Annotated in this window: 58 protein-coding genes and 1 pseudogene (2 of these 59 only partly in view); 25 read left to right on the top strand and 34 right to left on the bottom strand. The window is 70.4% G+C overall.

The genetic code is table 11. The features are described 5' to 3' along the window. The 5 genes from ACFYRH_RS16925 to ACFYRH_RS16905 all read right to left on the bottom strand — a co-directional run. A protein-coding gene (locus ACFYRH_RS16925) for an FMN-binding protein (RefSeq protein ID WP_387775058.1) crosses the window boundary here: on the bottom strand, positions 1-199 show its 5' portion. 65 nt of this gene lie to the left of the window's left edge; only the first 199 of its 264 coding nucleotides appear in the window; its start codon is at positions 197-199; its stop codon lies off the left edge, out of view. 345 nt (positions 200-544) lie between these two features. Further along, positions 545-1963 (bottom strand): ferric reductase-like transmembrane domain-containing protein, encoded by a 1419-nt coding sequence (locus ACFYRH_RS16920; protein ID WP_387775055.1) that lies wholly within the window; start codon positions 1961-1963, stop codon positions 545-547. 64 nt (positions 1964-2027) lie between these two features. After that, complete coding sequence (locus tag ACFYRH_RS16915; protein WP_387775052.1) at positions 2028-2636, bottom strand: DedA family protein; 609 nt, start codon at positions 2634-2636, stop codon at positions 2028-2030. A gap of 155 nt (positions 2637-2791) precedes the next feature. After that, a complete protein-coding gene (locus ACFYRH_RS16910; RefSeq protein WP_387775049.1) occupies positions 2792-3664 on the bottom strand; it encodes a universal stress protein in 873 nt (290 codons plus the stop codon). 75 nt (positions 3665-3739) lie between these two features. Further along, positions 3740-4630, bottom strand: a complete 891-nt coding sequence (locus ACFYRH_RS16905; RefSeq protein ID WP_387775046.1) for a universal stress protein — start codon at positions 4628-4630, stop codon at positions 3740-3742. A 200-nt stretch (positions 4631-4830) separates the two neighbouring features. Here ACFYRH_RS16905 and ACFYRH_RS16900 point away from each other — a divergent pair, with 200 nt between their 5' ends. Beyond that, positions 4831-5628 (top strand): sigma 54 modulation/S30EA ribosomal C-terminal domain-containing protein, encoded by a 798-nt coding sequence (locus tag ACFYRH_RS16900; protein ID WP_387775043.1) that lies wholly within the window; start codon positions 4831-4833, stop codon positions 5626-5628. A gap of 22 nt (positions 5629-5650) precedes the next feature. Here the strand turns inward: ACFYRH_RS16900 and ACFYRH_RS16895 are convergent, their stop codons facing one another. The 5 genes from ACFYRH_RS16895 to ACFYRH_RS16875 all read right to left on the bottom strand — a co-directional run bounded on the left by ACFYRH_RS16895 (position 5651) and on the right by ACFYRH_RS16875 (position 10233). Next, entirely contained in the window at positions 5651-6616 is a 966-nt protein-coding gene (locus ACFYRH_RS16895; protein ID WP_387775040.1) for a PEP/pyruvate-binding domain-containing protein, read from the bottom strand. A gap of 11 nt (positions 6617-6627) precedes the next feature. After that, the gene (gene gap / locus ACFYRH_RS16890) at positions 6628-7635 is read right to left on the bottom strand and encodes a type I glyceraldehyde-3-phosphate dehydrogenase (protein ID WP_387775037.1); all 1008 of its coding nucleotides are present in this window, start codon (positions 7633-7635) and stop codon (positions 6628-6630) included. A gap of 11 nt (positions 7636-7646) precedes the next feature. Then, a complete protein-coding gene (locus ACFYRH_RS16885; RefSeq protein ID WP_387775034.1) occupies positions 7647-8345 on the bottom strand; it encodes a hypothetical protein in 699 nt (232 codons plus the stop codon). A gap of 295 nt (positions 8346-8640) precedes the next feature. Continuing rightward, positions 8641-9252: a hypothetical protein gene (locus ACFYRH_RS16880; RefSeq protein WP_387775031.1), complete on the bottom strand. Its 612-nt coding sequence runs from the start codon at positions 9250-9252 to the stop codon at positions 8641-8643. A gap of 21 nt (positions 9253-9273) precedes the next feature. Continuing rightward, positions 9274-10233, bottom strand: a complete 960-nt coding sequence (locus tag ACFYRH_RS16875; protein WP_387775028.1) for an Acg family FMN-binding oxidoreductase — start codon at positions 10231-10233, stop codon at positions 9274-9276. Between the two features lie 133 nt (positions 10234-10366). Here ACFYRH_RS16875 and ppk2 point away from each other — a divergent pair, with 133 nt between their 5' ends. The 4 genes from ppk2 (at position 10367) to ACFYRH_RS16855 (ending at position 13277) form a co-directional block, all read left to right on the top strand. Continuing rightward, a complete protein-coding gene (gene ppk2, locus ACFYRH_RS16870) occupies positions 10367-11173 on the top strand; it encodes a polyphosphate kinase 2 (RefSeq protein ID WP_387775025.1) in 807 nt (268 codons plus the stop codon). A 115-nt stretch (positions 11174-11288) separates the two neighbouring features. Further along, the gene (locus ACFYRH_RS16865; RefSeq protein WP_387775022.1) at positions 11289-12083 is read left to right on the top strand and encodes a 2-oxo acid dehydrogenase subunit E2; all 795 of its coding nucleotides are present in this window, start codon (positions 11289-11291) and stop codon (positions 12081-12083) included. Next, the gene (locus ACFYRH_RS16860; protein WP_387775019.1) at positions 12080-12862 is read left to right on the top strand and encodes a universal stress protein; all 783 of its coding nucleotides are present in this window, start codon (positions 12080-12082) and stop codon (positions 12860-12862) included. Before ACFYRH_RS16865 ends, ACFYRH_RS16860 begins: the two co-directional genes overlap by 4 nt. 1 nt (position 12863) lies before the next feature. Further along, positions 12864-13277, top strand: a complete 414-nt coding sequence (locus ACFYRH_RS16855; protein ID WP_387775016.1) for a hypothetical protein — start codon at positions 12864-12866, stop codon at positions 13275-13277. Here ACFYRH_RS16855 and ACFYRH_RS16850 read toward each other — a convergent pair. The 4 genes from ACFYRH_RS16850 to ACFYRH_RS16835 form a co-directional block, all read right to left on the bottom strand. Beyond that, a complete protein-coding gene (locus ACFYRH_RS16850; RefSeq protein ID WP_387775013.1) occupies positions 13270-13779 on the bottom strand; it encodes a DsrE/DsrF/DrsH-like family protein in 510 nt (169 codons plus the stop codon). The two genes, ACFYRH_RS16855 and ACFYRH_RS16850, sit on opposite strands and share 8 nt — an antisense overlap. A 16-nt stretch (positions 13780-13795) precedes the next feature. Continuing rightward, a complete protein-coding gene (locus tag ACFYRH_RS16845) occupies positions 13796-14089 on the bottom strand; it encodes a TusE/DsrC/DsvC family sulfur relay protein (RefSeq protein ID WP_387775010.1) in 294 nt (97 codons plus the stop codon). After that, positions 14086-15330 (bottom strand): NAD(P)/FAD-dependent oxidoreductase, encoded by a 1245-nt coding sequence (locus tag ACFYRH_RS16840; protein WP_387775007.1) that lies wholly within the window; start codon positions 15328-15330, stop codon positions 14086-14088. The genes ACFYRH_RS16845 and ACFYRH_RS16840 overlap by 4 nt, the downstream gene beginning before the upstream one ends. Before the next feature lie 62 nt (positions 15331-15392). Beyond that, positions 15393-15818, bottom strand: a complete 426-nt coding sequence (locus ACFYRH_RS16835; RefSeq protein ID WP_387775004.1) for an Hsp20/alpha crystallin family protein — start codon at positions 15816-15818, stop codon at positions 15393-15395. Between the two features lie 152 nt (positions 15819-15970). On the opposite strand from ACFYRH_RS16835, the gene ACFYRH_RS16830 reads away from it, so the two are divergent. Then, positions 15971-16984, top strand: a complete 1014-nt coding sequence (locus ACFYRH_RS16830; RefSeq protein WP_387775001.1) for a YbhN family protein — start codon at positions 15971-15973, stop codon at positions 16982-16984. On the opposite strand, the gene ACFYRH_RS16825 is transcribed toward ACFYRH_RS16830, so the two are convergent. Further along, on the bottom strand, positions 16939-17685 hold the full coding sequence (locus ACFYRH_RS16825; RefSeq protein WP_387774998.1) for a phosphatase PAP2 family protein: 747 nt from the start codon (positions 17683-17685) through the stop codon (positions 16939-16941). The two genes, ACFYRH_RS16830 and ACFYRH_RS16825, sit on opposite strands and share 46 nt — an antisense overlap. A gap of 202 nt (positions 17686-17887) precedes the next feature. Here ACFYRH_RS16825 and ACFYRH_RS16820 point away from each other — a divergent pair, with 202 nt between their 5' ends. Continuing rightward, positions 17888-18823, top strand: coding sequence for a lysylphosphatidylglycerol synthase domain-containing protein (locus ACFYRH_RS16820; RefSeq protein WP_387774995.1), 936 nt, complete (start codon positions 17888-17890; stop codon positions 18821-18823). Then, positions 18820-19443, top strand: coding sequence for a glycerophosphodiester phosphodiesterase (locus ACFYRH_RS16815; protein WP_387774992.1), 624 nt, complete (start codon positions 18820-18822; stop codon positions 19441-19443). Before ACFYRH_RS16820 ends, ACFYRH_RS16815 begins: the two co-directional genes overlap by 4 nt. Positions 19444-19458: 15 nt before the next feature. On the opposite strand, the gene ACFYRH_RS16810 is transcribed toward ACFYRH_RS16815, so the two are convergent. Both ACFYRH_RS16810 and ACFYRH_RS16805 read right to left on the bottom strand, forming a co-directional pair. Next, positions 19459-19734 carry a DUF1876 domain-containing protein gene (locus ACFYRH_RS16810; protein ID WP_387774989.1) on the bottom strand — a complete coding sequence of 92 codons (276 nt, stop codon included), beginning with the start codon at positions 19732-19734 and terminating at the stop codon, positions 19459-19461. Between the two features lie 224 nt (positions 19735-19958). Continuing rightward, complete coding sequence (locus tag ACFYRH_RS16805) at positions 19959-20480, bottom strand: pyridoxamine 5'-phosphate oxidase family protein (RefSeq protein ID WP_387774986.1); 522 nt, start codon at positions 20478-20480, stop codon at positions 19959-19961. A gap of 256 nt (positions 20481-20736) precedes the next feature. Here ACFYRH_RS16805 and ACFYRH_RS16800 point away from each other — a divergent pair, with 256 nt between their 5' ends. Next, entirely contained in the window at positions 20737-21234 is a 498-nt protein-coding gene (locus ACFYRH_RS16800; RefSeq protein ID WP_387774983.1) for a flavodoxin domain-containing protein, read from the top strand. Between the two features lie 10 nt (positions 21235-21244). On the opposite strand, the gene ACFYRH_RS16795 is transcribed toward ACFYRH_RS16800, so the two are convergent. Genes ACFYRH_RS16795 through ACFYRH_RS16785 form a run of 3 tightly spaced genes read right to left on the bottom strand, consistent with a single transcriptional unit; the run spans position 21245 to position 23732 of the window. Further along, positions 21245-22066: an amino acid-binding protein gene (locus ACFYRH_RS16795; RefSeq protein ID WP_387774980.1), complete on the bottom strand. Its 822-nt coding sequence runs from the start codon at positions 22064-22066 to the stop codon at positions 21245-21247. A 56-nt stretch (positions 22067-22122) separates the two neighbouring features. Continuing rightward, positions 22123-22767: a response regulator gene (locus ACFYRH_RS16790; protein WP_387774977.1), complete on the bottom strand. Its 645-nt coding sequence runs from the start codon at positions 22765-22767 to the stop codon at positions 22123-22125. Beyond that, entirely contained in the window at positions 22764-23732 is a 969-nt protein-coding gene (locus tag ACFYRH_RS16785; RefSeq protein WP_387774974.1) for a histidine kinase, read from the bottom strand. The genes ACFYRH_RS16790 and ACFYRH_RS16785 overlap by 4 nt, the downstream gene beginning before the upstream one ends. A gap of 149 nt (positions 23733-23881) precedes the next feature. Here ACFYRH_RS16785 and ACFYRH_RS16780 point away from each other — a divergent pair, with 149 nt between their 5' ends. Beyond that, entirely contained in the window at positions 23882-24403 is a 522-nt protein-coding gene (locus ACFYRH_RS16780) for an SPFH domain-containing protein (RefSeq protein WP_387774971.1), read from the top strand. Here the strand turns inward: ACFYRH_RS16780 and ACFYRH_RS16775 are convergent. The 6 genes from ACFYRH_RS16775 to ACFYRH_RS16750 form a co-directional block, all read right to left on the bottom strand. Then, positions 24391-25683 (bottom strand): SLC13 family permease, encoded by a 1293-nt coding sequence (locus ACFYRH_RS16775; RefSeq protein WP_387774968.1) that lies wholly within the window; start codon positions 25681-25683, stop codon positions 24391-24393. The two genes, ACFYRH_RS16780 and ACFYRH_RS16775, sit on opposite strands and share 13 nt — an antisense overlap. Further along, on the bottom strand, positions 25680-26096 hold the full coding sequence (locus ACFYRH_RS16770) for a CBS domain-containing protein (protein WP_387774965.1): 417 nt from the start codon (positions 26094-26096) through the stop codon (positions 25680-25682). The genes ACFYRH_RS16775 and ACFYRH_RS16770 overlap by 4 nt, the downstream gene beginning before the upstream one ends. Positions 26097-26636: 540 nt before the next feature. Further along, the gene (locus ACFYRH_RS16765) at positions 26637-27209 is read right to left on the bottom strand and encodes a hypothetical protein (RefSeq protein ID WP_387774962.1); all 573 of its coding nucleotides are present in this window, start codon (positions 27207-27209) and stop codon (positions 26637-26639) included. A gap of 1 nt (position 27210) precedes the next feature. After that, positions 27211-28221 (bottom strand): DUF6286 domain-containing protein, encoded by a 1011-nt coding sequence (locus ACFYRH_RS16760; protein WP_387774959.1) that lies wholly within the window; start codon positions 28219-28221, stop codon positions 27211-27213. Then, positions 28214-28396: a hypothetical protein gene (locus tag ACFYRH_RS16755; protein ID WP_387774956.1), complete on the bottom strand. Its 183-nt coding sequence runs from the start codon at positions 28394-28396 to the stop codon at positions 28214-28216. Before ACFYRH_RS16755 ends, ACFYRH_RS16760 begins: the two co-directional genes overlap by 8 nt. A 44-nt stretch (positions 28397-28440) precedes the next feature. Further along, on the bottom strand, positions 28441-28965 hold the full coding sequence (locus tag ACFYRH_RS16750) for an Asp23/Gls24 family envelope stress response protein (protein WP_387774953.1): 525 nt from the start codon (positions 28963-28965) through the stop codon (positions 28441-28443). Between the two features lie 210 nt (positions 28966-29175). Here ACFYRH_RS16750 and ACFYRH_RS16745 point away from each other — a divergent pair, with 210 nt between their 5' ends. Genes ACFYRH_RS16745 through ACFYRH_RS16735 form a run of 3 tightly spaced genes read left to right on the top strand, consistent with a single transcriptional unit; the run spans position 29176 to position 30652 of the window. Next, entirely contained in the window at positions 29176-29733 is a 558-nt protein-coding gene (locus ACFYRH_RS16745; protein ID WP_387774950.1) for an RNA polymerase sigma factor, read from the top strand. Further along, positions 29724-30284 carry an Asp23/Gls24 family envelope stress response protein gene (locus tag ACFYRH_RS16740; RefSeq protein WP_387774947.1) on the top strand — a complete coding sequence of 187 codons (561 nt, stop codon included), beginning with the start codon at positions 29724-29726 and terminating at the stop codon, positions 30282-30284. Before ACFYRH_RS16745 ends, ACFYRH_RS16740 begins: the two co-directional genes overlap by 10 nt. Beyond that, entirely contained in the window at positions 30281-30652 is a 372-nt protein-coding gene (locus tag ACFYRH_RS16735; RefSeq protein WP_387774945.1) for a hypothetical protein, read from the top strand. Before ACFYRH_RS16740 ends, ACFYRH_RS16735 begins: the two co-directional genes overlap by 4 nt. A gap of 105 nt (positions 30653-30757) precedes the next feature. On the opposite strand, the gene lhgO is transcribed toward ACFYRH_RS16735, so the two are convergent. Further along, positions 30758-31951, bottom strand: a complete 1194-nt coding sequence (gene lhgO / locus ACFYRH_RS16730; RefSeq protein WP_387774942.1) for an L-2-hydroxyglutarate oxidase — start codon at positions 31949-31951, stop codon at positions 30758-30760. Between the two features lie 55 nt (positions 31952-32006). On the opposite strand from lhgO, the gene ACFYRH_RS16725 reads away from it, so the two are divergent. Beyond that, positions 32007-34190: a glycoside hydrolase family 2 protein gene (locus tag ACFYRH_RS16725; RefSeq protein ID WP_387774939.1), complete on the top strand. Its 2184-nt coding sequence runs from the start codon at positions 32007-32009 to the stop codon at positions 34188-34190. Here ACFYRH_RS16725 and ACFYRH_RS16720 read toward each other — a convergent pair. After that, positions 34129-34941: an alpha/beta fold hydrolase gene (locus tag ACFYRH_RS16720; protein ID WP_387774936.1), complete on the bottom strand. Its 813-nt coding sequence runs from the start codon at positions 34939-34941 to the stop codon at positions 34129-34131. The genes ACFYRH_RS16725 and ACFYRH_RS16720 overlap by 62 nt on opposite strands. A gap of 34 nt (positions 34942-34975) precedes the next feature. After that, entirely contained in the window at positions 34976-36043 is a 1068-nt protein-coding gene (locus tag ACFYRH_RS16715; RefSeq protein ID WP_387774933.1) for a substrate-binding domain-containing protein, read from the bottom strand. Between the two features lie 99 nt (positions 36044-36142). Between ACFYRH_RS16715 and ACFYRH_RS16710 the strand changes: the two genes are divergently transcribed. From ACFYRH_RS16710 to ACFYRH_RS16670, 9 genes and pseudogenes are all read left to right on the top strand, one after another. Further along, positions 36143-36538, top strand: coding sequence for a MarR family winged helix-turn-helix transcriptional regulator (locus ACFYRH_RS16710; protein ID WP_387774930.1), 396 nt, complete (start codon positions 36143-36145; stop codon positions 36536-36538). 103 nt (positions 36539-36641) lie between these two features. Further along, positions 36642-38279, top strand: coding sequence for a purine-cytosine permease family protein (locus tag ACFYRH_RS16705; protein WP_387774927.1), 1638 nt, complete (start codon positions 36642-36644; stop codon positions 38277-38279). After that, complete coding sequence (locus ACFYRH_RS16700) at positions 38276-38578, top strand: urease subunit gamma (RefSeq protein ID WP_387774924.1); 303 nt, start codon at positions 38276-38278, stop codon at positions 38576-38578. Before ACFYRH_RS16705 ends, ACFYRH_RS16700 begins: the two co-directional genes overlap by 4 nt. Positions 38579-38877: 299 nt before the next feature. Continuing rightward, a pseudogene (ureB, locus tag ACFYRH_RS16695) lies at positions 38878-39210 on the top strand (urease subunit beta); the annotation flags it as partial. After that, the gene (locus tag ACFYRH_RS16690; RefSeq protein WP_387774904.1) at positions 39203-40900 is read left to right on the top strand and encodes an urease subunit alpha; all 1698 of its coding nucleotides are present in this window, start codon (positions 39203-39205) and stop codon (positions 40898-40900) included. The pseudogene ureB and the gene ACFYRH_RS16690, both read left to right, overlap by 8 nt. Then, positions 40900-42105 (top strand): urease accessory UreF family protein, encoded by a 1206-nt coding sequence (locus ACFYRH_RS16685; protein WP_387774901.1) that lies wholly within the window; start codon positions 40900-40902, stop codon positions 42103-42105. The genes ACFYRH_RS16690 and ACFYRH_RS16685 overlap by 1 nt, the downstream gene beginning before the upstream one ends. Then, positions 42098-42814: an urease accessory protein UreG gene (gene ureG / locus ACFYRH_RS16680; protein WP_387774898.1), complete on the top strand. Its 717-nt coding sequence runs from the start codon at positions 42098-42100 to the stop codon at positions 42812-42814. Before ACFYRH_RS16685 ends, ureG begins: the two co-directional genes overlap by 8 nt. Next, positions 42798-43484 (top strand): urease accessory protein UreD, encoded by a 687-nt coding sequence (locus tag ACFYRH_RS16675; protein WP_387774895.1) that lies wholly within the window; start codon positions 42798-42800, stop codon positions 43482-43484. The genes ureG and ACFYRH_RS16675 overlap by 17 nt, the downstream gene beginning before the upstream one ends. Positions 43485-43529: 45 nt before the next feature. Next, a complete protein-coding gene (locus ACFYRH_RS16670) occupies positions 43530-46346 on the top strand; it encodes an ATP-binding protein (RefSeq protein WP_387774892.1) in 2817 nt (938 codons plus the stop codon). On the opposite strand, the gene ACFYRH_RS16665 is transcribed toward ACFYRH_RS16670, so the two are convergent. The 3 genes from ACFYRH_RS16665 to ACFYRH_RS16655 are packed head-to-tail and all read right to left on the bottom strand — an operon-like array spanning position 46343 to position 48914. Beyond that, on the bottom strand, positions 46343-47071 hold the full coding sequence (locus tag ACFYRH_RS16665; RefSeq protein WP_387774890.1) for an SDR family oxidoreductase: 729 nt from the start codon (positions 47069-47071) through the stop codon (positions 46343-46345). The two genes, ACFYRH_RS16670 and ACFYRH_RS16665, sit on opposite strands and share 4 nt — an antisense overlap. A 53-nt stretch (positions 47072-47124) precedes the next feature. Then, on the bottom strand, positions 47125-48621 hold the full coding sequence (locus ACFYRH_RS16660) for an MFS transporter (protein WP_387774887.1): 1497 nt from the start codon (positions 48619-48621) through the stop codon (positions 47125-47127). Further along, positions 48618-48914: a muconolactone Delta-isomerase family protein gene (locus tag ACFYRH_RS16655; protein WP_387774884.1), complete on the bottom strand. Its 297-nt coding sequence runs from the start codon at positions 48912-48914 to the stop codon at positions 48618-48620. Before ACFYRH_RS16655 ends, ACFYRH_RS16660 begins: the two co-directional genes overlap by 4 nt. A 284-nt stretch (positions 48915-49198) precedes the next feature. Between ACFYRH_RS16655 and ACFYRH_RS16650 the strand changes: the two genes are divergently transcribed. Beyond that, the gene (locus tag ACFYRH_RS16650; RefSeq protein WP_387774881.1) at positions 49199-50563 is read left to right on the top strand and encodes a dihydrolipoyl dehydrogenase family protein; all 1365 of its coding nucleotides are present in this window, start codon (positions 49199-49201) and stop codon (positions 50561-50563) included. Between the two features lie 6 nt (positions 50564-50569). Here the strand turns inward: ACFYRH_RS16650 and ACFYRH_RS16645 are convergent, their stop codons facing one another. Together ACFYRH_RS16645 and ACFYRH_RS16640 are read right to left on the bottom strand one after the other, a co-directional pair. Beyond that, positions 50570-52006 (bottom strand): gluconate:H+ symporter, encoded by a 1437-nt coding sequence (locus tag ACFYRH_RS16645; protein WP_387774878.1) that lies wholly within the window; start codon positions 52004-52006, stop codon positions 50570-50572. 120 nt (positions 52007-52126) lie between these two features. Continuing rightward, positions 52127-53248: a heavy-metal-associated domain-containing protein gene (locus ACFYRH_RS16640; protein WP_387774875.1), complete on the bottom strand. Its 1122-nt coding sequence runs from the start codon at positions 53246-53248 to the stop codon at positions 52127-52129. Positions 53249-53519: 271 nt separating this feature from the next. Here ACFYRH_RS16640 and ACFYRH_RS16635 point away from each other — a divergent pair, with 271 nt between their 5' ends. Next, positions 53520-54933, top strand: the 5' portion of a protein-coding gene (locus tag ACFYRH_RS16635; protein WP_387774872.1) for a family 43 glycosylhydrolase. Its footprint extends 776 nt past the window's final position; 1414 of the gene's 2190 nt are visible here — the first part of the coding sequence; its start codon is at positions 53520-53522; its stop codon lies beyond the right edge, outside the window.

Raw genomic sequence — 54933 nt, 5'->3', positions numbered from 1 at the left:
AGGTGAAGGTCGCGCCGGAGACGGTGTCGATCTGCGCGCTCTGGGCTGCCATTGTCTCTTGGTTGAGTTGCGGGACCGCGTAGCCGTTGATCTGATCGGTCTGCCCGTCACCGCTCGGGTGCTGCAGCGTGTGCGCCTTGGTGATCCGCCCGCCGCGCACAGTGATCCCCACCTGCACAGGCCCGTACTGCGTGTTCACCACACCTCCCGCGACGACAACCGCTGCACTCGTGGGCCGAGTGGTCGGCGCCGCGGTCGGTCCCGGACTGGTCCGTGTGGTCGGTGTACGGGGTGTTGTGGTGCTAGAGCTCGGTGTGCGAGGCGTGCTGTGGCGTGGAGTTGGCGAGATCCGGTCGCCGGCGCGCCCGGGCTGGGTGGAGGGGCGGGCGCCGGGTCGTCTCGAGTGCTCTGCCGGGACGACGACCGCTGCGGTCGCTCCCGGGTTCGACGACTGCAGACTCGATCGGAACGCGACCGCGAGCACGGCTGTCGTCGCGATCGTCATCAGCACCTTGATCCCGCGCCTCATATACACCTGCTCCTCTCACCATGAGAACCGTTCCTGATGCAGCCGTGCAGCGGGCAGCCCAGCCGCGAGCACCGCCGTACACATCGCGTCCATCCACCGATCCGGCCCACACACGTAGGCGTCGTACTGCGCGATCTCCGGCACCAGATGCCGTACGGCGTCCTCGTCCGACCACGACCGTGCACTCTCCGGAAGCCACGACGAGCGATGCTGCATCCGTGGCCCGAGCAGGTAGTACAAGGTGATCCCACGCCGCTCGGCCAGCTGCTCGAGCTCGGAACGGAACACCAGATCCGCCTCGCTGTGGGCGCGATAGACCAGGATCGCGTCGCCGGGCCGGTACTCCAGCTCCTCCAGCAGCGCGCGGAGCGGAGTGATGCCGATGCCGCAGGCGAACATCGCGACCCGGTCCGTCTCCCGCCGCTCCGCGGTCAACCGCCCGTACGGTCCCTCGACCGCGACCCGCGTCCCGGGCCGCAGGCGGGCGAGCCGGCTGCTCCCGTCGCCTGCGGCCTTCGCGGTCACCCGGAGCCGGTCCGGCGCGGGTGATGCCGACAACGAGTACGGGTTGCCCCGTGACCATCCCGGACCGTCGAGGAACCGGAACACGAAGTACTGCCCCGCGCGGACCGGCATCCGGTGCAGACCGCGACCACCGAGCAGGACCGTCACCACGCCGGGCGCCTCGGGGATCACCTCCCGCACGGTCAGACCGTGCCGCAGCGTCCGCCACAGCGGCAGCGCGAGCCGGTACAGCACGATCACGCCGAGCGCGACGCCGTACGCCGACCACCAGTACACCCGGGCGAGTCGTGAGGTGGTGAAGTCCGCACCGGTCCAGATCTCGTGCGGGACGGACAGTGCGACGCCGATGTACGCGTACAGATGCAGGAGGTGCCACGACTCGTACCGCAGCGCCCGCCGCGCGACCTTCACCGACGTCACCACCACCAGCGTCAGCGCGATCGCCGCCGCGGTCGCCAGCAGCATCCCGCCGTACGTCGTGACGACGTTCCACGTCTCGCGCAGGAGGTTGTCGTGGTCACGCAGGGTGTATCCGCCGAGGATCAACACGATGTGGACGAGCAACAGGTTGAACGACCAGAACCCGACGAGCCGGTGCCGGCGCGCCAACTCGTCCTGGCCGTAACTGCGCTCGATCATCGGCACTCGCGCCATCAAGAACACCTGCACGAGCAACAGATCCGCGGCGACCAGCCCGGAGAGGCGGCCCAGCGTGGTCAGCAGGTCGGCCGGGCCGCCGGCCAGCGACTGCAGGCCGCGCCCGGACACCCACAGTGCAATGACCACCAGCGCGCTCGCCCAGCAGGCCAGCCCGATGGCATCGCGCCACCACGCCGGTGTCGCGCGCACCCGGCGTACGCGCACTCGCCGCGGTCGGCTCGCCACCTGGCCCGGACCGCGGTTTGTCATGCTCCGACGATCGCCCGCGATTCTTAGCCGTTCCTTGGACGCTTCCCGTACCGGACGAACCGTCTCAGCGTGAAGACCTCCGGTGGTGCACCACCAGAGCCACTGTCAGCGCGACCACGACAACGCCGAGCAGTACGCCGCTCACCACACCCAGGCGTTGCTCCAGCGCCCGATAGGACGCGCCCGCCAGGTAACCCCCGCCCGCCACCAGCACGGCCCAGATCGTCCCGCCGACGACGTTCGCGACGGTGAATTCCCAGCGGCGCATCCGGCTCATCCCCGCGATACCCGGCACCAGCGCACGGAACGCCGCGGTCCACCGCCCGAGCACGACAGCCGCCGCGCCGCGCCGGCCGATCAGCGCGAGAGTCCGCTCGATCTGCTCCGGGCGGCGGAACCGCCGCGGCAGTCTCTCGAGTACTCCGGACCCGTACCGGCGCCCGACCAGGAACCCCACCTGATCGCCTGCGATCGCACCGACCGCGGCCGCGGCCATCACCGCCGCCAACGGCAGCCCGCCGGCGTGCGCGACCACCCCGCCGACGATCACCGCGGTCTCACCGGGCACCACGAGGCCGAGGAAGGTCGAGGCCTCGAGTGCCGGCAGCAGACAGACCACGGTGAGCACCAGCCACGCGGGTAGGTGCGCCAGCCAATCGAAAACGGCGCTCATGCTCTCCCCCTTCGCCTGCCCCTCCGCGTCCGCCTCAGGCCTCGACTCCGGCACCACGGCTCGTCGGCGATATCCGGAGCAGCACCGCCGAAGGGTGGGTGAGCTGCCGCATCAGCTCACCCACCCAGCCCCTGTGGCGGGTCAGAAGCCGGGCGTCACTCGTCTTGCCGACGGACGATCGCGACCGGCGCGTCGGCCTGGAGCAGCAGGCTCTGGCTCACCGAGCCGAGGAGCAGGCCCTTGACGCCGCCGCGGCCGCGCGAGCCGACGACGACCATCGACGCCTTTGCGGACAGCTCGATCAGCCGTACGGCGGGACGCCCCTCGACGACTGCCGCGTGCACCGGCACCGTCGGGAACTTGGCCTGGTACGGCTTCAGGTGCTCGACGAGCCAGCCCTCGAGCAGGTCATCGGTGCTCGCGATCGTCTCCGCGAAGTCCACCTGTGGATTCCAGCAGTACACCACCTCCACCGACCGCCCGGACCGGGCTGCCTCCTCGAACCCGAAGCTCAACGCGTCCTCGGAATCCGGCGAGCCATCGGTACCCACGACGATCGGACCGCTCCGGCTCGCTCCGCCGTCCTGACCCGGCTCGTCCACCCCACGGACCACAACCACGGGACACGGCGCCTTCGACGCGACTGCGGTGGCCACCGAGCCCAGCACGGCGGCCGCCATCCTGCTCCGGGACCGCGACCCCACCACGACCAGCTCGGCCCCGTCGGCTTCGGTCAGGATCGCTTGCGCCGGATCGATGACGGTCAGCAATCCGGACGCGGCGCTCTCCCCGAGCCGGTCCCGGGCGTACCGCACCGCCTCGTCGAGCTCTTCCTGGAAGGCGTCGACCGGCATCGGCGGCGGCACGTACCCGGCCATCGCGGCCGCCGGCCACTGGCCGAAGTCGCTCGGATAGCCACGCACCACCCGCACCGGCCGGTCGCGCTGCTCGGCGGTGTCGACGGCCCAGTGCAGCGCGAGCAAGCTCTCGGGCGAACCGTCCACGCCTACGACGATGTACTTCGACATCACCGGCGCTCCTTTCACTCCCTGAGACACTGCGGATACTGACTGCGGATATTGGCAGTGTCTCTCGGTCCGAGCTCAGCGGACGACAGCGACCGGGCACACGGCGTGGTGCAGCACCGCGCGACTCACCGATCCCAGCACCAGACCCCGGCCCCGGCCCCGCCCGCGCGAACCGACGACCAGCAGGTCGGCGTCCCGCGATTCCTCGGTCAGGACCCGCGACGCCGTACCCAGGACGAGCTTCTCGGTGACCTTCACGTCCGGGTGGTCGACCGCCTGACCGGCGACCGATTCGGCCAGTACCGCGGCGCCGTCCTCCTCGACCACGGCGGGGTCGTGCACTGGGAACAGCAGGTCTCCGGTGCGCTGCAGGTCCTTCCACGCCAGAACGGCCGTGATCGACGCACCGATACGCTCCGCGAACTCGTAGGCGAACCCGATCGCCTGCTCGCTGCGGACCGACCCGTCCACCCCGACGACCACCCGCCCGGGCCGGTCCTGACGTGGCGCCCACCCCGCCGGTACGACGACCACCGGGCAGGCGGCGTGGGTCGCGATGTGTGCCATCACCGACCCCTCGGCCAGGTCACGCACCTCCCCCAGCCCTCGCGAACCGAGCACCAGCAACGCCCCGCCGACGGCCTCCCGCAGCAGCACCGGCACCGGGTCACCGATCGGGACCTCGGCCTCGATCTCCACCCCCGGGAACTCGGCCCGGACCTCCCGGCAGGTCCTGTCCAGCAGTTGCTCGGCCTCCCGCCCCAGCGCGTCGGTCCCGATCGCCAGCGCGGCGCCGCCCGTGCTCCGCAGTACCGGCCAGGACATCACGTGGATGATCCGCACGCGCTGACCGAGGTCCTGCGCCGCGGCGGCGGCCCATCGCGCCGCCGCACCACTGGCCGGCGATCCGTCGTACCCGACCAGCACCGGCCGCCCGTTCGACCACTCCGCGCCGAGCTCGCTCACGGTCCCTCCCCTCGCCGTCACGTACCGACGATCGTCACCCGCGCCCAGTGACCGGCGGCAGGGACCAACGGCCCTGATTCAGGGCCCAACGGACCTGCTACGAGCCGTGGCGCAATGCCAGCCTGAAAGTGTCCGGCCCGAGTCTCCGGCGCTGGTCCGACAGTGGTCCTACCAGTGGTCCTACAACGTCAGGGGGACGCATGAGGACAGATGGCCAAGTCACGTTGCCGTTCAGACCTGTTACCACGCTGCTGGTCAGCACGGTGGGAATCCTGCCGACCGACGCCGCCGCGGTGATGAACGAGCATCTCGCGCCGATCCTCGGCCCGTGGGCGTCGCAGAGCCGGGCGCGACTCACGCGGTTGACCGAGCCCGGGCTGCGCAGACCGCTGGTCGCGCAGGTCGACGTACAGCTGGCCGGCGGCCGGCGGGTACGGGCGCAGGTGGCGGCCGAGACGATGTCCGACGTGGTCAGCCTGCTCGCGATCCGCACGATCGAGCAGCTGCACCTGTTCCCCGGCGCGCTGGCCGAGTGCCTGCGCGAGCGAGTCAGCACCCTGCTCCCGCCGTCACCGCCGGAGCTGCTGCCACCGGCCGTCCGCCGGGTCGCGCGGCACAAGATCTGCCATCCGGAGGTGATGACGGCGGCCGAAGCAGTCCTGGCGCTGGAGGCGATGGACTATCGGTTCCACCTGTTCCGGGAGCGGTACAGCCACCAGGACAGCATCATCGTCCACAGCGGAGGCGGGTACCGGATCGTCCAGGCACGGCCGAACCCCGTCGGCCTCCAGGTCCCGACCCCGCCGATCGTGCTAGCCACCGCGGAGCGGCGGAGCGTCGCCGCGGCCACCGCGCGGCTGGACCTCACCGGCGAACCGGTCGAGATCTTCACCGACAAGGCGACCGGCCGGCTCGCGGCCCTGTACGCCCGGTACGACGGTCACTACGGTCTCCTCGGCGCGCAGGCTGCCATCCGCAACGCCCACGGCACCTGGTGAGGAGTCAGCGGAGTCAGCGGATTCAGCGGTACTGCGGCACGCGGACACCCTGATCCGGCGTACCGATCGTCATCGCGGGCGGCACGCCCGGACGGACCTCAACGACGTACAGGCGGCCTGTCAGCCCGTCCTTCGCCCAGTCGAGCGTGGTCGGCCGCCGGAAGTGCCGATCCGCCAGGACCGACCAGCCGGCGAGCTCCCGCAACTCGTCCTCACTCAGCACCAGCTCTGCCCGCTCGTCCGGAGTCGTCGGGACGGTGCGCGTTCCGCGCGGCTCGGCCGACACGATCTTGGTCAGCTTGGCACCGCAATGGCTGACGATCAGTGGTCGCGCTCCGGGATGGACGGAGTACAGATCGGCATCGGACGCCTGCGGCCCGCCGAGGCCCCACGTGGCGTGGACGCGGACGAACGTGTTCTCGCCGCGGGCCGTGCCGGAGCCCACCAGGTCGGAACGCACCAATTGCTGCACGGTCACCGGCATGACGACCTTCAGCTGATCGATCCCCGCGGCCTCGCGGTTGCCGACGGCAACTGTGTCGTACAGCGACCCGAAGCACCGGCGGCAGGCGGCGACCACGTCCGCGCCGGTCGTGAGGTGCAGGAAGACCTCGTGATCCACCGCGTCCGGAGTCGTCACCGGGCTGCAGCGGACCGCTACCTCCGTGCCTTCACCGCCGAGTTCCTTGTAGGCGGCGAGGATCTCGTCCGCCACCGCCTGCGGCACCGGGGCGTCGCGGAACGCGGAGCGGATGGCCGCGGCGGCCGCCTCCAGGTCACGACCCGCCCGGAACCTCCGGATCTCCCGGCCGACGACCGGGCCCAGCCGGCCGTCGCGGACGAACTCGCGGTACGCCGCGGCGGTCACCGCGAAGCCTTCCGGAACCCGAATGCCCTTGGTCGCCAACTCGGCCAGCCGAGCGGCTTTGACACCGATCTCCTCCGGACCCAGGTCGCCGTCGAGCCGGACGGCGTACTCGCTGTTCATCTCTGCTCCCATCACAACGAGGCCGCGACGAGCTCGGTGAGGTCGACCAGCCGGCTCGTGTAGCCCCACTCGTTGTCGTACCAACCGAAGACCTTGACCAGGTGGTCCTGGACCTGGGTGAGCTGGGCGTCGAAGATGCACGACGCCGGGTCGCCGATGATGTCGCGGGACACGATCGGATCCGTCGTGTACCGCAGGATGCCCTTCAGCGGTCCGGCCGCGGCGTCGGCGAACGCCTGGTTCACCTGCGCGACCGAGACCGGGGCGGACAGCTCGACCGACAGATCCGTCAACGAACCGTCCTCGACCGGCACCCGGACCGCGACACCGTCGATCTTCCCGGCGAGCTCGGGGATCACCAGCCCGACCGCGCGGGCGGCGCCGGTGCTCGTCGGAATCAGGTTCGCGGCACCGGACCGTCCGCGCCGCAGGTCCTTGTGCGGGCCGTCGAGCAGCACCTGGTCGTTGGTGTAGCTGTGGATCGTGGTCATCAGGCCACGCTCGATGCCGAACGCCTGGTGCAGCACCGACACCATCGGCGCGACACAGTTCGTCGTACACGAGGCGTTCGAGATCACGTCGTGGGCGGCCGGATCGTAGTCGTCGTCGTTGACGCCGAGAACGACGGTCACGTCGACGTCCTTGCCCGGCACCGAGAGGATCACCTTCCGGGCGCCGGCGCTCAGGTGCGCGCCGGCGGCCTCCCGGGTACGGAACTTGCCGGTCGACTCGATCACGACGTCGGTCCCGACGGCCGCCCAGTCCAGCCGGGCGGGATCACGCTCGGCGGTCGCACGCAGCGAGCGGCCGCCGACCGTGATCGTGTCGTCCGAGTGCCCGACCTCCTCCTTCAGAGGCCCGTACGTCGAGTCGTAGCGGAGCAAGTGTGCGAGTGTCGCCGGTGCGGCGACATCGTTGATCGCGACCACCTCGATACCGGTCGAACGCCGCTCGAGCACGCACCGCAGATAGTCCCGCCCGATGCGCCCGAAGCCGTTGATCCCTACCCGCACACTCATTGGTTACCCCCTCAAACGGTTCTGCCGTCACTTCCATTCGACGGCGGGGCCGGTGACCCTTGCAGGGGCGAAGGTCCCGGCTTCGGTTGCCGGACGACTGCCAGCACCACGAGCAGAACGCCGAGGACGAAGGTCACGCCGGCGCTGACCAGGACGACGATCCACACCCACTCCAGGACCGGTGCGGTCGCTCCCGCGTCGGCCCGGACGTTCACGCCCCGGCTACCGTTCGCGGGCATCACCACGAGCGTCCAGTCGCCCTCCTCGAACGGCCAGGAGATCGACTGCTCCCCCGGTCCGGACGCCTGCGTGCGCCAGATCCGCAGCGCCGCCGGCGGTACGACGGGCGCCCCGCCGGCGTGCTCGGCGTACGTCGTCCGGTTCGGACCGAGATCCGTCACGGTCGAGTACGCGACACCGGACAGGTAGCGGCGTACGTCGCTCGAGTTCGCGAGCCCGACGAAGATCGGCGTACCGTCCGTGCTCCGGGCCCGGATCCGGGCGTCGCCGAACCACCGGTGCGGGATGCTCGCGGCACCGGCGTCGATCGTGAGGTTCGCGCTGGTCACCGCGTACCCGGGCGACGTCAGCGTCACCTTGTCCGAGGTGATGAACCCCGCGGAGTCGCGTCGCCCCTCGTCGAGCCAGGCCAGCGCGCCGCCGATCGTCAGGCCCACCACGGACGCCAGCGTCACGAGAATGCCGATCACCAGGGCGACGATCCGCCCCGCCGACATCCCCGACCGGCGACCACCGGACGGCTGCGGCGCGGGCGGCTGAGCACCCGGCGGTTGGCTGCCCGGCGGTTGGGTGCCCGGCGGTTGCGTGCCCGGCGGTTGGGGACTTTGTAGCGGTTGGCTTGTCCGGGGCTCATCAACTCTGGCCCTGCCCGGCTCATCTGTACTCATCTCACCCCTCCTGTCGTCAGACGTCCGTAGAGGCCAGGCTCGGACGACAGGACGCTCGGTTGCAGAGCCGAAGGTCCCGAGCAAGGGGTGGGTGCGGCTACTTCTGGCCGCGTGCCCACCGAGCGGAGATGGTGCGCCACTCGGTGTCCCAGTCGCGCAGCCGGCGCCGGTCCAGCGGGATCCGCGCCAGCCGGAACCCACCCCACAGCAGCAGCCACGCGCCGAGGACGAAGAAGGTCCCGACGGTGCCACCGAGTGCGGCGCTGTCGGCCGGGGACCGCGGCGTCGTCACGATCATCCCGGAGGTGTCGATCCAGACCATCACGTCGGTGCCGGCCTTGGTCCCCATCACGACCGTGGTCAGCCCTTCACGCTCGGTTCCGTGGGAGTCGACGTACGAGACCGGGACCAGCGACAGCACGCCGCCCGGGATCCCGGACGCCACGGGCTCGGTGTCTTCCAAGGTCCGGGCCCGCACCTCGTACAGCTTCGCGCGTTCCTGCGTCGCGGAAGCGTCGAGCGAGTTCCGCATGCTCGTCCCGATCGCCGCTCCGACCGGGATCATCAGCAACGCCGCGATCAGGACGCACCACAGCAGGAGCGCCTCGATCCGGTCCGGCCGGCGGCGCAGCGTGGTCCGGCCGAAACCGAGCCGCCGCGCCTGCATGAGCACCCACAGCTCCCCCGTGCGCTGCTTCCCGCCGCTCATCTGCACCGTCCCCCTGACCTGTCACTCACCGATCAGAACGTCCCCGATCGGCCGGCGCGGCGTGGCCGGCACGTCCGAGCCGTAGCCGAACCGGATCACCGCCTGCGGCCGCTGCCACGGGCCCAGCGGGTCGTTGATCTGCAGCCGCAGTTCCTCGTGCTCGATCGCCTGGTTCAGCAGCGAGGTCGCCACTCCGCGGGCGGTCGCCTCCAGAAGCACGTGTTCCAGCGCCTGTCCCGCGCGCAGCCACTCGATCGGGCCGTCGTACCGGGTCGCGAGCACGGCCAGCTGCGGCTCCTGCTCGAACGTCGCCACCGGTCGCTCGGCATCCGCCTCGGTCGCCGCCAGCTCGCGCTTCAGCGGATTGCCACCGGCGATTCGCGAACCCAGCGCACTCGACGGCACGCCGTCGACGTCCCGGTCACCACCGACCCACTGCCGGCGTTCGGCCGTCCGCGCGGCGTCCTCGTCGTCGGCCGTCGTCGCCTCGTTCGTTGCTATCCGCAACCACCAACGGCGGCTCGGTTTGTCCAGCCACTGCAGTACGGCGCCCTCGACCCGCGCGCACAGGTCGAGCTCCACCCGGACCTGCGCCGGCAGCCGGGTCTCGCTGAACGGCTCCCGGTTCGTCCGGCGCTCGGTCAGGTACGGCGCCAGCCTCGCCATCGACTCCACCGGCACACCACCGAGCTCCACGACCGCGACCAGGTCCGGCCGCTGCTGGTCCATCAGGTGCCGCACCTCCGAGCCCATCCCCAGTGCGGCGGCCGCGACCCGCAGGTTGAGGATCGCCGCCCCCAGGGACACGAACAGCATCCGGTGCGACGGATCCTCGGCCGGCAGCTCCCGCCGCCGGTCCCGGTACACCTCGACCGTCCGGCCCGCGAACCGGAACCGCCACGGCTGGGTGTTGTGCATCGACGGCGCCGCCACCGCGGCGCGCAGCAACGCGTCCCGTTCGGCCGCCGTCACCTCGTTCATCTCGCTCCTTCGCGCAGGCCGGATCCTGGTTCTGGTCCGAGCCAACGCCATTCCGGCCGGTCGTCGTAGGGCCGAAAGGCCCGTCCCCGGCGTGACTGCTGGGATCCGCGCCGCGGATGCGAGATCGTGCAGCATGACCGACACGCGACGATTGCCGAAGAAGCGCTACGAGCGGGAGCTGCTCCGGTTGCAGGCCGAGCTCGTGAAGCTGCAGGAGTGGGTCCGGGTCGAGGGCGCCCGGGTCGTGGTGGTCTTCGAGGGCCGCGACGCGGCCGGCAAGGGCAGCGCGATCAAGCGCGTCACGCAGTACCTGAACCCGCGGGTCGCGCGGATCGCGGCGCTGCCGGCCCCGACCGAGCGGGAGCGGTCGCAGTGGTACTTCCAGCGGTACGCCGAACACCTGCCGGCCGCCGGTGAGATCGTGCTGTTCGACCGCAGCTGGTACAACCGGGCCGGCGTCGAGCACGTGATGGGCTTCTGCACGAACCAGGAGTACGCGCGGTTCCTGCACCAGTGCCCGATCTTCGAGCGGCTGCTGGTCGAGGACGGCGTACTGCTGCGCAAGTACTGGTTCTCGGTCAGTGACAGTGAGCAGGAGAACCGGTTCCGCAGCCGCCTCGAGGACCCGATGCGGCGCTGGAAGCTGTCGCCGATGGACCTGGAGTCGATCACTCGCTGGGAGAACTACTCGCGGGCCAAGGACGAGATGTTCGTCCACACCGACATCCCCGAGGCGCCGTGGTACGTCGTGGAGAGCGAGGACAAACGCTCGGCGCGGATCAACATGATCGCGCACCTGCTGTCGACGATCCCGTACCACGAGGTCCAGCGACTGCCCCTCGAACTGCCGGCCCGCCCGCCGTCCAAGGGGTACGAGCGCACGCCCCGCGAGCTGCAGAACCACGTACCGGACCACGCCGCCGCCCTCCGTGACGAATAGGCGGGAAATAGGCAGCTGAGAGTCCAAAGTCCCGCACCGTCGGGACCGATCGACCGGTGCGCGCGGGCCCTGCGCCGGCGCATGCTCGAACCAGGCTGGTTCGGGAGGTGGCCTCGTGCAGGACACGCAGGTACGACGGGCGCCGTGGGTGCGGCAGCTGGTGATCGACACCGGGCGCGCGGCTCGTCGCCGGCACGCCATTCACGCATTGTTCGAGGTCGACGTCACGTCAGCGCGCGCCATGCTTCGCAGCATGGACAGCAATCGTCTGTTCACGGCGTTCGTCGTGCACTGCGTCGCGGCGGCCGTGGCGGCCGACCCGGCGGTGCAGGCCTATCGCGACCTGCGCGGCCGCGAGGTCGTCTTCGGCCAGGTCGACATCGGGTTCCCGGTGGAGGTCGAGGTCGAGGGCGTGCCGTTCGCGTTCACCCACGTGCTGCGCGACGCGGCCCGGCGTACGGTCGAGGATCTGTCCGCCGAGATCCACGCGGTGAAGGCGGATCCGCAACTCAGTCCGTCGGTGCGCAAGGCTTCTTGGGCCCGGGGATACCTGCTGCTGCCCGGGTTCGTCCGGGTCGCGCTGCTCGGCGGGCTGCACCGGCTGCCACAGCGCCAGCAGGCCTTGGCCGGAACGGTCGGTGTGACGGCCGTCGGGATGTTCGGCGCGGGCGCGGGCTGGGGTATCGGCTTCCAGCTGCACACGCTCAGTGTGGTCGTCGGCGGCATTGCCCGGCGGCCGGTGCTGTTCCAAGGCGTCCTCGTCGAGCGTGAGTTCCTGCAGCTCACCATCAGCCTCGACCACGACGTGGTCGACGGCGCACCGGCGGCACGTTTCGTCGGCCGGCTTCGCGAACTACTGCTCGCGGGCGACGGCATTCGTCCGCCGGTCCCCTCGAGGAAACCCGCATGAGCCACCAGCCCGTGGTCGTGGGCATCGACGGCTCACCGGCCGCCGACGTCGCGGTCAAGTGGGCGGCCGCCGAAGCCGCGTCGCTGGGCAGCGAACTCCACCTGCTGTACGTCGTCGCCCCCGGCCACCCGCCGGCCGACGCGGGCCACATCGTGAACCGCGCGGTCGAACAGGCTCGTCAGTTGCAGCCGGACCTGGTGATCGACGGCCGCCTCGACCTGGGCGCTCCGTCGACGGTCCTGGTGAAGGCGTCCGCCGAGGCCGCGACGGTGGTGATCGGCAGCCGCGGACTGGGGACGATGGTCGGTGCGCTGTTCGGTTCGACGGGTCTCGATCTGGTGGCGAACGCCCGGTGCCCCGTGGTCGTCGTACGGCCAGATCTCGGCAGCCTGGCCGGCACCCGGGTCCTGATCGGGTACGACGGTTCGCCGGCCGCCGACACCGCGCTCGACGTCGGCCTCGACTACGCGCACCGGCACGACCTCGACGTCCGCGTCGTCGCGGCGCAACCCGCCGGCACCGGCCTTCACCACATCACCGAGGACGAGCTCCGGACCGCAGTGCACGAACGCGGCGGCCACGGCGCCGAACTCGTCCAGATCACCGGGCACCCCGCGGAACACATCCTGCGGCTCGCGTCGGACGCCGCGCTGATCGTCCTCGGCGCCCGCGGCCGCGGCGGCTTCACCGGCATGCTGATCGGCTCCGTCAGCCAGACCGTCCTGCACCACGCCGACTGCCCCGTCGCCGTCATCCCCGCCGCCGCCACCGGCGGCTGAAATGACCGCCCCGGCGCCCGACGCCCCCTCGGCAACCATCTGGCGAGCGATCCACTGGGGCTTCGTCGCGGTCTTCGCGTCCGGCGCCTGCGTCCACGTGATCCTGGCGCTCACCACTCCCCGCTCGTACGACGGATTCGGCGACGCCGGTCTGTTCGGCTGGGTCGAGAACGGCTGGCAGAGCGTCTTCATGGCTCACCCGACACGGTGGGCCTTGCTCCTCGCGGCCGCCGAGCTGACGATCGCGGTCCTGCTCGTCACGGTCCCGCTCGCCGGGTACGTCGCCGTCGTCCTCTTCCACCTGGCGTTGATGCTGTTCGGCTGGGGCTTCTGGCTCTGGTCCGTACCCGCCCTCGCGCTCGCCGTACCAGCAGCGGTTCACACCGCCCGAGCCGGCACGGCGCGGGTCAGATGAAGACGATCTGGGCACCTTCGGTCTTCTCGATGAAGTCGGCGGCGCTGATGATGCCCTCGACAGCCTCGTACAGATCGCTCTCGTCGAGGTGCATCAGGTCGGCGGACATCCGGCAGGCCCACAGGTGACCGCCGGACGCGACGATCTGGTCGAGGAACTCCGGTACGTCGGGGACGCCGATCTCGCGGATCTGCTTCTTCATCTGATGCGTCGCCATCGCGGTCATCCCGGGTAACCCGCCGAGCCCTTGTGGCTTGTGCGTCGCGGTGTTGCCCAGCATCGTGAACTTCAGGTCGTGCATCCGCGACCTGGTGATCATGTCGAAGCCCCAGAAGGTGAAGAACAGGTGCGTCTCGACGCCCTCACCCAGTGCGGCGTTCGCCAGGATCAGGCCCGGGTAGGCCATGTCCAGGTTGCCCTTGGAACAGATGACGGCCAGCTTGCGGCCGGCGGTCGCGACGTCGTCGAAGTCCGGGACGACCTGCGGCAGCGTGGTGGTCATGGCAGTGCCTCCTGTCTCACACACATCCCCGTGGTTTCGGCAGACCGGCGACGTACGCCATCTTCTTGGCCGGCTTGCCGGGGAACAGCACGAACAACTGCTTCACGCCGATGCCGGTCAGTGCCGACACCCGGCGCAACGTGGCGGTCTCGCCGTGCGTGGGGTAGTCCTCGCGCAGGAAGTGGATCGCCTTCCAGTGCTCGTCGGTGAGCTCGATCCCGATCCGGGCGGCGAGCTGCACCGCGAGCTCCTCGTTCCACTCGTCGTATTCCGTGAGGAAACCTTCGGCATCGACGTGGACGGTGGTCATCGCGTTACCTCCTCGTGCGGCCGGTGCTTGCCGGCCATCGACATCCGGACCGGCACCGGTAGCCGGCGGCCCGGGAGCAGCAGGTGCCAGTAGACCCAGCGGAACGCGAGCTTCCCCCAGTGGTTCGCCCTGGTCTCCCGGAGCAGGGACAGCGGTCCGAGCCGGCCCAGCGGGAAGCGTCCCGGCAGCGGTTCGGTGTCGTAGTTGAAGTCGATCAGCAGGCCCTTGCCGTCGCCGGTCTCGACGAAACAGTTCGCGTGCCCGTCGAACTGCCTGCTCATCGGCCGGCCGGCGACGTACTCACAGAAGTTGTCCGCGAAGACCTCACCGGAGAAGTGCGCCACCGAGCCCGCCTTCGACGTCGGCAGGTCGTTGGCGTCGCCAATGGCGAAGACGTCCGGGTACGCGGTCGACTGCATGGTGTGCCGGTCGACCGGGACATAGTTCAGCTCGTCACCCAGCCCGGACGCGGCGACGAAGTCGGCGCCCATGTTCAGCGGCACGGTGACCAGCAGGTCGTATTCGATCTCACGCTCGTCGTAGCTGACCAGGACCCGGCGCGCGGCGTCGACACGCTCGACCAGGAAGTCGGTCTCGAGCGTGATCTTCCGCTCGTCCAGCAGCCCGCCGAGGTACCGCGACGCCACCGGCTTCGTGAACGCGCCGTCCAACGGCGTCACGTACACGAACTCGACCTGGTCCCGCATTCCGAGCCGCCGGAAGTAGGCCTCCGCGAGGAAGACGAACTCCAACGGTGCGACCGGGCACTTGACCGGCTGCTCGACGACGTGCACCACCAGGCGTCCGCCGGAGAAATGGCTCAAGGCGTCGCGAAGCGCGACCGCGCCGTCGTAGGTGTAGAAGTCGTGGATGCTCCGGCGCCACTCGGCTCCGAGCATCCCCGGCGTCTGGTCGGGGCGCGGAGTGGTTCCGGTGGCGATGACCAGGTAGTCGTACCCGACCAGTTGCCCGTCGGCCAGCCGCACCCGCTTCCGCTCCGGATCGACCCGTTCGACCTCGCCGAGCAACAACTGGATGCCCGGACGCAACAAGCGCCGGCGTGACCTGCGCAGATCCCCGCGGCCGCCGAACGGCATGAACAGCAGACCTGGCTGGTAAAGGTGGGCGTGGTCCCGGTCGATCACCGTGATCTGCCAGTCGCCGGACGCCAGCCGGCGCCGCAGTTTGTTGGCCACCAGCGTGCCGGCCGTACCGCCACCGAGGATCACCAACCGCCTCATCGTCGTGTCCTTTCCCCGCCGTGCCCCGCCGGCCGCAGCCGGCCGGGCACGCGGGTGTGTCGTCAGTCGGTGTGCTCGATGGTGACCGTGCGCGCCTCGGCGGCCTTCGCCGCGATCGGGACGGTCACCTCGAGGATCCCGGCCGTGTACTTCGCGACGACGTTCTGCTCGTCGGCTCCGTCCGGCAGCAGCACCCGGCGGGTGAGTGCGCCGTAGTGGAACTCGGAGTGGCCGCCGTCGTGCTCCTCCTGCTGACGAGTCGCGGAGATGGTCAGCATCCCGTTCGCGATCTCGACCTTGATGTCCTTGTCCGGATCCAGACCGGGCAGCTCCGCACGGACGACGTACTTGTCCTCGTCGGCGAACTCCTCGATCCGGACGCCACGCATCGTGGCCGGCATCGTGAACAGGCTCGGCAGGCCCTCGGCCCAGTCGAACAGGTCCGCGAACTGTCGCCGGCTGTCCCGGTGCTGCAATGTGCTCGCCATCGTGTCTCCTTCCGCTTGACCCTTCCTGCACTTCCAGCTCAGCTCATGACCCCGCCGGGGAGCAGGGGCGTCCGCACCGGAACCGGCCGGACCTTCGCCCCTCCCACCGGGCCGTTCGGCAGCGCAGACTGCTGACGGGGAAGGAGCGCGTCATGGACAGTGCGACCGGGACGTCCCGGCCTGCCTGGCACCGTCGTCTCTGGTCGGCCATCTCACTCGTCGTGCTCTTCGCGCTCGTCGAGTACGTCGTTCTCCCCAAGCTCTCCCTCGCGCGCGAGTCGCTGCACCGCGTCTCCGAGCTGCGCCCGATCTGGGTGATCACGGCCGCCACCCTCGAGGCCGGCAGCCTGGTCTGCTATTCGCTGTTCAGTCGCGCCCTGCTCGGCAGGAGCCGGCCCCGGTTCTTCTGGATCCTGCGCTCGGACCTCACCGGGTACGGCGTGAGTCACGTCGTACCCGGCGGTGCGGCGACCGCCACCGCGATCCGGTTCCGGCTGCTCGTGCTGGGCGGCGCGGACCCGGCGGACGTGACAGCGACCGTCACTGCCGAGGCGGTCGGTTCGCCGCTCGCGTTGGTCCTGATTGCCTGGCTGGCGTCGATCCCGGCGCTGTTCCTGCAGACCGCGACACCCGCGTACCTGACGATGTTCCTCGTCGGGCTCGCTGTCCTGGCCTGTGGTGCGCTCGCTGTCCGCGAGCGTTCGCAACTCGAACGCTTCGCCGCCCGCCTCGTCCGCGCGGTCCAAAGGCGCCTCCCGCAACGGGTCCGGCCGTGGCTCGCCGCTACCGCCCTCCGGCTCCGCGACCTGCTCGCCGATCCCACGGTGCGGACGGCGTTCCTGGTCTGGGCGACGCTCAACTGGTTGCTCGACGCCGCCGTGCTCTGGACCTTCCTGGCCGTCTACGGCGACCCCATCAGCCCGATCCCCGTACTCCTCGCGTACTGCGCGGCGAACCTGGCCGCCGTCGTACCGCTCACTCCCGGCGGCATCGCGGTCGTCGAAGGTGTGGCGATCTCAGGACTGATCGGCTTCGGAGTCCCGGCGCAGACCGCCGTACTCGCGGTCCTGTCCTGGCGACTGCTCCAGTTCTGGGCCCCGGTCCCGGTGGCGGGCCTGTGCTATCTGAGCTTGCGCGCCGAGAGTCGCTTCCTGGAGAGGCGGTAGGCGACCAGCAGGCTCAGCAGCGCGAGGACCCCGCCGGCGACGCCGTCGAGGAGGTAGTGGTTCGCGGTCAGCACGATCGCCGCCAGCATCAGGGCAGGCATCAGCCACCCGAACAAACGGATGACCCAGTGGCCGGCCAGCGTCGCGACGGCGATGCCCATCAGCAAGTTCCAGCCGAAGTGCAGGCTGGGTACGGCGGCGTACTGGTTCACGAAGGCCGGCGGCTGCAGGACCCGGTACGCCGAAGTTCGCTCGGCGACCGTGTCGACGAAGCCGTACCCCGGCAGGAACCGCGGCGGCGCGACCGGGAAGCCCGCGAAGATGACCAGCCCGATCGCCCCGGACAGCAGCATGGCGTTCCGGAACGTCCGGTAGTGGTCCCGATGCCGGAGCAGCAGCCAGAGCAACGTCGCGAGCAGCACCGGCCAGTGGCCGTAGATGTAGATGGCACCGAATGTCTCGGCCAGCCAGCCGTGCCGGATCACGGCGTCCTGAAGCTCCGGCTCGACGAAGACGCCGGCCGACTTCTCCAGCGCGACGATGTCCTCAGCGTTGCGGTACGCCGTATCGACCCGGGTGGTGATCAACCCGCGAACCCCGAAGTACAGCGTGATCGCCACCGCGATCAGCATCAGTTCGCGCACGACCTCCTGGGCCCGGCGGGCAGACCCCGCCAGCGACGACCCACCCTCGGCGACCATGACCCCACCCCCCTCCGGCCACGCTCGCAACGGGCTCCGCGGACCGCCCAGGGTCGTACCGCCCGCGTGGCCCGGGGCGAAGGTCCCGCGACGCGCCCCGAGATGCCGTCCTTGATCGGGCCGGTTATGGTCGCCGCATCCGAAGATGCCGGTACGACGCGCCGCACCGCGCCGTACCCGGAGGCCCTTGGAAGGACCCCTCATGCAGTTGGGCCGGGAGTTCGCCGTGCGGTCGGCGCGCGGCGTCATCAGTGCCGTCAATACCGTCATCCACCATCGCGGTCTGCGCGTAGCCGCGCTGGTGGTCGCGGTCGGGATCTCGATCTGGAACGTGGACCGCGTTCCGCACACCGCCGTACTACCCGCCGTGCTCGGTCTGGTGCCGTTCGCGATCGGCAAGTACGTGCTGTGCCCGTTGCGCTGGCACGCGATCTCGACGAGCGGCCGCTCGCGCCGCTGGCACCTGCGCGCGTACGCCGAGAGCGAGGTGCTCGGCCTGATCTCGCCGTGGCACGCCGGTGCGGATCTGTGGCGCGTGCACCGGCTCGAGACCACCGACGTACGGCGGTCCAGCGCGGTCGCCGAGGTGGCGCTCGACCGGTTCATCGGTGCGGTGGGCTTGATCGCTGCCGTCGTGGTCACCGGCGTGGCGCTGCCGTGGACGGTGCTCGTGACAGCGCTCGGCTTCGCCGCCGTCGTGCTGGTCGCGGCACTCGTCGTACGCCGCCGGCGCCCGGCGCTGGCCACGCGCTGGCCGTGGCCGTCGCCGAAGGTGTTCGCGCTCGGTGTGGTGCTGTCGATCGGCTACCAGGCGACGATCCTCGGCCTGCTGATCGGCGCGATCGAGGCGGTCGGCAGTCCGGTGCCCGGTCTGCAGCTCGTCGTGGTGTTCGGCGCGAGCCAGATCGCCGGTGCACTGCCCGGAGTCCACGGCGCGAGCCCGCGCGACGGAGCCCTGGTAGCCGGTCTGGCTGCCATCGGCGTCGCGTGGCGGGAGGCGTTCGGGGCCGTGGCGCTGACCGCGTTGCTGTACTGGATCCCGGCGCTCCTGATCGGCGGCACCCTGCTGTTCCTGCGCTGGCGCGGTTGGTTCACCGAACGGCGTGCCGAGGCGGAGCCCGCGCCGGAGCCGGCGTGAACCGCCTGCTCGCCATCGCGCACCGGGCGGGCAACCACCCCGGCACGCTTCGTACCGCGCTCGACCTCGGCGCCGACCTGGTCGAGGCCGACATCCACGCGTACCGAGGGCGCCTGGAGGTCCGGCACCGCAAGACGCTGGGCCCGTGGTGGCTGTGGGACCGCGGCGAGTTCCTCCGTCGCCGCGAGGCCGATCAGCTCGAACTGCACGAGGTCCTCGCCGCGGCCGACGGCGACTCGCGGCTGCTGCTGGATCTCAAGGGGATCCACCCGCTGCTCGGGAGACGGCTGGCGGCCGCGCTTCCGGACACCACCGTGACGATCTGCACCCAGCATTGGTGGCTGCTTCCCGCGTTCCGGGATCGCGCGAACGTTCGGCTGGTCCTGTCCGCCGGCAGTCGTCGTGGTCTCCGGCGACTCCGGTCCCGGTTGCGCCGCCAGGCGACGTACGGCGTCTCCGTCCATCGGCGGCTGCTGACGCCGGAGACGGTCGCGGAGCTCCGGCGCGGCGCAGAGGTCGTCTTCACCTGGCCGGTCGACGACCCGTCCGGACTCGCCGACGCCCGGCGCCTCGGCGTCGACGGCGTGATCGGGAAGCACCTCCCGCTCCTGCTGGCCTGAGACGGCCAACTGGGGTCAGCTGTGCAGGCGGACGCGCTCGTGGGTGATCGACTCGATGTCCGAGGCGGCCGTGTGCAGGAGTTTGTGGGCCAGGTCCGACAGCGCCCGAGCCGCCGCCAGTTCGTCGCCGATCTCGGCGATGTCGGTGTCGGCCGGGTTGCGGTGCGCGGCGCCGCGGCCGAGCAACTGGGTCTTGTCGCTGGTCCGTAGCCGGGCCTCCGCGTGCGTGGTCCGCTCGTCCTCGTGTTCGTCGAGGTAGATGTCGATGCTCCATCGCCTGCTCGTGGTCATGACTGGTCCTTCCACCCGGAATCTGCGCTCTGACCCCATCGTCAGCGGCCGATCGGCACGGGGCCAGGGCCGTCCGGCCCTGCTCACGAGAACTTCTGCCTGTCGGCGACCTCGAGAAGGCCGCGCCGAGCGGGATGCCCGCCGGACCTCCGGACACCGCGAACCGTGCTGAAGGCGCCGTTGGCTCCTCTCGTCGTAGCGCATCGGAGCACTCCCCCGGACTGCTACCCCGTTCCGCCCCTGACCGGGACGTGGGCGCGGGCGATTTCCGGGTCGCGGAGCTTGCGGAGTGGAATGCCGATCCCGTAGGTCAGGAACTCCCCCTCGGGAGCGATCTCGACGATCCGGCAGTCCGCGAGCCGCTCGGCCGGGACGAGCCGGGCCAGCGCGGGCGACAGCGAGTTGACGTCCGGCGCACCCTGCGGATGAACGACGGCCCAGCCGTGAAAGCTGATGGTGGCCGGCGGGATCGGGAACAGCAGCGACAACAGCCCGCCGCGCCGGATCGGCACCGTGACCGCGACCTGGCCGATCGCCGGGATCTGCAGCGCCTTCCAGCTGTGCGGCGCGACGGCGACGTACAGCCTGCCGTGCCCGGCCGTGTACACGACCCCGCTCGACCGCGGCCGCCCGCCAGGCGTCACGTGACTGAGCACCAGGAACGACGCCCGCTCGAGGTGCGTCCAGATCTCGGCCCGGCTCGGTCGCCGGCGCGCGTGCTTGCTGGTTCTGACCGCCGTGCTCATCACAGCCCCCCATCGGTTGCTTCGATTTTCGGGTGCGACTGTGAACCGGACCACAGACCTCCGGCCCGACTCGGGGAGACAGAAGTCCCCGCACGGGCCGTTCGGCACGTCCCACGACCCGCGACCCCACACCGCGGTTGGGACACCGGCTGACTCACGTCCTGCGCTCGTCCATCCGGCCCTCGTCCGTCCGGCCCCCTCGATCAGGGCCGGACGGCCCTGGTTCATGGGACTTCAGCGTCGCGACGCTGAAAGCATGTCCGAGAAGGTACTTGTCAGCTACGCAACGATGATGGGCGCTACCGCGAGTATCGCCGGGGCGATCGGGGCGAGACTCCGGGCGGCCGGCCTCGAAGCCGACGTCCGCGAGATCGGCGCGGTCCAGGCGGTGACGCCGTACGACGCCGTGCTGTTCGGCAGCGCGATCTACGAGGGGCGGTGGCGCCCGGAGGCGGTCCGGTTCCTCCGGCAGCACGAGGCGCAGTTGCGTTCCCGGCCGGTGTGGCTGTTCCAGTCCGGGCCGGTCGGCGTCGACCGCTACGAGGCACAACCCGTTCCGCCGGACGTCGCCCAGCTCGTGGAGCTCGTCCACGCGCCACCGGTCAAGACCTTCGCCGGTGATCTGCAGGACGACGCCGTCGCCCGCCACCAGGAGCTCGAGGGACTGGCCGAAGACGACCGCGACTGGGAGGAGATCCGCGACTGGGCCGATGAGATCGCCGGCAAACTCCACGACACTCGGCAGCCGACCTGAGGCCGACCGATCAGCAGGACTTCGTGAGCGTCTGCGCGGCCTCGGCCAGTTCGGCGAGGCGGTGGGCGCGGGCGGACTCCGCGGGGGTGAAAGGCTCCCCGGGCCGGCTGAACGCGAACAGCCCGGTCCACGGTGACGGCACCTTGAGGACTGTGCCGTCGTCGGCGAACTGAGCTGCCGGCGCCGCGCGATCGGTGACCAGTTGCGCGCCGAGCAGCTCCGCCACCGCGTGCGGCAGCTCTGCGGGATCCGCGACGACCCGCGCCGACAGGCTCAGGGCCTTCGTCTGCCCGTCCACCAACGCCAGCGCGGTCGTCGGCCAGACGTGCGTCTCGCGGCCACCGGCCGACTCGACCGCGACCTCCAGGTCGGCCGCGGTGATCTCGTCCGGTGTCGACACCACCAACTCGTCCCGCACCCCGTCGTCGATCGGGTGGACGTGCAGTCCCAGGATGTTCGCATCCAGCACCGCGAGCGTCCGGGTGAGACGCTCCAAGGCTCCCGCTCGATCGTCCAGCGTCACCCGGATCCGCCACAACGTCGCGACCCCTTGCCGCGGACGGACCTTCGGGGCGTGCAACCAGGACCGCAGCAGCCGCATCGTCGACGGCTCCACCACCCAGATCACCAGCGCCGTCGTCACACTCGCCAACACCGCCACCGACACCAGGTACGGCGGATGCGCCGCCAGCACCACCGCATGCAACGCCAACTCCACCGGCGCGACCGCCACCAGCTTCGCCACCGTCAGCCGCACCCGCCGAGGATGCGGGAGCCGTCCACACACCTCACACGCCGTCCCACCGGTCAGCGTCGTCCGTAACGAGTCCATACGGACCAGGGTGCGGCCTGAAGATTGCCTCGCTGTTGCCTGGATGTGACGTTCGGTCAGGGTTCGATGAGGCCGGCCCGAATGGCGTACCGGGTCAGCTCTGTGCGGTCCCGCATGCCGAGCTTCTGCAGGATGTTCGCGCGGTGCCGCTCGACCGTCTTGTGGCTGATCGTCAGGATCCGCGCGATCTCCTTCGACGGATGTCCCTCGGCGATCAGTTTGACGACCTCGTCCTCACGGTCGGTGAGCACCTGCCCGGGCACGCGCTCGCCGCGCCGGACCCGGTCCAGGTAGTCGCGCACGAGGGTGCTCATCACGCCCGGGTACAGGAACGACTCCCCGCGGCCCGCGGCGCGGCACGCGTCGACGAGGTCGCGGTCGGCGACCGACTTCAGCACGTAACCACTCGCGCCCGCCTTCAGCGCCGCGAAGAAGTACTGCTCGTTGTCGTACATCGACAGCATCAGCATCCGCGGCGGCTCCCGTCGGCGCGACAGCTCCCGCGCCGCCTGCAGCCCGGTCATCCGCGGCATCGCGACATCCAGCACCGCGAGATCCACGGGCGTACTCCGGAACGCCTCCAGCGCCTCTGCCCCGTCCCCCGCCTCGGCGACGACCTGGAGATCGGGCTCGCTGTCGAGGATCAGCCGTACGCCGCGACGTACCAGGGCATGGTCGTCGGCCAGCAGGATCCTGATCATCGCGACTCCAGCGGGACCGTGAGACGGACCGACGTACCGGACCCGCCTTGGCCGACCGTCAGCTCGGCGCCGATCAGGAGGGCACGCTCGCGCATGCCGCGGATCCCCGTGCCTTCCTCCGCGCCGCGTAACCCGGTCCCGTCGTCGTCCACCGCGAGAACCACCGCCGGTCCTTGGCGCTGCAGCGACAAATGCACGCTGCGGGCCTGGGCGTGGCGCGCCGCGTTCGTCAGGGCCTCCTGCGCGACGCGGTAGATGACGAGTTCACGCTCCTCGCCGAGTGCGGGCAGACCCGGCGAGGTGATCCGGCGGACGTGCATCCCGTGCTCCGAGAACTCGGTCGCGAGGGCCGCCAGCGCGCTCTGCAGACCGAGATCCTCGAGCACACCCGGCCGCAGCCGGCGCGCCACGCTGCGGACCTCGTCGAGCGTCGCCCGCGCGGTCTCCTGCACCTCTTGCAGATCCTTCTGTGCCGCCGGCGGCACACCCGACGACAACTGCTTGAGCGCCAGCAGTACGGCGGTCAGCCCCTGCCCGATCTCGTCGTGCAACTCGCGCGCGATCCGGCGCCGTTCGGCCTCCTGCGCCGCCAGCGCTTTCGCGTTGCTTCGGCCGCGCTCGGTCTCCAGCCGTTCGAGCATCGCGTTGAACCCACGCACCAACTGACGGACCGCTCCGCTGCCCGCCTCCGGTAACCGCCGGCCCGGGCGCTGCAGGTCGACTGTGTCCATCAACCGGATCAGGCGGTCCAGCGGTGCCAGGCTCGTGCGCAACAACACCGAGTTGAGCACCACGATGCCGAGCAGACCGACCACGAGAACGACGGCCTCGGACACCAGTACGGTCGCCGACACCGTGACGGGAGCCAGCGCCAGCGCCGCGGTACCGACCACGAACACCAGTCCGTTGATCAAGCAGACCCGCCAGTACAAGGGCATTCCGCTCTTCACCACATCACCCTCCACCGGTCGAACGCTGGGCTGTCCATCAAACCAGGCGACCCCAGCCGAAAGTGGGTGTCAGCACTCATACCGAGCAGCGGACCCCCCCAGCAGACTGGAAATGCGGCGGAGCGCCCCGCGCCCCGCCGCACCAGACGGCTCCGGGAGGCAGCATGCAACTCGACACCACCGCGCCCCATCCTTGGGCGATTCTGGCCATCCTCCTCGTCCTCGCGGTGGCAGCCGCGATCGAGCCCCGCGCCGCACGGCGCGACCACTGGCTGGTCGTCCTGCGTGCCGGGCGGGTGGCGCGTGTGGTCAGGTCCGGGTTCACCGTGCGGATCCCGGTTCTGGAGCGATACGTATGGTTGCCGAAGGCCCACATTCGCTCGCATTTCGTCGTCCCGGCGCGGACCCGTGACGGCGTCGAGGTCCGCCTTGCCGGTGAGGTCGAGCTGCGGATCGTCGATCCGGTCGCGGCCGCTGGGGTGGCGCCGCTCGACGTCGCGCTGGACGAGATCGAACGGGCGCTCGCCCGGCTGATCGCTGGTTCCGGCGTGGCCACGCTCGCCGGGTTGCCGGCGTACCTCGAGCTCGTGGTCGACGTGCCCGGGGTCCGCGCCGGCGCTGTGGAGCTCGGCACCGTCGAGGTCGCGCTGTGGACGCCGGCCTCGGCCGCGCGTCAGACGAAGTAGCGCAGCCACACGTACACCCAGGCGAGAGCGATGCTGAGCGCCGTCACCACGACGCCGTAGCGGGTGAACTGCCAGAACGTGATGTGGTGGCCGCTGCGCGACGCGATGCCGAGGGCAACCACATTGGCGCTGGCGGCAACCGCCGTACCGTTGCCGCCGAAGTCGGCGCCGAGCGCGAACGCCCACCACAACGACTGGCCGGTGCGGTGATCCGGCGCCTGCTCGACGACACCTTCGACCACGGGTGTCATCGTCGCGACGTACGGGATGTTGTCGAAGAAGGCACCGAGTACGCCGGAGCCGAACAGCAACGCGGTCGCGGCCAGCAGGTACTGGTCCCCGATCGCGGACACCGCCCAGTCGCCGATCGTCTCGATCACGCCGGTGTGGGTGAGTCCCGAGACCATCACGAACAGACCCATGAAGAAGACCAGGGTCGACCACTCGACTTCACGCAGTACCTCGGTGACATCGGCCTTCGCGACCAGCACCATCACGCCGGCGCCGATCAGCGCGACGAGCGACGGCTCCAGATGCAGCACCGAGTGCAGGGAGAAGCCCGCGACCATGACCGCGAGCACCGCGAGGCAGCGCGCCAGCAGCCACGGGTCGCGGATCGCGCGCCGCTCCTGCAGGGCGAGTACGGCGGCGACCTGCTCCGGGTTGTGCCGCAAGTCCTTGCGGAACAGGAACCTCGACAGGATCACGAACAGCACGAACACGATCGTGACGATCGGCGCCATGTGCACCAGGAAGTCGTTGAACGACAGGCCGGCGCGGCTGCCGATGATGATGTTCGGCGGATCACCGATCAGGGTCGCGGCGCCGCCGATGTTGGACGCCAGCACCTCGGCGATCAGGTACGGCTGCGGCGGGATCCGGAGCCGTTCGCAGACCACGATCGTCACCGGAGCGACCAGCATGATCGTGGTCACGTTGTCGAGGAACGGCGAGGCGACCGCGGTGATGATCATCAGCATCACCATCAGCCGGTACGGTTCGCCGCGGGACCGTTTCGCGGCCCAGATCCCGAGGTAGTCGAACACCCCGGTCTGCTTGATGATGCCGATCACGATCATCATGCCGAGCAGCAGGAACACGACGTTCCAGTCGATGCCTTCGTGCTCGGAGAAGAACACCTCGGTACCGGGCGCGAGCCCGAGCACCAGCATCGCGGCGGCGCCGATCAGCACCACCTTGACCTTGTCGGCCTTCTCGGTCGCGATGTAGAAGAACGCCAAGCCGAAGATCGCCAGCGCGACGAAGGGCCTCACGCTCACCCCGGCGGCTGGTCCTCGAGCCCCGCGACGGCCAGGCTCGTGAGCAAACGGTCCAGGGTGATCACCCCGGTCAGTACGCCGTCCGCGCCGACGACCGCCACCAGCGGACTCCGCCCGCGCGCCATCAACGCGGCGATCTCCAGCAACGTCGCATCCGCCGTCACCGTCAACGGCCGCGCCACCGGCCGCGGCAGACAGTCCCCGACCGTCAGCCCCCCGAGCTCCCGCCAGAACGCATCCGCCGACGACTCGTCCACTGTCCGCACCAGCATCGGGTCGTCCTGGTAAGCGGCCGGAATACTCAACCGCAGAACCTGAGACCCCGGCAGCACCGCCAGCGGCCGCCCCCGCTCATCCACGACCACCATCCCCGGCAACCGCCCCACCGCCATCAGTTGCACGGCCCGAACCACCGAGTCCCCCACCCCCAACGTAGGCAACCCGACCGCTACCTCCCCCGCACGCATACCCGACCCTCGCCCTCGCGCACGCCCAACTCCGGAACCAGCCACTCCGGAACCAGCCACTCCGGCCCGGAACATCCCGCCGCCAACCGCCCTACCGCGAACCGCGCTGACACCGACCGCCCTGACACCGCTCACCTTGACCTCCCTGACCGCCACGACCCAGCGGCCGCACTCGAAGCTCAAGTCTTCGTGCACGGCCGCCCAGCGACCATGGGGTCCGGACCCCAACTTCACACCGCGCCACCACCCCCGAGACCCGAGGCAGGCTTGCGGGATCAGGCGACGCGCGACGTCCGGGCGACGCCTATCCGGAGGCGGCACTCCCGCCCCAACTGACGCCCCGCTGGCGTCCCTGACCTCTCCAGATCTACGGAAACTAATTGCCGCCAGACGGCTAAAAGTTTCCGCATTCCGGGCCGAGAGGCGACCGCTCCGCGAACCTCCATGGCAAGACGCGACGCGTCGGGGTCAGCGCACGGAAGGGGTTCAGGTGACGCGGGGGGCTGTGGTGGGCTTGTTGGAGCGGGCGACGCGGAGGCGGGTTCGGTGGCGTAGGCGTGGCAGGCCGAGAACTGTTTGGAGGTCGGCGGCCGCGCGGGTGACGGCTCGGTGGACCAGGTCGAGATCTGCGCTCGGCTCGATCGTGCACTGCAGTTCCGCGACCAGTTGGCCGCGATCGGATACCACCCGGCCGGATCCGTCGCGGACCTCCGGGAGTCGGGTGAGATGTTCGGCTGCGGCGGCAACGGCTGCGTGGGCGTCGGCGGACAGCCGGCCGCTCCGATCGGCCGCGAGGGTGAAGCGGCCGCCGACCCGGCGTGGCAGATGGCGGACCAGCCACCACAGCCCGAGCAGTACCAGAACGATGCCGGCGGCACCAGTTGCCCAAGGCCACCAGGACGCGGTCGTGTGGTCGGCCGGGCCGTGGACCCGGATCGACGCGGGTGCCCCGGGAAGGACGCCGTACCACCAGGTCACGGCAAGGGCGCCGCTCGCGACAAGAACAAGGGCGACAATCAGACCGAGCGCTCGGTCGAGGGCGATGACTCCGCGGCGCATGTCAGTCCTCCCGGAGGTCGATGCGGACCCGTGGGCGCGGGGTGATGGTGCTGAGGCGTTCCTCGATCGCCGTACCGACCTCGCCGGACACCCGCGCCGGATCGCCGAACGTCGTGACCGTCGCACGCAGGCGCCGTCGCTTCGCCACCACGGAGGCCGAGGTCACCGAGTCCACCCGGCCCGCGCTGTCGGCGGCCAGCCGCGCGGCGTCGGCCGCCCGGATCCACACCATCGTGTCGGGTCCGCTGACCGCGAGATGGGTACGCCGCCGCGGCTTGACCGTCACCACGAGCAGCACCAATCCGGCCACGATCGCCGCGATACCGGCCGGACGCATCCAGTCCGCCGGCTCGAGTACGACGCTCCGCCCGAACCAGCCCGCCGGAATCACGTCCCCCCGCAACAGACCCGCCGTACGCAGCATCTCCGCGATCCCCACCACACCGAGCCCGATCAACACCAGCGCACCCACAACGCCCACCACCGAGACAGCCGGCCCCGCGACCGGGCTGTTACCTGCAATCGCGCCCGCATCCGTTGGCTCAACCGCAGCAGCGGCTGTGCTGGGCGGGTCGACAGCGGTGATGTCAACGTCAACGCGGTCGACGCCCAGGCCGGTGAAGCGTTCGACGTCGTCGGTGACGGCTCGGCATACCTCGGCGGCGACGTCTGCCAGCGGCCGGCCCCACGCTGCGGCGACCTGGACCTCGATCCGGGTACGCCGGCCTGCGACGACCGCCCGTGCCTTCGGAAGACCACGGCCCAGGACCGCATCCCGGCGTACCACCGCCCCGTGCCTGCGCGCGGTGATCTCCGCGATCCGCTCGACCGCCCGCGGCGCGATGTCGAGTCGTCCCCGGTCACCCCCGAGCGCGACCGGGGACGACTCCGGCCCGAAGTCCCCCGTACCCGACGCACCAACGGCCCGGCCCCCGGCACTTCCGGCGCTGCCGGTCGAGCCGACGGCGTCGACGGTGCCGGTGCCGGTGCCGATCGCGCCGAGGTCAGCCACGACCGCGGCGGGAGATCAGGTCGTCGAGGCCCTTCGTGCCGTCCGAGAGGAACCGGCCGGCCACGAAGCCGACCGCTCCGAGCACCAGAGCGAGCAGGAAGCCCGCGAACCCACCGGCCGCGGCCGCGATGGCGATCAGCAGACCGGCGAACAGACCTATCGTCGACGTGCTCACGAACTCTCCTCTTGCTCTCGGGATGGCTTGTTCTGCGGACGCCGTCAGTGGACGCGGCGCTCGGCGGGGGCGGGCTCGGCACCGTCGTCGTCCTCGTCGTCACCTTCCAGGTGGACGTCGCTGACCGCGATGTTCACCTCGGTGACCTCGAGCCCGGTCATCCGCTCGACCGCCGAGATGACGTTCCCGCGGATCGCGGCGGCGAGGTCGGCGATGCTCACGCCGTACTCCGCCACCAGTTCGATGTCGACCGCGGCCTGCGTCTCGCCGACCTCGACCGATACGCCCTGCGACAGGTTCGTCCGGGAGCCCGGGATCCGGTCCCGGAGCAGACCGACCGCGCGAGCAGCGCCGCCGCCGAGCGCGTGCACACCGTCGATCTCCCGGGTGGCGATGCCGGCGATCTTCGACACCACGACATCCGCGATGGTGGTCCGGCCACCAGTCGCGCCGTCGGCGCCGCTCACGGCGCCGTTCTTTCCGGTGCCCTCGGCAACGATGTCGGTGGGCGCGGCGCCACGCTTGGCCGTGCTCGTCCCGGACGTCTTGGTGGTCACGGTTTCGGTCATCGGCTGATGCCTTTCTCGTCAGCGGTTCTGCTTCGTACACCGGTTGGACAACAGGACAGCCGGATTCGTCACGCACCGAACCGGAACTTTCTCGCGCCGGCGGCACGCACGCGCTCAAGCGTGACATGCCTCACGGCGTGGATCCGGGAGGCTACCGTGACATTCGTGTCCTCGGTGTCGTCCTCACAACATGAACCACCTGGAGCCGCGATGAGCCGCGGCGCAGCCACGGCGCTGGTGGAGCTCGACGAGGCCACGCTGGTCGCGCGGGCCCGCGATCGCGACCCGGCCGCGTTCGAGCTCCTGGTCCGCCGCTATCAGCGGCGGATCTACACGCTGTGCCTGCGGATGCTGGACGGCGCGAGCGGCGAGGCCGAGGACATCGCACAGGAGACGTTCGTCACCGCATGGCGCCGGCTGCCGGAGATCCAGAACGACGCTGCGTTCGGCAGCTGGCTCTACCGAACCGCGACCAACAAATGCCTGACCGTGCTGCAGCGCCGCCGACCGACCGTCGACCTCGAAGACCAGCACCCGGCAGCCGACGATCCGGCTCATTCGGCCGGCACGAGCGCGGCGATGAGCGCGCTGTCCGAGGCACTGCGTCAACTGCCACCACAGCAGCGGGCGTGCTGGCTGCTGCGCGAGGTCCACGGCCGGTCGTACCAGGAGATCGCGGACCTGGTCGGCACGACGCCAACCGCCGTCCGTGGACGGATAGCCAGAGCCCGCGCCGAGCTCGCGGAGGTGATGAAGCCATGGAGATGAATCCCGGAAACCCGGTCACCGACCTGCACCCGCTCGCCTGCGGACGCACGGTCGAGGACGTCTGGGACGAGCTCGACAGCGGTACGCCGAGCGCGCACCTGACCGACTGCCCACACTGCCGTACGGCGCGCGCCGGCCTCGAACAACTGGCCGAGGCGACCGCGTTCCTGATCGACGATCCGGTCGAGGTCCCGACCGGTCTGCTGGACCGGATCATGACGGCCGTGCGTGCCGACCTGAATCTCGGCCGCACCCTCCCGCTGCCCGCCGGGTCGGCAGAGGTCGAGCTGTCGGTGTCCGCACTGGCCGCCGTACTGCGGTACGCGGTCGACGGCGTACCGGGAATCCGCGCGCGGCAGTGCCGCATCGAGCTGGCGTCCCCGGAGGCGGTCCGCGTGACGATGACGGTCGCGCTGAAGTTCGGGTCGGGCCAGGTCACCGCACTCGATCAGGCTCGCGAACGGGTCGCCGCGGCGCTCCGCGGCCAGATCGGGTACGACCTCGACCGGCTCGACTTCGAGGTCGTCGACGTCTGGACGGACCCCCGGTGAGCGGTCCGGCGGGGAAGGACGTCGAGCGGATCGCCATCGCGGAGGCGGCGGCGCTAGCTGCTCGGGACGTCGCGGGTGTGGTCCGGTTGCAGCCGGGCCTGGTCGGGTTACTGCGGCAGTTCGCGGCGCAGGCGTGGGAGCGAGCCACCGGTCGCCCGGTCCCGGACATCGCCGGGATCGACGTCGAGATGGCCACCAACGGCTCCATCCAGGTCGACGCCCGCATCGTCACCGCCGTCGACCACCACGCCACCACCGTCGGCGCGGCGGTAGACGCCGCGATCACCAAGGCTGTGGAGGGGGCGAGCGGCGTGGTCCCGCGCGTCCGCGTCCGCATCGTCGAGATCGAGCTGGAACCCCAGCACTGAGCATTTCGACAGTACGTATACCTCTATCACCCACCGTCGCACGGAGGCGTGTCGGGCTGGAGAGCTGGCAGTGGTCCTCTACGTACAGTCGAGCTGCCGGACTGATCAGGCGCGGTCGGCGGACAGTTCCTCGGCGATGCGATCGCCGATGACCAGGCACGCGGTCGCGGCCGGCGACGGCGCGTTCAGGACGTGCAGCGCCCGGCCGTCGCGCAGGAACAGGAAATCGTCGACGAGCTTCCCGTCCCGCGTGACCGCCTGCGCGCGGACGCCCGCACCGGACCGCCGTACGTCGGCGACGCGCAGCTCGGGCAGCATCCGCCGCGCCTCGCGTACCAACGCCCGCCCGGTCAGCGAGCGCGCGATCTCCTTCGCACCGGTCCGCCCGTACCGTCGAGCCAGCCGCCACGATCCCCGGTACGTCGCCGCCTCCCAAACATCCCGTGGTTTGATCTTGGCCCACGAGTACCCTTCGCGCGCCAACGCAGGCACGGCGTTCGGCCCGACGTGCACGGTCCCGTCGATCCCGCGGGTCAGGTGGACGCCGAGGAACGGCAGGTCCGGATCCGGCACCGGATAGACCAGCCCCTGCACCAGGAACTCACGCTCCGGAACGATCTCGCTGAACTCGCCCCGGAACGGCAGGATCCGCACTCCCGGTTCGAGCCCCGAAGCCCGCGCGAGACGGTCGCTGTGCAGACCGGCGCAGACCGCGACACGCTCCGCCTCGATCACCTCGTCCGTCGTCCGCACCCGGACCGACGAACCGGCGTTCTCAACGGCGGTGACAGACACGCCGGTACGGATCTCACCGCCCGCGGCCCGCACGTCATCGGCAAGCGCGGCCGCCACGAGACCGAAGTCCACCCGGCCAGTGGAGTCGACCGCGAGGGCCCCCTTCACCCGCAGATGGGGCTCACGCTCAGCCACCTCGTCGAGCGTCAGGCGCCGGACCGGTACGCCGTTCTCCCGCCCGATGCCGAACAGCCGATCGAGCTGCGGTAGCTCGGCCTCGGTCGTCGCCACGACGAGCTTGCCCGGGACGTCGTACGGGATCTCCTTCTGGTCGCAGTACTCCGTCAGCGCCGCCCCGCCGGCCACCGCGAACCGTGCCTTGAGCGAGCCGGGCCGGTAGTACAGGCCGGAGTGGATGACGCCCGAGTTGTGCCCGGTCTGGTGGGCGCCGACCGCCGCTTCCTTCTCGAGGACGACGACCGTCGCGCCGGGGTCCCGCCGCTGCAACGCGCGCGCGACGGCGAGCCCGACGATGCCGCCACCCACCACCACCGAAGATCTCATCACCCCGAAGAGAGGCGACACGCGCGCCGATAAATACATCGTTAGGGTCGAGGTCATGAACGAGTGGCGGTTCGGTGAGCTGGTCGACGAGTCCGCGGTCGGGACGTCGTACGACGACAGCGGCTTCGCGCCGGTCACGCTCCCGCACACCGTCGTACCGCTGTCCTGGCGGGACTGGGAGGCGGACACCTGGGAGCGGCGCTGGTGCTATCGGCGGTGGTTCGAGATCCCGGCCGGCGCGCGGCGGGTGTTCGTGGACGTCGACGGTGCGTTGCACGCCGCGGAGGTCTACGTCAACGGGGTGGGCGCGGGCACGCAACTCGGCGGGTATCTGCCGTTCACCCACGAGGTGACCGAACTCGTGAAGCCCGGCAAGAACCTGCTCGCGATCGCGCTCGACTCCCGCTGGTTGCCTGTGCCGCCGAACGGCCACCCCGACGGGCACGGCGCCGTCGACTACTTCCAGCCCGGCGGCCTGACCCGTTCCGTCGAGATCCGCTGCGAGCCGGACGCGTTCATCGCCGACCTCTACGCCCGCCCGCTGAACGTCCTTGATCCGTCCTCCCGAAGCCTGCACGTCAGCTGCGCCGTCGAAGGTCGCGGCCGGCTCACCGTCGAACTTCGCGCGTCGGACGGCCGCGTGATCACCGAAGCCGCCGGCCAATCCACCGGCCGAGCGACCGAACTCACGCTCACCGGCCTCGACGACATCCAGCTCTGGTCGCCCGACTCCCCCGTCCTGTACGACGTCATCGCGCGCCTCGACTCGGGCAGCGAACGGCGGGTGCGGATCGGCTTCCGCGAGGCCCGCTTCGCGGTCGACGGGTTCTCCCTGAACGGCGAGCGGCTCGAACTGTCCGGGCTCAACCGTCACCAGATCTTCCCGTGGACCGGGATGGCGATGCCCGACCGGGTCCAGCGGCGCGACGCCGAGATCCTCCGCACGGAGCTGAACTGCACGATGGTCCGCTGCGCGCACTACCCGCAGTCCCCCGCCTTCCTCGACGCCTGCGACGAACTCGGGCTGCTCGTCTTCGAGGAGATCCCCGGCTGGCAGTACGTCGGTGACGCCGCCTGGCAGGACCTGGTGGTCGCGGACGTGGAGCGGATGATCCGCCGTGACCGGAACCGTCCGTCGGTCGTCGTCTGGGGTGTCCGCGTCAACGAGTCGGCCAACTACCCGGAGCTGTACCGCCGGACCCAGGACGTCGCCCGGCGTCTCGATCCGGATCGCCCGACGAGCGGGGCAATGGTCGCCTCGGAGTACTCGACCGTCGACTTCCACCAGGACGTGTTCGCCTACAACGACTACGCCCACGACGAGACCGGCGCGACGCTCCTCGCACCGCTCCCCGACATCCCGTATCTCGTCACCGAAGCGATCGGCTCGCTCGCCGGACCGCATTTCTACCGCCGCACCGACCCGCAGGATGTGCAGGCACGCCAAGCCTTCCTGCACGCCCAAGTCCATCAGCAGGCCGCCGCCGACGACCGCTACCTCGGCGTCCTCGCCTGGCAAGCCTTCGACTACGACTCACAGAACGGCTGGGTCGACCACCGTCTGAAGTGCAACGGCGTGGCCGACACCTTCCGCATCCCGAAGCTGGGCGCCGCGATCTATCAAGCGCAGGTCGATCCCGAGCACCGTCCGGTGATCGCGCCGGCGTTCCACTGGGACGCGCCGCTCGACGACGAGCTGATGATCTGCTCGAATCTCCAGCACCTGGAGATCTACCTCGGCATCGACCACGTCGCCACGATCCGCCCGGACACCATCCGCTTCGGCGCGCTGCGGCACCCGCCGTCGTTCATCCACCTGTCGGCGACCGCGGACCTCCGCATCGACGGCTACCTGCACGACCGCCGCGTCCTGATCAGGTCCTTCTCCCTGGACCGTCGGCACGACCGCCTGGAGCTTCTCGCCGACGACAACGACATCGTGGCCGACGGCACCGACCTCACCCGCGTCGTGCTCCGTGCGACCGATCGCTACGGCAATCTCCGGCCGTCGGCGGCCGGGCCGGTGACCTTCCATCTGCAGGGACCGGGCCGGCTCGTGGGGTGCAACACCTTCGACTTGGAGGTGAACGGCGGCGCCGTCGCGGTCTGGCTCGGAGCGGTCGCCGCAGGCGAGATCCGGCTCACCGCTCAGCACGCCGGCCTCGGCGACGCGACGGTCATCGTGAGAGCCACTCCCGCAGGACAGTCGCCAGCGCCACCGGGGCGTCGTACTGCATGAGGTGGCCGGCCTCCGGAACCTCGACATACGACGCAGCCGGAATCAGCCCCGCCAGTCGCCGGCCGGTCGCCGTCGGGATCCACGCGTCGTCGCGGCCCCACACCACCTGCACCGGGATCGCCAGCTCACCGACCAGCCGCTCGTTCTCGATCAGGAACGTCTCGTCGTACTGCGCGATCTGCCGGTAGAACGCCGACTGTCCTTCGTCCGTGAGCCACGGAGCCACCAGCTCCTCGAGATCCGGTTCGCGCAGCCCGCGGTGACTCGCCGCGGTCACGTAGGCCCGCAGGACCGCCTCGTGGATGTACGCCGGCAGTTCGTTCAACGTCGTCGGATGCCGCTTCACGAACTGGAAGAACGGCGACCCACTCGGCGGGATCGCCACCACGTCGACGAGCATCAACGACGAGTACGCCGCCTTCTCCGCCAACATCGCACGCAGCGAGACCGCGCCGCCGAAGTCGTGCGCCACCACCCGCGGACGGTCGAGTTCCCAGTGCTCGAGCAGCGCCGCGAACGCCTTCGCCTGGGCGCCGAAGTCGACCGCGTGGGCGGGATCCTTCGAGGATTCGCCGTACCCGGGCATGTCCCACAGGTGCACCGTGAAGCCGGCGCACAACGCGTCGGCGTACTTCGACCACACACGCGACGAGAACGGCGTTCCGTGACAGAACACCACCGGCGGACCGCTGCCCGCCCGGCCCCATGCGATCGATCGGCCTTCCCACTCGAACCGCTCCTCGACCTCCATGACTCCACCTAACCATCTGAAGGATTCATAGCGGTTAGTGAGCGTGGGCGATCTGCTCCTGGATCCGGAATTCGAGCCCGTCCGCGGCCGCGAGGTACACGTCCTGGTCGACGAGGTTCCCGTCAAGGCGGAGGAGGCCGCGCGGGCTGTCGTAGAAGTGGCCGGTCGGCAGCGCCGCCGACATCGCCACCGAGCCGCTGATCTCACCGAGACGGGCGAGGAAGCGGATCGCCTCGTAGCAGGACTCGCCGACCGCGTTCAGCGCGGGCGCGAACGTGCCGAACCGGGCGTAGTACTGGCGGGCGAACTCGCTGCTCTCCACGGTCGTCAGGCCGTCGAAGTACGCCGCCGCCGCGTAGACCCCGTGATTCGCGCCCGGACCCGCGCCGAGCAGCGTGTTCTCCTCGATCGCCGGGCTGAGCCGGAGCAGCGTCTCGCTCAGCCCGCCGTCGGCGAACTGCCGGTTGAAGTGCACGGCGTCCTGGCCCATCAGCAGCATGATCACGCCGTCGGCGTCGGTCGCCCGGAGTCCGTCGATCACGCCGCCGAAGTCCGCCGTACCCAGCGGAACGTAGGCCGATCGGACGATCTCGGAACCGGTGCCCTGCAAGGCTTCCCGCGCGACCGCGCCGGTCACCCGGGGATAGACGTAGTCGTTCCCGACGACCACCCAGCGCCGGGCGCCGTGATTCTCACGCAGCCAGTGTGTTGCCGGGAGCAACTGGTTGACCGGCCGTTCGCCGAGCATGAACACTCCGGGTGTGTCGTCGCCGCCCTCGTGCATCGCGGCGAACGCGTACACGACCCGCCCGCCGATCCGCCGGGTCAGCGCGACCCGTACGGCGGAGATGTGCCACCCGGCGACCGCCTCGACCCGGCCCGCGTCGACCAGCCGCCCGACCTCCTCGGCGACCACCTCCGGAGGCCGGCCGGCGTCGACCTGGACGAGCTCGACCCATCGACCAGCGATCCCGTTCCGCGCGTTCAGCTGCTCGACGGCGAGTTGTCCACAGGCGAGACAGGACGGGCCGTAGATCCCGGTCGGCCCCTGCAACGGCACCACGAAGGCGATCGGCAGTACGTCGGCACGCCGCACCGTCACCACCTCCCGCCGTACATCCGGTCAGTGTGACCGAAGCGGAGGCGAAAACTCGACCGAACGGCTATATTTCCCAGCACCTGAACCGAGGAGGGGGTGCGGATGGCGTCGAGCCTGCTCCTGGTGCTCAAGCGGATCGAGCGTGAGATCGAGCTGGGTCTGCAGCCGCTGCTGGACGAGTTCGGGCTGACGATCGAGCAGTGGCGGATCATGGCGGCCCTGCGCGAGGAGCCGGGTCAGCCGATGTCGGTGCTCGCGGAGTCCGCCGTACTGCCGGCCGCCAGTCTGACCCGGCACGTCGACAAGCTGGTGGAGCGCGGTCTGGTACTGCGGCGGGTCCACCCGGGCGACAAGCGCCGGATCGTCACCGCGCTCTCCCCCGTCGGCGGCACGGTCGCCGAGCGCGTCGCAGCCGCGCAGCGGTCGCTCGAGCGCGGCGTCACGAAGTACTTCCAGATGGAAATACACGAACGTAGCAGCTCGGCAACACACCGGTAACACGGCGTTCCTAGGTTCCTTCCATTCGGGTGCATCCCCCCGCCGGCAGCGTCGCCGGTCCGCCGGAGCACCGCTCGCCCGAAGGTGCCGCAGGAGTTCGCCCATGTCTGTTGAACCCTCGCTCGACCACCGCTCCACCTCGTCACCAAGCCCCACCACCGCGACCCGGGAGACACTCGAGGACTACACCCTCCGGTTCGCGCCGCGCAGCTACCGCAAGTGGTCGACCGGCGTCGTCGCCGTCTCGGCCCTCGGCGGGATCGCGTACCTCGCCGACTTCGCGATCGGCGCGAACATCGGGATCTCGTACGGGACCACCAACGCTCTGTGGGGCATCGCGATCTTCGCCGTGGTGATCTTCGCGACCGGCCTGCCGCTCGCGTACTACGCCGCGCGGTACAACATCGACCTCGACCTGATCACCCGCGGCAGCGGCTTCGGGTACTACGGCTCGGTCGTCACCAACGTGATCTTCGCGTCGTTCACGTTCATCTTCTTCGCGCTCGAGGGCTCGATCATGGCGCAGGGGCTGCAACTCGGCCTGCATGTCCCGCTCTGGCTCGGGTACGCCGTCTCCACGCTGGTGATCTTCCCGCTGGTGATCTACGGGATGAAGGTGCTCTCCACCCTTCAGGTGTGGACGACACCCCTGTGGCTGATCCTGATGGTGCTGCCGTTCTGCTACCTGCTGATCTCGCACCCGTCGTCGGTGTCGACGTTCTTCGACTACGGGCCCGACGCCGACTTCGGCTCGATGCTGCTCGCCGCGGGTGTCTGCCTCTCGCTGATCGCGCAGATCGCCGAGCAGATCGACTACCTGCGCTTCATGCCGCCGAAGACCCCGGAGAACTCCCGCCGCTGGTGGACCGCGATGCTGCTCGCCGGCCCGGGCTGGGTGATCTTCGGTGCGCTGAAGCAGGTGATCGGCCTCTTCCTCGCCGTCTACATCATCGCCAACGTCGCCGACTCGTCGTCGATCGCGAACCAGCCGGTGCACCAGTTCCTCGAGATCTACCGCGGGTTCCTGCCCGGGTGGCTGGCGATGACGCTGGCCGTCGTACTGGTCGTGATCAGCCAGGTGAAGATCAACGTGACGAACGCCTACTCCGGTTCGCTGGCCTGGACGAACTCGTACACGCGGCTGACCCGGCACTATCCCGGGCGGCTCGTGTTCCTCGGGTTCAACCTGGTGATCGCGCTGGTGCTGATGGAGGCGAACATGTTCGACTTCCTCAACACCATTCTCGGGTTCTACGCGAACTGCGGCATGGCCTGGATCGTGGTCGTTGCCTCGGACATCGTGTTCAACAAGTACCTGCTGAAGCTGTCGCCGCTCCAGCCCGAGTTCCGGCGCGGCATGCTGTACGCGGTGAACCCGGTCGGCTTCGTGTCGATGGCGGTCGCGGCCGGTGTGTCGATCGTCGTGTTCTTCGGCGGCCTCGGCGCGGGCATCAAACCGTACTCACCACTCGTCGCGATCGGACTGGCCGTCGTACTGCCGCCGGTCCTGGCCGTCATCACCCGCGGCAAGTACTACCTGCGCCGCACCGACGACGGGCTCGACCTGCCGATGTACGACGAGCACGGCAACCCGTCCGGCGAGATCCTCACGTGCCACGTCTGCCGCCAGGACTACGAACGGCCTGACATGACCGCCTGTCTCACACATGACGCGGCCGTGTGCTCACTCTGCCTGAGCACAGACAAGGTGTCCGACCACGTCCTGCCGATGCCGTCGTGAACTTCACCCCCGCCGACGTAGAGAAACTGCTGCTCTCCGTGGCCGGCATGGTCGCCCGCGACCGGCTGGCCCGGGGAGTCAAGCTCAACCACCCCGAAGCCGTCGCCCTGCTCAGCACCTGGGTCATCGAACGAGCCCGCGACGGCGCCCGCGTCGCCGACCTGATGCACTCCGGCCGCACCGTCCTCACCCGCGACCAGGTCCTCCCCGGCGTCGCCGAACTCCTCACCGACGTCCAGGTAGAAGCCACCTTCCCTGACGGCCGCAAACTCGTCACTATCCACAACCCCATCATTTAAAGGCAGATCTCATGGCCGACCCCGATAGACTTAGCAAGGAAGAACAGGGCGCGGAACAACCACCTACCGCAACCCCAGCCCCAAACACAGCCGTCACCGCGACCCCCGCCCCCGGTGCAACCCCAGCCGCCGCCCCCACCACAGCCATCGCCGCCACACCACCGAACACCGCAAACGCCGGCACGCCATCCGCCGGCGCCGCGAACGCCGGCATGCCGTCCGCCGGCGCCGCGCACACCGGCGCCGCGAACGCCGGCGCCGCGAACGCCGGCGCCGAAGGCGCACCCAGCCCGGCGGCGCCAGGCGCCGTCCACGTGCGGACCGGCACGATTCGGCTGAACGCTGACCGCACCGACGACGAGCGTTTGCGACTGGTGATCGTGAACACGGGTGACCGGCCGATCCAGATCGGCTCCCACCTGCACCTGCCGGACGCGAACAGCGCGTTGTCCTTCGACCGCGACGCCGCCCATGGATTCCGCCTGGACATCCCGTCCGGCACCTCGCAACGCTTCGAACCAGGCGCCTCCCGCGAGGTCGCGCTCGTCACGCTCCGCGGCAACCGCGCCGTACCCGGTATCCAGCTGAAGCCCACGCCTGCCGCCGACATCAGCGAGGTGAGCCGTGGTTGAGATCTCGCGGGCCGCGTACGCCGCCCTCTACGGCCCGACCGTCGGCGACCAGGTCCGGCTCGCCGACACCGACCTCTGGGTCGAGGTCGAGCAGGACCTGACCGTCGGCGGCGAGGAGGTGGTGTTCGGCGGCGGCAAGTCCATCCGCGAGTCGATGGCGCAGGGCACGACGACCCGCGCGGAAGGCGCCCCCGACACCGTCATCACCAACGTGCTCGTCGTGGACTGGTGGGGCATCGTCCGAGCCGACGTCGGGATCCGCGACGGCCGCATCGTCGCCCTCGGCCGCGCCGGCAACCCGGACATCGCCGACGGCGTCCACCCCGACCTGCGGATCGGCCCGTCGACCGACGTGATCGCCGGCGAGGGCCGCATTCTCACCGCCGGCGCGATCGACTCCCACGTCCACCTGCTCTCCCCCTCGCAGCTGCACGAGGCGCTCGCGACCGGGATCACCACGATCGTCGGCGGCGGCACCGGCCCGAGCGAGGGTTCGAAGGCGACCACGGTCACCCCCGGCGCGTGGCACCTCGAGCAGATGCATCGCGCGCTGGACGCCGTACCGCTCAACATCCTGCTGCTCGGCAAGGGGAACACGGTGAGCGCCGAAGGGCTTACCGAGCAGGCGCTCGCGGGCGCGGCCGGGTACAAGGTGCACGAGGACTGGGGATCGACGCCGGCCGCCATCGACGCCGCGCTGCGGGCCGCGGACGAGTGGGGGCTGCAGGTCGCGCTGCACGCCGACAGTCTCAACGAGGCCGGGTACGTCGAGTCCACGCTCGGCGCGATCGCCGGCCGGTCGATCCACGCGTTCCACGTCGAGGGCGCGGGCGGCGGGCACGCACCCGACATCCTGTCGATCGCCTCGCATCCGCACGTCATCCCCGGCTCGACGAACCCCACGTTGCCGCACACCGTCAACACAGTCGCCGAGCACCTCGACATGCTGATGGTGTGCCATCACCTGAGCCCCGACGTACCCGAGGATCTCGCGTTCGCCGAGTCGCGGATCCGGGCCACCACGATCGCGGCCGAGGACATCCTGCACGACCTCGGCGCGCTCTCGATCACCTCGTCGGACGCGCAGGCGATGGGCCGGATCGGCGAGGTCATCACCCGCACCTGGCAGGTCGCGCACCTGATGAAGCGCCGCCGCGGCGCGCTCGGCACGGTCGCCGACAACGAGCGGGTACGCCGGTACGTCGCGAAGTACACGATCAACCCGGCGATTGCCCACGGCATCGATCACCTGGTCGGCTCGGTCGAGACCGGCAAACTCGCGGACCTGACCCTGTGGGATCCGCGGTACTTCGGTGTCCGGCCCAGCCTGGTGATCAAGGGCGGCGCGATCGCATGGGCAGCGCTCGGCGACCCGAACGCGTCGATCCCGACACCGCAGCCGGTGCTGATGCGGCCCGCGTTCGGCGATGCGATCGGGGCCGATCTGTCGTACACGTTCGTGTCGCCGGCCGCCCTCGAGGACGGGCTCGGCGAGCGGCTCGGGCTGCGCCGGCAGCTGCTCGGGGTGCGTCCGACGCGGGATGTCGGCAAGGCCGACCTGAAGAACAACGCTGCGCTGCCGACGATCGACATCGATCCGGAGACGTTCGCGATCCAGATCGACGGCGATCTGGTGGAGCCGGCGCCGGCGGAGGTACTGCCGCTCGCTCAGCTGTACGCGATGTTCTGATGAGCGCCGCGGAAGTGGTCGCGCTGATGCTGGCCGACGGACGGTTGCCGACCGGCGGGCACACGCAGTCCGCCGGGCTGGAGCCTGCTGTGCGGGCCGGGTTAGGTGCTGAGGGCAAGGAACTCGGTGACGTGGCGGAGTACGCCCGTGCCCGCCTCCGTACCATCACGCGCACCGAAGCGGCCGTCGCTGTCGTAGCCCGCCACCTCGCCCTCCAAGCCACGCCCCAGGACCCGGGTCCGCCGAGTCGTGCGTCGTGGCAGGAGCCGTGTTCCTCGAGTCGTGGAGCACGGCTCGAGAGCCCGGACCACAACCCACGACTCGGCGAGCGGGTGTCCGCGGCACGGGTGGAAGGCGCGGAGACGAGCAGCCGCGGATCGATCGAGGAGCTGTCGACGCCGCCGGTCGAGCCTGGCTCGCCGAGTCGTGCAACGTGGCGCGAGCCGGGTTCGTCGAGTCGTGGAGCACGGCTCGAAAACCCGGACCACAACCCACGACTCGGCGAGCGGGTGGACGAGGCGGCGCGGGTGGATGAGGCGGCGCGGGTGGATGAGGCGGCGCGGGTGGACGAGGCGGCGCGGGTGGATGAGGCGGCGCGGGTGGACGAGGCGGCGCGGGTGGACGAGGCGGCGCGGGTGGACGAGGCGGCGCGGGTGGACGAGGCGGCGCGGGTGGACGAGGCGGCGCGGGTGGGTGGGGCGGCGCGGGGGGAGGGCGCGGGGGGCGGGAGTGTGGGGGCGCGTGGTGGGGTGGATTGGGTTCGGGTGGTTGAGGGGGCTTGGGGGGCTCGGACGCCTAGTCAGGTGTTGCGGGGGGTGGCTCGGTGGCAGGGGCGGGTTTTGTTGCGGGTGGTGGGGCGGGTCTGGCCTGAGGTTTTCGAGTACTTGCCGCGTGACAAGGAGGTCGCGCGGCCGGTTGTGCTGGGGGTTGTCGCGGCGGTGACGGGGCTTTCGCCTGAGCAGTTGGCGCGGATTGTCGCCTATGACGACGTACAGACAGTGGTGTCGGCGTCGTTGAAGTTACTGCCGGTGGATCCGGCCGAGGCGGCGACCTGGGTGGCGGGGTTGGACGACGAGATCGAGGAGCTGGTGGCCGACGTCGCGCCGCTGACCGAGACCGAGAAGATCCCCGCCGCCGGCGCGCCGCAGATCGACGTGTTCGCCCACGAGCATTCCATCGAGAGAATGAGGTTGTTCCATGCCTGAAGACCCCCGCTCCTTCCGACTGGGCGTCGCCGGACCGGTCGGCACCGGTAAGAGCTCCCTGATCGCCACCATCTGCCGCGAACTCGCCGACGAGCTCAACCTCGGCGTGATCACCAACGACATCTACACCGACGAAGACGCCCGCCTGCTGCGCTCCGCCGGCGTCCTCGACCCGGAACGCATCCGGGCCGTCGAAACCGGCGCCTGCCCGCACACCGCCATCCGCGACGACGTCACCCCGAACCTGATCGCCGTGGAGGACCTCGAACGCGACTTCGCGCCCCTTGACGTCGTCCTGGTCGAGTCCGGTGGCGACAACCTGACCGCGACCTTCTCCCCCGCGCTCGTCGACGCGCAGATCTTCGTACTCGACGTAGCCGGCGGAGGCGACGTCGCCCGCAAGGGCGGCCCCGGGATCGCCCGCGCCGACCTGCTCGTCGTGAACAAGACCGACCTGGCGCCGTACGTCGGTGTCGACGTCGACCGCATGGTCCGGGATGCCCAAGCAGCACGCGACGGAAAGCCGGTTCTCGCGCTGTCCCGGACAGACCCGGCGTCGGTCGCGAAGCTCAAGGACTGGGTCCGGCACATGACCGAGACCGTCCGCGGCGGCAACCACACGCCCGTCGACCCGGGTCCGATGGCTCCGCACTCCCATGTCGGCGAGAACGGCGAGCTGATCACCCACACCCATGCCCACACGCATTGAGGTCATCGCCGACCCGGTCCGGGACCGCTGTCTGCTGACCACGGATCACCTGTCGCCGCGGCAGCTCCCCGGCCGGCCCGGCGTGGTCCGCGTCGCGCTGGTGGCGGCGGGCGCACTGTTGCTCGCCGGCGACGAAGTACGCATCGAGATCGTCGCGAGCGGGCCGGTCCGGCTGGAGATCGTCGAGACCGCCGGCACCGTCGCGTACGGGATGCGCGGCGGCGCCGCCCGCTGGGACGTCGACATCCAGCTGACCGGCGGCGCCAGCCTCCAGTGGTACGCCGAACCGTTCGTCGTCGCCGCCGGCGCCGACGTGACCCGGACGACGACGGCACGTCTCACGACCGGCTGCACCGCTCACCTGCGCGAGTCGCTGGTGCTCGGCCGTCACGGCGAGGTGGGCGGCACGCTGCAGACCGTGACGCGCGCCTGGCTGGACCAGAATCTCCTGCTGGCCGAGGATCTCGACCTGTCCCCGGACTCACGGGTCAACTGGGCGATCCTCGGCCGGGCCCGGTGCCTGGACACCGTCACCACCCTCGGGTACCGGCTGCCCGACCACCCGCACACGCTGCAACTTGAACATCCCGCCTCGATTGCGCGTCAGCTTGTGCACGAGCAGCACGACAGCACGCTTGGCCAGTGGTCAACGGAGCTCCGGCGGACTTAGTCTGGTGCGGTTCGGCGGACCGCGGGGTGTCCGGATCGGTGCGGGGTGCGCACCGCTTGGGAAGGCGGCGGACGGGTGGAGCGTGGCAGCGGATTCCGCGGCCTGGACGCGGGACGAGCGCGGGGAGCGAGACTGCTCGGCCGGCGCTCGGAACGGGCCGTTCTCGATCGGTTACTGTCAGACGTCCGCAGCGGTACCAGCCGGGTGCTCGTCGTCCGCGGTGAGGCCGGGGTCGGGAAGAGTGCGCTGCTCAACCACGCGACCGAATCCGCGGCGGAGCTGTTCACACTGCGGGCGGTCGGTGTCCAGTCCGAGATGGAGCTGGTCTTCGCAGCGCTGCATCAGTTGTGTGTACCGCTGCTCGACCGGCTGCCCAGGATTCCGGAGCCGCAGCGGCGGGCGCTCGCGACCGTGTTCGGGCTCGCGCCCGGCCCGGCGCCGGACCGCTTCATGGTCGGCCTCGCGGTACTCAGCCTGATCTCGAACCTCGCCGAGGAACAGCCGGTACTGGTGGTCGTCGACGATGCCCAATGGCTCGACACCGCGACTGCCCAGACGCTCGGCTTCGTCGCGCGGCGGGTCGGTGCGGAGGCGGTCGGGCTGTTGTTCGGTGCGCGTGAGGTCGGCGTCGAGCTGCACGGTCTCCCCGAGCTCGAGGTCGACGGACTGCCCGCCGACGAGGCGCGCGCGTTGCTCGGATCAGCTGTCGAGTTCCTGCTCGACGAACCGATCCGCGACCGCCTGGTCGCCGAGACCGGCGGCAACCCACTCGCACTGCTCGAACTGCCACGCGGCCTGACCGCCACCCAGCTCGCGTCCGGCTTCGGCCTGCTCACGGGGCAGGGTCTGCCCGGTCAGATCGAGCAGAGCTTCCTTCGGCAGGCTCAAACTCTGCCCGCGCCGATCCGGCAGCTCCTGCTCGTCGCCGCGGCCGAGCCGGTCGGTGACCCGGTCCTCGTCCGGCGCGCCGCCGACCAGCTCGGCATCGACGCCGTGTTCGCCGAGATCGAGGGACTCCTGACCCTGGGTGAACGGGTGACGTTCCGCCATCCGCTCGTCCGGTCCGCCCTCTACGGGTCGGCGTCCTCCAGCGAGCGGCGCGCCGTCCACCTGGCGTTGGCGGATGCCACGGACTCGGACGCCGATCCGGATCGACGCGCCTGGCACCTCGCCGCGGCTGCATCGGGACCGGACGAGGACGTCGCGCGCGAGCTGGAACGCTCCGCCGACCGAGCCCAGGCCCGTGGCGGCTTCGCGGCTGCAGCAGCGTTCCTGCAGCGTGCCGTCGCGCTGACCCGAGATCCGGTACGCCGCACCGAACGCGCGCTCGCCGGAGCACACGCCAGCCTGCAAGCCGGAGCCTTCGGTACGGCGTGGGCGCTGCTCGCCACCGCCGAAGCCGGACACCTGGACGACCTCGGCCGCGCGCGGATCGATCTGCTCCGCGCCGAGGCGGCCTTCGCGCAGCAACGCGGACGCGACGCACCGGGCCTCCTGCTGCGCGCCGCCCGCACCCTTGAACCACTCGACCGGCGACTGGCTCGCGACACCTACCTGGACGCCTGGAGCGCCGCGTTGTTCGCCGGCCAACTGGCCGAGGTCGTGGGGCTGCGTGAGGTCTCGCTGGCCGCGCGGGAGGCGCCCCGAGCCGGGACGGAGTCGCGGAGTTCCGACGTACTGCTGGACGGGTTCGCGCTGCTGTTCGCCGAGGGACGCGAGCCGGCTGTGCCGCTGCTCAAACAGGCCGCGGTCGCGTTCGGCGGGGCGGACGCCACGAATGAGGAGGTACTGCGCTGGGGCTGGCTGGCCACCGCCGCGGCCGCGACCGCATGGGACTTCGAGGCCTGCCTGGCCACCGCCACACGTCAGGTCGAGACCGCCCGCAGTGCCGGCGCACTCGCGGTGCTCGCGGTCGGGGTGAACGTCCTCGGGCAGGTGGTCGGGATGGCCGGCAACTTCGCGGACGCGACCACGCTGCGCGCCGAAGCCGACGCGGTCCGGGAAGCCACCGGCACCCACGTCGGGCCGTACGGCGCGCTGGTGCTCGCCGGGCTCCGCGGGAGACCGGACGAGGCGTTTCCGCTGATCGACGACGCGATCGCCAGCGGCACCGCCGAGGGGCAGGGTACGGCGGTGCAGTACGCCCGGTGGGCGCGGTCGATCGTCCTGAACGGTCTCAGCCGGCACGACGAAGCGTTGCTGTGGGCAACGATGGCGAGCGAGGACACCCCGGAGCTTTTCGTGTCGTCCTGGGCTTTGAGCGAGCAGGTCGAGGCCGCCGTCCGCAGCGGACGGCGGCGCGAAGCGGTCGCCGCACTCGAGCGACTGCAGGAGAAGACCGGCGACACCGAGGAGGCCTGGGGCCGCGGAATCGAGGCTCGCGCGCGCGGACTCGTGAACGCGGACGAGACGGCGTACCTGGAAGCGATCGAGCTGCTGACGCCGACCCGGCTGCGCCCCGACCTCGCCCGTGCTCATCTCCTGTACGGCGAATGGCTGCGCCGGAAGACGCGCCGCGGTGAAGCCCGCACCGAGTTGCGCATGGCCTACGACCTGTTCTCCTCGATCGGCATGGAGGCCTTCACCGAGCGGGCACGGCGCGAGCTGCAGGCGACCGGCGAGACCGTCCGCAAACGAGCCGCCGCGCCGACCGCGGGCGACGAACTGACCTCGCAGGAACTGCAGATCGCCCTGCTCGTCCGGGACGGCCTGTCGAACCCGGAAGTCGGCAGCCGCCTCTTCCTCAGCCCACGCACGGTCGAATGGCACCTCCGCAAGATCTTCGACAAGCTCTCCATCAGCTCCCGCCGGCAGTTGCGCGAGGCGCTGCCCGAGGCAGGCTACGAGGCGGCGATCGGCTAGCGCGTCAGCAATTGCTGGCCCCCGTCGACGTCGTACGTCGCACCTGTCAGCGCGCCGTTGGTCATCAGGTGCAGGATCAGGTCGGCGACGTCGTCCGGGCCGACGACGCGCCGGATCGGCAGCGTGGCACGCAGGTCCGCGCGGCGTTCCTCGAGCTGATCCCCGAGCAGCCGGGCGGACAACGGCGTGTCGACGAAGCCGGCCGCGACCGTGTTCACCCTGATCGGCGCGATCTCGAGCGCGAGGTTCGCGACGATCGCGGACAACGACGCCGTACCGATGGCGGCCAGGACCAGGCCGATCCCGGGTCGCCGCGCGCCGGTGCCGCTGATGAACGTGAGCGAACCGCCCGCACGCACCCGCCCCATGCACAGCCGCCCGAGGCGTAGTGATCCGACGATGTGCTCGTCGATGTTACGCTGGACCTCGTCGAGGTCCATCTCCGCGATCGGCGCGTAGAACGGACCGCTGCCGCTCACCAGAATGTGGTCGAGCTGGTCGGGCAGACCGGCGAAGAGCTGCTCGACCTGCGCCGGGTCGGCCAGGTCCAGCGCCACTCCGCGCTCGGCGCCCACGTCGGCGACGGCCTTGTCGAGGCGCTCCTGGTTGCGGCCGGTGAGGATCACCCGGGCGCCGGCCGCGCGAGCCTGCCGGCCGGTCGACAGTCCGATGCCCGAGCTGCCGCCGAGCACCACCACGACCTGTCCCTCGAGACTCTCGGTCATCCTGCTCTCCCCTTCTTCTGAGGCCATTCAGCCGTTTCAGGTCAAGTTGATGGTCACGTCGATACCGGCACCGCGCAGCCGTGCACCCGCGGGGTCGCCGGGAGCTGGATCGCGGACGGACGGCCGCGGGCGACGTACCCGAAGGTGATCGCGGCGGACACGACGCTGAGGGCGGCCATCACGAGCATCGCGGTCTGGTACCGGTCCGCGAGCGGCTGCGCGAGGTCGTCCGAGCCGCCGACACCGAGCAGCGCCGGGACGAGCGCGATCAGCACCACACCGCCGACACGCGACGCGGCGTCGTTGATCGCCGACGCCTCGCCGAGATCCGCATCGTCGACCGCGGCGAGGACGCCGGCGGTGAGGGGGGCGACAGTAAGTCCGATGCCGAGGCCCCAGAGCAACGCGCCCGGCAGGATCGCCTGCGCGTAGCTCTGCCCCGGACTCGCGGCCGACAACCAGGCGAAGCCGCCGGCCACGATCAGGATGCCGATCGTCATCGGCAGCCGGACGCCGACGCGAGCGACCAGACCACCGACGAACGGCGAGACCAGCAGGAACACCGCCGACTCCGGGATCAGCGCCGCGCCGGCCGCGGTGGCGGTGTAGCCGAGAGTCAGCTGGCACTGCAGTACGACGAGATAGCTCGCCGCCGACAGCGCCCCGTAGAACAGGAGCGTCGCGGCGTTGATGGCCACGAACTGTCTGATCCGGAACAGCGCCGTACGCAGCATCGGCGCCGGCCGCCGTTGCTCGACCGGGATCAGCGCGGCCAGCGCGGCCACGCCGACCACGGCGGAGATGATGACGACAGGGCTCGCCCAGCCGGAGGCGGGTCCCGCGGTGAGCGCATAGATCACACCACCCAACCCGACGACGGCGAGGACGGCCCCTGCCAGGTCGAGCGAGAGCGGTCTCCGCTGGCGGCTGACTTCCGGTACGCCGCGAAGTACCCACAACGCCGCGAGGATCAGCGGCACGTTCAGCAGGAACACGTAGCGCCAGGAGGCGTGGTCCACCAACCAGCCGCCGCCGTAGGGGCCGAGCGTCGTACCGAGGGTCGATAGACCTGCCCAGACACCGATCCCCTTCGCGCGGTCCTCCGAGCGCAGCGTGCCGTTGAGCAGCGCCAGGCTGCTCGGCACGACCATGGCTCCGCCCGCTCCTTGCACGACTCGAGCGGCGATCAGCGCCTCGACGTTCGGTGCTGCCGCACAGCACAACGACGCGACGATCATCACCAGGAGGCCGACGACGAGCAGCCGGCGCCAACCGAAGTGGTCGGCCAGCGCGCCGGCCAGCAGCAGCAACGACGCGACGGTGACCAGGTAGCCCGTCAGGATCCATTGCAGGCCGCTGACCCCGGCTCCCAGGTCGCGTCCGATCGCCGGGATCGCGACGTTGATCATGTACGCGTCGATGAAGCCGACCATCGACGCCAGCACCGTCGCGGCTACGAGCAGAGCACCGGCCCGCCCGCGCAACGCGACCCCCGTGCCGCCGTACGGCGCTCCGCCGGTGACCGCGGGCTCGTCGCCCTGTGTCGTCATTTCCGCGCGCCTGGATCGTTCGGGTGCGGTGTCAGTGGGAGGACCTCGTCGGTGCGCCAGATCCGCAGCGGCATCGAGGCGAGAACGGTCTCCAGGTGGTCCGCGTCGTCGGCGTCGAACAGGCCGATCGTGCGCCACTCCCCCGGCGCCAGCGGCGGCCGCCACAGTCGTTCGACCCGCCCCTGAGCCGCCAGCTCCGCGGAATGGGCCGCCTCCCGGGCGCGGACCTCGGCCACCTCGGCCTCGGTGACGCCGTCCGGCACGTGCGTGGTCATCGTGACCAGGAATTCCATTCCGGCCTCCGCAGGGTGGCTCCGCTGTCCGGTCCACGATCCGCCCGCACGTCCCGGGTTGGCCCCAGTGAAGCTCCCTGGTCGCCGCAAACCAGGGACACTCACTGGCCCACCGGGCGCCTGCCCGGGCGAGTGTGAGGGTGAGCCCACCGGGCGCCTGCCCGGGCGAGTGTGAGGGTGAGCCCACCGGGCGCGTGCCCGAGCGAGTGTGACGGTGAGCCCGTCGGGCGCGGGACCCGCCGGAGCCTGGGGTGAGCTGATCGCCTCGGTGGAAGGAGTACGTGATGGCTGGGGACATGAGCAGGGACTACGACGTGATCGTTCTGGGCGCCGGTGCGCCGGGCGAACACTGTGCCGCGACTTTGGCCAAGGGCGGCGCCCGCGTCGCCGTCGTCGAGCGTGAACTGCTCGGTGGCGAGTGCTCGTACTGGGCATGCATCCCCTCGAAGACCCTGCTCCGGCCGGGCGAGGCGCTGGCAGAGGCCCTCGACGCGCCGGGCGCCCGCGAGGCGGTGACCGGCGCCCTCGACGTACCGGCTGCTCTGGGGTGGCGTGACTTCATGGTGTCCGGTTACGACGACGCCGGCCAGGTGTCGTGGGCCAAGAGCGCCGGCATCGAGGTACTGCGTGGTCATGGCCGGCTCGCGGGTCCGCACACCGTCGCGGTGGACGATCGCACGTACAGCACCGACGCGATCGTGATCGCGTGCGGCGCGGACCCGATCATCCCGCCCGTACCCGGGCTCCGGGAGCTGCCGGGCGTGTGGACGAACCGCGACGTGACCGGGCTGGTCGACGTACCGGATCGGCTGCTGGTGCTCGGTGGTGGCGCGACCGGCGTGGAGATGAGTCAGGCGATGGCCCGGATGGGGTCGCGGGTGACGCTCATCGAGATGAGCGAGCACCTGATGCCGCGGGAACCCGCAGCGGTCGGTGCGGCGATCGGGGCCGCGCTGCGCGCTGATGGTGTGGACGTTCGCGTCGGGATCGGGGCGGAGCGCGTGCAGCTGGCGGGATCGTCGTACGTGATCGATCTCAGTGACGGGACGCAGGTCGAGGGCGACCGGGTGCTGGTCGCGACCGGGCGGCGGCCGCGGGTCGACGGGATCGGGCTGGAGACGGTCGGGATCGAGGCGAATCCGCGCGGCATCGTGGTCGACGGTCAGCTCCAGGCGGCGCCGGGCATCTGGGCGATCGGTGACGTGACCGGGCTGTGGCAGTTGACGCATGTCGGCGAGTACCAAGGGCGCGTGGCGGCGAGCAACATCCTCGGGACTCCGCGGACGGCGGACTACGACGCGGTCCCCCGAGTTGTGTATTGCTACCCGCAGGCCGCTTCGGTCGGTGCGGCCGAGGGCGCGTATCTGAGCACGATTCAGCTCTCGGGCGTGCCGCGAACTTCGACGTACATGCGCTCGTACGACACGCAGCCCGGGTTCCTCACGCTGGTGTCCGACGGGTCGGTGCTCACCGGTGCGTACGCCGTGGGTCCCGAGGCCGGCGAGTGGCTGCAACAGGCGACCCTCGCGATCCGGGCCAAGGTGCCGCTGCCGGTCCTGCTCGACGTGATCCAGCCTTTCCCGACGTTCTCCGAGGCATTCCTCCAGGCCCTCCGCGACCTCACCAGACAGCTCGGCCGCATCGCCTGAGGTCCGTCACAGGAACGCTGACAGCAGCAACGTCAGTCCGAGGCCCATCACCGAGATGATGGTCTCCATCACCGACCAGGTCTTGATGGTCTCGCCAACGGTCATCCCGAAGTACTCCTTGACCAGCCAGAAGCCGGCGTCGTTCACATGCGAGAAGAACAACGAGCCGGCCCCGATCGCGAGCACCACAAGGGACAGGTGCGCGGTGCTCTGGCCGGCCGCGAGCGGCGCCACGATGCCCGCGGCCGTCACCGTCGCGACGGTGGCGGAGCCGGTCGCCAGCCGGATCAGCACCGCGACGATCCAGCCGAGCACCAGCGCCGACAGGTTCAGCGCGATCGCGATCTTGGCGATCGCCGTGCCGGTCCCGCCGTCCACCAGGACCTGCTTGAAGCCGCCGCCGGCGCCGACGATCAGCATCACGCCGGCGATCGGCAGCAGGCTCGCGGCGATCTTCTTGCTCAGTTCCGGGATGCCGAAGCCGACCGCCGTACCGAACGTGTACATCGCGAGCAGTACGGCGATCAGCAGCGCGGTGACCGGGTCGCCGATGAACTGCAGCACCGGGAAGAGGGCGTTGTCCTTGCTCATCCAGACGTCCGACGCGGCCTTGAGCAGCATCAGCACCACGGGACTCAGGACCGTGACCAGCGTCGCGGTGAAACTCGGCGTACGGGTCCTGGTCCGGACCTGGGTGCCGCCATCGCCGTCCTGCGGGGCGCCGCCGCTCACCTCGAGCGCGGCGCCGGCGGCCCCGATCGGGACCCACTTGGCCGCGAGCCGCCCGAACAGCGGCCCGGCGACGATCACCGTCGGGATCGCGACCAGCAGGCCGAGCGCGAGCGTGATACCGACGTTGCCCTTGAGAACGCCGATCGCGGCCAGCGGACCGGGGTGCGGCGGCACGAAGCCGTGCAGCACCGAGAGGCCGGCCAGCGCGGGGATCCCGAGCAGCATCGCCTTGGCGCCGGTCCGCCGGACGGCGAGCATGACCACCGGGATCAGCAGCACCAGGCCGATCTCGAAGAACATCGGGATGCCGATGATGAACGCGATCAGCGCCATCTTCCACGGCAGCGCGGCCGGTCTGCCGCGCAGCAGCGTGTCGACGACCTGGTCGGCGCCGCCGGAGTCGGCGAGCAGTTTGCCGATCATCGCGCCGAGCGCGATCAGGACGCCGACGTACCCGAGCACGCTGCCGACGCCGTTCTCGTACGACTTCGTGACCAGGCCGGGAGCGATCCCGGAGCCCAGGCCGACGAACAGCGCGCCGATCGTGAGCGCCAGGAACGCGTGCATCTTCAGTCCGACGATCAGCGCGACGATGATCGCGATCCCGATCCCGGCGATCACCAGCACTCGGGTGTCGTGCCCGTTCCACGGTGCATTGATGTCCGCCTCGGCCACCAGCGGAATCCGGCCGACTTCGTCAGCGATACTCATTGCTTCACCGCTTCCTGGCCGCCAGTCACCGGCCGCCGCGCCACATGTTGTCGGCGGCAACTTTCCTGAGGGGCCTCAGTAACACTACTGCGCGGCCCGCCCGCCCGCCATGGTCTGGGATCAATCCGGCAGCGGTACGACGGTGTACCCGCGGGCCCGGATCGCGGTGAAGCTCAGCTCCCGGATCTCGGCCGACGCGAAGACCGCGGTGACGCGCTTGCTGACCAGGTCGAACTCGGGTGGTTCGACGCCGAACTCGGCCACCGCCTTCGTGATGGTCCGGACGCAGTGCTGACAGGTCATGTCCGGAACCTCGAAGGCCGACGCCGACCCGTCGTCCGGTGTCTGCGGCGCCGCAGGCTCGATCTCGACGACGTCGAGCAGCCGGGTGAACGTCTCGACGAAGAGGTCCGCGACCCGCGTCACCAGCGTGAAACGACGACCATCGACCACCTGGGGTGCGTGCGCGAGGCAGCGCGGCTGCTCGCCGCCTTCGAGGGCCGCGTACTGCGTCGCACTTGGGTCAGTGCCGTCGGCGGCGCCGGCCACTCGGGCCTCCTTCATCGCGCGCAACGCCGCCACGGTGTCCGCGGAGTACGTCACGCGCCCACCGAAGCTGATCAGCTGCACCGGGATCAATCCGCGCCGGTACGTCGACGCCTGCAGACCCCAGTGCCAGGTCCCGGCGACGGTCGTGAAGATCCCGCTGTCCCGCAGTACGGCGGCGAAGGCCGCGGGATCGTCGTACGGCGTCCGCTCGGCAAGGTACGCGTGCTGGACCAGGACACGCGCCGCCGCGTCGATCCCGGTGCGAAGGACCGCCAACGGGTCGTGATCCGTTGTCACGCGTTCGACGAGCGCGCGATCCGCGGGGCTCAGTGCGTCGGTGCGCTCGCCTACTCTCGGGTCGGCGTCCAGCATCCGGCACAGCGCGAGTGTCGCCTCCCGTGCCACGATCGGCACGACCGCTCCGAGCGAACCGGCGTACGCGACGTTCGAGACACCGTCACTGTCGGTCCACGAGATGCGGCGCGTCGCCCGGGTGATCAGCCACGACGGGCAGTCGGCAAGGCGCGTGCGGAGGAACTCCTCGACGTCGCCGTCGACCGGTTCCTCGCGGCAACCGATCCGGATCGGGGCCACCGGGGCAGGCGTGTCGAACAGGTCGTGGGCCACGCCAACCAGCAACCGCGCGGCCGACGCGCGGTCCGACAGACCGGCCGGGGCGAGTTCAGCAGTCACGACGGGCTCCTCAGCTCGGCGGCACCACCTTCGATGCTAGGTATTCCGCCTCGCACCCGCTCCGCTACGCAGCGTGTCGGGTGGATCATGCCCTTCCGCCACCTGCCGGAGTGCCGGCGACGGGCGAGGTCTTGCGGTCAAATTATCGATCACTTACTGTCTGGATGATCGATAATTCGGTACCTCCCCCGCCCAGTGAGGACCTGTCGTCATGCCCCGAAAAGCCTCCCTGCGTGTGCTCGTCACCGGCCTGGTAACGGTGACGGCCAGCATGCTTCCGACACTCACCACGAGCGCGGTCCCACAGGCCGCGCCAACCCCGCCGACCACGTACACCAACCCGCTGATGCAGGACGTCGCGCAGGCGTTCTCGGATGTCGGCCTGATCCGCGCCAAGGACGGCGCCTGGTACTCGTACGCGACCAACACCAGCCTGACCCGCGAGAACGCCGACAACCACGGTCCGGCGCACCTGCTGCCCATGATGAAGACCACCGACCTCGTGCATTGGGAGTTCCTCGGCGACGCGTTCAGCGAGGCGAACCACCCGCAGTGGGCCGGCTGGCCGCAGAAGGGCTACTGGGCGCCCGACGTCCGGTACGTCGACGGCGAGTACTACATGTACTACTCCGCCCCCGGCTCGACCTCGCTCGGCGCCGCCATCGGCCTCGCGACGGCCCCGACCCCGGCCGGTCCGTGGACCGACATCGGGCATCCTGTCGTGAACTTCGTCGCCGACAGCGAGGTGATGGAGATCGACCCGATGATGTTCATCGACGACGACGGGACGAAGTACCTGTACTACGGCTCGTTCCGCCGCGGTGGCATCCACGTCGTGAAGTTGTCCGCCGACGGCCGCAATGCCGTCGGGGAATCGACCCAGGTCGTCGCCGGCGAGCGCGGTGAAGGCACCTGGGTCACGAAGCGCGGCCCCTGGTACTACCTGTTCTACTCGGGCTACGGCTGCTGCATCGGTGACGTCGGCGGTGGCGGCTACCCACTGCTCGTCGGCCGCTCGAAGTCCCCGGTCGGCCCGTTCCTCGACGAGAACGGCGTCTCGCTGACGGCCGACCAGCCGGGCGGCACGATCGTGAACTCGTACAACGGCAACTCGCTCACCGCGACCGGCCACAACGCGATCACCGTCGACCGCTCCGGTCAGCAGTGGAACCTGGTGAACTCCGACATCCGCGCCGATCACACCTGGGGCGGCCGCCCGCAGTCGATGGACCGCCTCGACTGGGTCAACGGCTGGCCGACCGTCCGCGCCGGCCAGTGGACCTCTGACCAACCGCAGGCGGCGCCCGCCTCGGCGCCCAAGCTCGGCAGCTCGTTCAGTCAGCCGAGCGACCTCGCCGACTGGCGCACCGTCCGCGGCAACTGGACGGTCAGCAACGACGGGTACGTCGAGTCCGCCGACGGGTCCGCGCTCCTCGTCAGCAGCAAGACCGGCTCGGCCAACTACCGGCTCGAAGGCGATCTCAGAACCACGGGCGGCCCGGCCGGACTCGTCTTCGGGTACCACTCGCCGTCGACGTACGCGATCGCCTGGCTCGATCCCGCGCGCGGCTCGCTCCGCGTCGAGCAACGTATCGCCGGCAAGATCGTCGGTACGTCGGAAACCAAGCTCTACGACGGGTTCCGCTACGACACGTGGCACTCGCTCAGCGTCGAGACCCGCGGTG

It is taken from the genome of Kribbella sp. NPDC004875 (genome assembly GCF_042873375.1).
In the GTDB taxonomy this organism is placed as follows: domain Bacteria; phylum Actinomycetota; class Actinomycetes; order Propionibacteriales; family Kribbellaceae; genus Kribbella.
The sequence above is the reverse complement of the archived record's forward strand: the minus strand, read 5'-3'. Positions and strand labels throughout refer to the sequence as shown.

Bases quoted from the DNA above. Each gene is read 5' to 3' on its own strand.
- ACFYRH_RS16725 (WP_387774939.1), top strand. From the start codon at position 32,007: ATGAACGAGTGGCGGTTCGGTGAGCTGGTCGACGAGTCCGCGGTCGGG.
- ACFYRH_RS16915 (WP_387775052.1), bottom strand. From the start codon at position 2,636: ATGAGCGCCGTTTTCGATTGGCTGGCGCACCTACCCGCGTGGCTGGTG.
- ACFYRH_RS16875 (WP_387775028.1), bottom strand. From the start codon at position 10,233: ATGAACGAGGTGACGGCGGCCGAACGGGACGCGTTGCTGCGCGCCGCG.
- ACFYRH_RS16740 (WP_387774947.1), top strand. From the start codon at position 29,724: ATGGAGATGAATCCCGGAAACCCGGTCACCGACCTGCACCCGCTCGCC.
- ACFYRH_RS16825 (WP_387774998.1), bottom strand. From the start codon at position 17,685: ATGGTCGCCGAGGGTGGGTCGTCGCTGGCGGGGTCTGCCCGCCGGGCC.
- ACFYRH_RS16880 (WP_387775031.1), bottom strand. From the start codon at position 9,252: ATGAGCGGCGGGAAGCAGCGCACGGGGGAGCTGTGGGTGCTCATGCAG.
- ppk2 (WP_387775025.1), top strand. From the start codon at position 10,367: ATGACCGACACGCGACGATTGCCGAAGAAGCGCTACGAGCGGGAGCTG.
- ACFYRH_RS16710 (WP_387774930.1), top strand. From the start codon at position 36,143: ATGGCGTCGAGCCTGCTCCTGGTGCTCAAGCGGATCGAGCGTGAGATC.
- ACFYRH_RS16750 (WP_387774953.1), bottom strand. From the start codon at position 28,965: ATGACCGAAACCGTGACCACCAAGACGTCCGGGACGAGCACGGCCAAG.
- ACFYRH_RS16845 (WP_387775010.1), bottom strand. From the start codon at position 14,089: ATGACCACCGTCCACGTCGATGCCGAAGGTTTCCTCACGGAATACGAC.
- ACFYRH_RS16665 (WP_387774890.1), bottom strand. From the start codon at position 47,071: ATGACCGAGAGTCTCGAGGGACAGGTCGTGGTGGTGCTCGGCGGCAGC.
- ACFYRH_RS16800 (WP_387774983.1), top strand. From the start codon at position 20,737: ATGTCCGAGAAGGTACTTGTCAGCTACGCAACGATGATGGGCGCTACC.
- ACFYRH_RS16780 (WP_387774971.1), top strand. From the start codon at position 23,882: ATGCAACTCGACACCACCGCGCCCCATCCTTGGGCGATTCTGGCCATC.
- ACFYRH_RS16765 (WP_387774962.1), bottom strand. From the start codon at position 27,209: ATGCGCCGCGGAGTCATCGCCCTCGACCGAGCGCTCGGTCTGATTGTC.
- ACFYRH_RS16720 (WP_387774936.1), bottom strand. From the start codon at position 34,941: ATGGAGGTCGAGGAGCGGTTCGAGTGGGAAGGCCGATCGATCGCATGG.
- ACFYRH_RS16705 (WP_387774927.1), top strand. From the start codon at position 36,642: ATGTCTGTTGAACCCTCGCTCGACCACCGCTCCACCTCGTCACCAAGC.
- ACFYRH_RS16745 (WP_387774950.1), top strand. From the start codon at position 29,176: ATGAGCCGCGGCGCAGCCACGGCGCTGGTGGAGCTCGACGAGGCCACG.
- ACFYRH_RS16795 (WP_387774980.1), bottom strand. From the start codon at position 22,066: ATGGACTCGTTACGGACGACGCTGACCGGTGGGACGGCGTGTGAGGTG.
- ACFYRH_RS16850 (WP_387775013.1), bottom strand. From the start codon at position 13,779: ATGACCACCACGCTGCCGCAGGTCGTCCCGGACTTCGACGACGTCGCG.
- ACFYRH_RS16820 (WP_387774995.1), top strand. From the start codon at position 17,888: ATGCAGTTGGGCCGGGAGTTCGCCGTGCGGTCGGCGCGCGGCGTCATC.
- ACFYRH_RS16660 (WP_387774887.1), bottom strand. From the start codon at position 48,621: ATGACGACACAGGGCGACGAGCCCGCGGTCACCGGCGGAGCGCCGTAC.
- ACFYRH_RS16810 (WP_387774989.1), bottom strand. From the start codon at position 19,734: ATGACCACGAGCAGGCGATGGAGCATCGACATCTACCTCGACGAACAC.
- ACFYRH_RS16675 (WP_387774895.1), top strand. From the start codon at position 42,798: ATGCCCACACGCATTGAGGTCATCGCCGACCCGGTCCGGGACCGCTGT.
- ureG (WP_387774898.1), top strand. From the start codon at position 42,098: ATGCCTGAAGACCCCCGCTCCTTCCGACTGGGCGTCGCCGGACCGGTC.
- ACFYRH_RS16835 (WP_387775004.1), bottom strand. From the start codon at position 15,818: ATGGCGAGCACATTGCAGCACCGGGACAGCCGGCGACAGTTCGCGGAC.
- ACFYRH_RS16900 (WP_387775043.1), top strand. From the start codon at position 4,831: ATGAGGACAGATGGCCAAGTCACGTTGCCGTTCAGACCTGTTACCACG.
- ACFYRH_RS16910 (WP_387775049.1), bottom strand. From the start codon at position 3,664: ATGTCGAAGTACATCGTCGTAGGCGTGGACGGTTCGCCCGAGAGCTTG.
- ACFYRH_RS16645 (WP_387774878.1), bottom strand. From the start codon at position 52,006: ATGAGTATCGCTGACGAAGTCGGCCGGATTCCGCTGGTGGCCGAGGCG.
- ACFYRH_RS16790 (WP_387774977.1), bottom strand. From the start codon at position 22,767: ATGATCAGGATCCTGCTGGCCGACGACCATGCCCTGGTACGTCGCGGC.
- ACFYRH_RS16840 (WP_387775007.1), bottom strand. From the start codon at position 15,330: ATGAGGCGGTTGGTGATCCTCGGTGGCGGTACGGCCGGCACGCTGGTG.
- ACFYRH_RS16830 (WP_387775001.1), top strand. From the start codon at position 15,971: ATGGACAGTGCGACCGGGACGTCCCGGCCTGCCTGGCACCGTCGTCTC.
- ACFYRH_RS16895 (WP_387775040.1), bottom strand. From the start codon at position 6,616: ATGAACAGCGAGTACGCCGTCCGGCTCGACGGCGACCTGGGTCCGGAG.
- gap (WP_387775037.1), bottom strand. From the start codon at position 7,635: ATGAGTGTGCGGGTAGGGATCAACGGCTTCGGGCGCATCGGGCGGGAC.
- ACFYRH_RS16855 (WP_387775016.1), top strand. From the start codon at position 12,864: ATGACCGCCCCGGCGCCCGACGCCCCCTCGGCAACCATCTGGCGAGCG.
- ACFYRH_RS16685 (WP_387774901.1), top strand. From the start codon at position 40,900: ATGAGCGCCGCGGAAGTGGTCGCGCTGATGCTGGCCGACGGACGGTTG.
- lhgO (WP_387774942.1), bottom strand. From the start codon at position 31,951: ATGAGATCTTCGGTGGTGGTGGGTGGCGGCATCGTCGGGCTCGCCGTC.
- ACFYRH_RS16650 (WP_387774881.1), top strand. From the start codon at position 49,199: ATGGCTGGGGACATGAGCAGGGACTACGACGTGATCGTTCTGGGCGCC.
- ACFYRH_RS16655 (WP_387774884.1), bottom strand. From the start codon at position 48,914: ATGGAATTCCTGGTCACGATGACCACGCACGTGCCGGACGGCGTCACC.
- ACFYRH_RS16805 (WP_387774986.1), bottom strand. From the start codon at position 20,480: ATGAGCACGGCGGTCAGAACCAGCAAGCACGCGCGCCGGCGACCGAGC.
- ACFYRH_RS16920 (WP_387775055.1), bottom strand. From the start codon at position 1,963: ATGACAAACCGCGGTCCGGGCCAGGTGGCGAGCCGACCGCGGCGAGTG.
- ACFYRH_RS16860 (WP_387775019.1), top strand. From the start codon at position 12,080: ATGAGCCACCAGCCCGTGGTCGTGGGCATCGACGGCTCACCGGCCGCC.